Origin of the sequence: Pseudomonas sp. 43mfcvi1.1, from assembly GCF_900115935.1 — a bacterium.
GTDB lineage: Bacteria > Pseudomonadota > Gammaproteobacteria > Pseudomonadales > Pseudomonadaceae > Aquipseudomonas > Aquipseudomonas bijieensis.
Map to the genome: position 1 here is coordinate 283,703 of NZ_UETT01000006.1, position 56,421 is coordinate 340,123.

A 56,421-nucleotide genomic window follows, 5' to 3' on the forward strand; every position below is an offset into this window, starting at 1 on the left:
GTGGATGCCAACGGCAAGATCCAGAACGGCATCCTGACCGACCTGCGCATCGACACTTCCAACCTGCCGCCGACGGCCACCAGCCTGGTGTCCTCGACGATCAACCTGAACTCGACGGCGACGGCGATCACCGCGGCGTTCAATCCGGCCGATACGGCCACGTTCACCAAGCAGTTCACTACTCCGGTCTATGACACCCAGGGCAACCAGCACTCCATGGACCAGTACATGGTCAAGACTGCCGGCAACACCTGGAACGTCTATACCTTGATCGATGGTCGTAACCTGAACGGCACCGCGCCGACCACGACCGGTGCGAACGCTCCCATTCCTTCGACCATGAGCTTTGATTCGAGCGGCAAGCTGACTCAGGTCAGCACGCCGCCAGTGCCGCCTGCCACTACGCCGACCATCAACAGCGACCTGGTGTTGACTGGCTGGGTACCTGGCACCGTGACCAACGGCGTATGGGCCGCCAACGGCGCCGCGAGTGCACCCACTATCACGATTTCCATGGGCAACACCAGCCAGTACAACGCCGATACCGCGCGCTCGATTCCGACCCAGAACGGTTACGCCACTGGCCAGATCACCAACCTGACCATCGACGGCAGTGGTGTATTGCTGGCCAACTTCAGCAACAACCAGACGAAGCCGATCGGCCAGCTCGCGCTTGCCAGCTTCACCAACGAGCAAGGTTTGCAGCCGGTAGGCGGCACCAGTTGGAAAGAAACCTTCGCCTCGGGCATCCCGGGCTACGATGCTCCGCAAACCGGCACCCTGGGTTCGATCGTCTCCAACTCCCTGGAAGAGTCCAACGTCAACCTGACCAACGAACTGGTCGAGTTGATCAAGGCCCAGAGCAACTACCAGGCGAACGCCAAGACCATCTCCACCCAGAGCACCATCATGCAGACCATCATTCAGATGGCTTGATGTCGACGGTTGCTTGAAGCTGCACAAGGAGCCCCTCGCAAGAGGGGCTTTTTTGTGTGCGGCGATTTTTTTTGCGCTTGTACCGGCCTCATCGCGAGCAGGCTCACAACAGGTGGGCGCATTCCAATGTGGGAGCGGGCTTGCTCGCGAAAGCGGTGGGTCTGCTAGCGGCGATGTTGAATGTGCCAACGCCTTCGCGAGCAAGCCCGCTCCCACAGTAGTGATGTGTATCGCCTGACCTTTGTGGGAGCGAGCCTGCTCGCGATGAGCGCCGGGTCAGGCGCTGATTTCCTCCAGGCAAAAGAAAACCCCCGATAAACCAGCGGTCTATCGGGGGCTTCTTCAGCGGGCGCTTTTACACGCCCGCTCGCTCAGCTTATTGGCAAGCTTCGCAATCCGGCTCGTCGATCGCGCAGGCCTTTGGCACTGGCGCTGGTCCCGCTGGAGCCGCCAGGACAGAATCGTCACCGTGGTTGCCGCCGCTGGAAACAGCGTTCAGCTTGCCGGTGTTGATGGTCGACTTCTCGGTGCTGGTGGCGGCCAGGGCACGGAGGTAGTAGGTGGTTTTCAGGCCACGGTACCAGGCCATGCGGTAGGTCACGTCCAGCTTCTTGCCCGAAGCGCCGGCGATGTACAGGTTCAGCGACTGAGCCTGGTCGATCCACTTCTGGCGACGGCTGGCGGCGTCGACGATCCACTTGGTGTCCACTTCGAACGCGGTGGCGTAGAGCGCTTTGAGCTCTTGCGGAATGCGCTCGATCTGTTGCACCGAACCGTCGTAGTACTTCAGGTCGTTGATCATCACCGAGTCCCACAGGCCGCGAGCCTTGAGGTCGCGAACCAGGTACGGGTTGATCACGGTGAATTCGCCCGACAGGTTCGATTTCACATACAGGTTCTGGTAGGTCGGTTCGATCGACTGCGACACACCGGTGATGTTGGCGATGGTCGCGGTTGGAGCGATGGCCATGATGTTGGAGTTACGGATGCCTTTCTGCACACGGGCGCGAACCGGTGCCCAGTCCAGGGATTCGTTCAGGTCCACATCGATGTACTTCTGGCCACGTTGGGCGATCAGGATCTGTTGCGAGTCCAGCGGCAGGATGCCCTTGGACCACAGCGAACCCTGGAACGTCTCGTAGGCGCCGCGCTCGTCGGCCAGGTCGCAGGAAGCCTGGATCGCGTAGTAGCTGACCGCTTCCATGGACTTGTCGGCGAATTCGACGGCAGCGTCCGAACCGTACGGGATGTGCTGCAGGTACAGCGCGTCCTGGAAGCCCATGATGCCCAGGCCGACCGGACGGTGCTTGAAGTTGGAGTTCTTCGCTTGCGGCACCGAGTAGTAGTTGATGTCGATCACGTTGTCGAGCATGCGCACGGCGGTGTTCACGGTGCGTTGCAGCTTGGCGGTGTCCAGCTTGCCGTCGACGATGTGGTTCGGCAGGTTGATCGAGCCCAGGTTGCAGACCGCGATCTCATCCTTGTTGGTGTTCAGGGTGATCTCGGTGCACAGGTTCGAGCTGTGGACCACGCCCACGTGCTGTTGCGGGCTGCGCAGGTTGCACGGGTCCTTGAAGGTCAGCCATGGGTGGCCGGTCTCGAACAGCATCGACAGCATCTTGCGCCACAGGTCTTTGGCCTGGACGACTTTGAACAGCTTGATCTTGTTGTACTCGGTCAGGGCTTCGTAGTACTCGTAGCGCTCTTCGAAAGCCTTGCCGGTCAGGTCGTGCAGGTCCGGCACTTCGGATGGCGAGAACAGGGTCCACTTGCCGTCGTCGAAGACACGCTTCATGAACAGGTCAGGGATCCAGTTGGCGGTGTTCATGTCGTGGGTACGACGACGGTCATCACCGGTGTTCTTGCGCAGCTCGATGAACTCTTCGATGTCCATGTGCCAGGTTTCCAGGTAGGCACAGACCGCGCCCTTGCGCTTGCCGCCCTGGTTGACCGCGACTGCGGTGTCGTTGACCACTTTGAGGAACGGCACGACGCCCTGGGATTTGCCGTTGGTGCCCTTGATGTACGAGCCCAATGCGCGAACCGGGGTCCAGTCGTTGCCCAGGCCGCCAGCGAATTTCGACAGCATGGCGTTGTCGTGGATGGCGCCGTAGATGCCCGACAGGTCATCCGGAACGGTGGTCAGGTAGCAGCTCGACAACTGTGGACGCAGGGTGCCGGCGTTGAACAGGGTTGGAGTCGAGGCCATGTAGTCGAAGGACGACAACAGGTTGTAGAACTCGATGGCGCGGTCTTCACGCTGTTTTTCTTCGATCGCCAGGCCCATGGCCACGCGCATGAAGAAGATCTGCGGCAGTTCGAAACGCACGCCATCCTTGTGGATGAAGTAGCGGTCGTACAGGGTTTGCAGGCCCAGGTAGGTGAACTGCTGGTCGCGTTCGTGGTTGATGGCCTTGCCGAGCTTTTCCAGGTCGAATTCGGCCAGCACCGGGTTCAGCAATTCGAACTCGATGCCCTTGGCGACGTAGGCCGGCAACGCCTTGGCGTACAGGTCGACCATTTCGTGGTGGGTCGCGCTTTCGGCGACTTCCAGGAAGCTCAGGCCTTCGGCACGCAGGGTGTCCATCAGCAGGCGAGCGGTCACGAAGGAGTAGTTCGGCTCGCGTTCCACCAGGGTCCGGGCGGTCATCACCAGCGCGGTGTTGACGTCCTTGAGGGCGACGCCGTCATAGAGGTTCTTCAGGGTTTCGCGCTGGATCAGGTCGCCATCGACTTCTTCCAGGCCTTCGCAGGCCTCGGTGACGATGGTGTTCAGGCGGCCCATGTCCAGCGGCGCCAGGCTGCCGTCGGCGCGGGCGATACGGATGGACGGGTGAGCCTGGACCGGTGCGTCGGCTGGGGAGCGGGTAGCACGTTCCTTGGCGCGGGAGTCACGGTAGATCACGTAGTCGCGGGCCACTTTCTGCTCGCCGGCACGCATCAGGGCCAGTTCGACCTGGTCCTGGATTTCTTCGATGTGGATGGTGCCGCCCGAAGGCATGCGACGCTTGAAGGTCGCGGTGACCTGTTCGGTCAGGCGGGCCACGGTGTCGTGGATTCGCGACGAAGCGGCAGCGGTGCCGCCTTCAACTGCGAGAAACGCTTTGGTGATGGCGACGGTGATCTTGTCATCGGTGTAAGGAACGACAGTGCCGTTACGCTTGATCACACGCAATTGGCCCGGCGCGGTGGCGGACAGATCCGGGCTCGAATCGGCGGCCAGCGGCGCGGTGCCCTGCGGGTTCTCGCGAGTTGTGTCGGTGTGCATGGGTGTCTCCACGTTCTTTATGTTTGTTTGGGCACCATCACGGTGCCCACCGTTCCGTCCTGAAGCACTACAACCGACTGGCGCCGGGCATAACAACTTCGGGACAGTAGGAAGCAGGCGTTTAATGCCGCTTCCATCCGAAGTTCTCAGGTTGCGAGCAGGGCTCGAAACCGGGTTGTCGGGGTGGCAGCAATTGACTGCAACACCCGTACCGTTTCGGTCGTTTTCGACCTTGAAACAGCTGCCATCCGCAGGGGCGGTCTGGGCTTGGGGAAATACAGTGTTTCAGCTGGACAGAAGCAAGAAAAGCGCTTGAATTCTCTGTCCGACTTGTGTTTGGTTTTTGGCCTGAAACCCTACATGTAGGGTTTTTTACGCGGCGGGCTACAAGATAATGCGTTTTCGGGGGGTATGCAACGTACTACCTGTGGATAAGCCTGTGCGTAATTTGTGTGAGAAACCTGGAACTGCTCTGTAGGCCGCGACCTAGCTGGAGTGGACCTTTTTTCATCGGTTTCGACGATCAGAAAACAGCCCGGTGGTTTTTGCGGGCGCGGACGTTACCACATAAAACCCACCCGATCGAAACACATTTGTCCGCTTGTTTTCTGTGCAGGTGACGTTTATACAATCGGCCCGTGCATGAGGGTGTTTATCCTCCTTTAACATGACAAAAAGACGGGAGGAGCTGTATCCGAAGCGGTCCCTTGTGGCGAGGGGATTTATCCCCGTTGGGCGGCGAAGCGGCCCAGAATTGGCGACCGTGCGGGTCAGACAGAACGCAGGGGGCCGCTTCGCGACCCAGCGGGGATAAATCCCCTCGCCACAAGGGGCGATGCTGATCCTTCCTTTTATATTCGCAGCAAGAGGGGCCCCCAGTGGAACAAGAAGCCTGGCAGATATTGATCGTCGAGGATGACCAGCGTCTGGCCGAGCTGACCCGGGAATACCTCGAAAGCAACGGACTGCGTGTCGCCATCGAAGGCGATGGCGCGGTGGCGGCCGCGCGGATCATCGCCGAGCAGCCGGACCTGGTGGTCCTCGACCTGATGCTGCCCGGCGAAGACGGCCTGAGCATCTGTCGCAAGGTGCGCGAGCAGTATGACGGGCCGATCCTGATGCTCACAGCTCGTAGCGACGACACCGATCAGATCCAGGGCCTGGACCTGGGCGCCGATGATTACGTCTGCAAGCCGGTGCGCCCACGCTTGCTGTTGGCGCGCATTCAGGCCTTGCTGCGGCGCAGTGAGCCGGAGCCGAGCGCCGCGCAAAAGCAGCGACGCCTGCAGTTCGGCCCACTGGTGGTCGACGATGCCCTGCGCGAGGCCTGGTTGCAGGGCAACGGTATCGAGCTGACCAGCGCTGAATTCGACCTGCTGTGGCTGTTGGTGTCCAATGCCGGGCGCATCCTGTCCCGGGAAGAAATCTTCACTGCCCTGCGCGGCATCGGGTATGACGGCCAGGACCGTTCCATCGATGTGCGCATTTCGCGCATCCGCCCCAAGATCGGCGACGACCCGGACCATCCACGGCTGATCAAGACCATCCGCAGCAAAGGCTACCTGTTCGTTCCTGAAGCTTGCGTAGACCTGGCGCCGTGAATTCGATCTTCCTGCGCATTTATGGCGGCATGTGCGCGGCACTGGTGCTGGTGGCGGTGCTCGGCGTACTGGCCCTGCACTTGCTCAACCAGACCCGCAGTGAGCAATACCGCGAGCGCCTGGCCCACGGCACGTTTTCGCTGATGGCTGACAACCTGCGGCCGATGAACGATACCGAACGGCGGCGAGCCTTGGCGGTGTGGGAGCGCCTGCTGGGCATCCCCCTGGCGTTGCAGACCTTCGCCCAGACCGACCTCGATCTCGGGCAGCGCACCCGCGTATTACGCGGCCAGGCCTTGGTGGAACAGACCGGGCCGCATGCGGCGAAGGTCTATCGGCTGGTCAGCGATGGCGAGCAACTGATGCTGGTGGGGGAAGTCCAGCAGATCAGCGAACAACTGGCCCGTGCGACTATTTACCTGCTGGCCGACGAATTGGTGCGCTACCCGGTGGGTGAGCAGCCCGAACGGCTCGCGCAACTCAAGGAGGAAAAAGGCTTCGGTTTCGACTTGCGACTGATGACCGTCGTACAGGCGGACATGGACGAAGACCAGCGCCGTCGGGTGTCCGAGGGCGATACGGTGATGGCCCTGGGCAAGGGCGGCGACTCCATCCGGGTATTCGCCGGCATGGTCGGCACGCCATGGGTGCTGGAGATCGGTCCGCTGTACCAGATGAACCCTTATCCGCCGCAATGGCTGGTGCTGATCGCGGCGCTGGGGTTGAGCCTGATCGGGTTGATCGTCTACCTGTTGGTGCGTCAACTGGAGCGGCGCTTGCGTGGCCTGGAGTCAGCCGCCACCCAGATCGCCCAGGGCAGCCTGGAAACCCGGGTGCCGGCCCGCGGTGCCGATTCGGTCGGGCGACTGGCCGCGGCCTTCAACGGCATGGCCGAGCACTTGCAGCAACTGTTGGCGATTCAGCGGGAGCTGGTGCGCGCGGTGTCCCACGAATTGCGCACGCCGGTGGCGCGCCTGCGCTTCGGCCTGGAAATGCTCGGCAGCGCCACCACGCCCCAGGCCCGGGACAAGTACCTGGCGGGCATGGACCACGACATCGAGGACCTGGATCGGCTGGTGGACGAAATGCTCACCTACGCGCGCCTGGAACAAGGCTCACCGGCCTTGAATTTCCAACGGGTGGATCTGGACGCGTTGGTCAATCAAGTGATCGATGAGCTGGGGCCGTTGCGGGCCGGAATCACGGTCGAGCGCGGTCTATGCCTGTCGGCCGCCGATTGCGACGGCGCCTGGGTCGAGGCCGAACCGCGCTTCCTGCATCGCGCCCTGCAGAACCTGGTGGGCAATGCCATGCGCCACGCCAATTCCCGGGTCACCGTCAGTTACCAGGTGGGCCAGTTGCGCTGTCGGGTGGACGTGGAAGACGACGGGCCCGGCGTGCCGGAAGCGGCCTGGGAACGGATCTTCAAACCCTTCCTGCGCCTGGACGACAGCCGCGCCCGGGCTTCGGGCGGCCATGGGCTGGGGCTGTCGATCGTGCGGCGAATCATCCACTGGCACGATGGTCGGGCGCTGATCGGCAAGAGCAAGAGCCTGGGCGGGGCCTGTTTCAGCTTGAGTTGGCCGAGGCATCAGGACCGGTCTTGAGAGATGTGGCGACCCCATCGCGAGCAAGCTCGCTCCCACAGGTGTACGCATGCCAATGTGGGAGCGAGCCTGCTCGCGATGAGGCCCTCCCAAACACCACAAATATCAGGCCTTGATCCCCACCAGGCTCAATAGCTGCCCATCCCTCACCCCAAACCGCGCCTGCAATTCACTGCCATGGCGCCACTCCGCCGACAGGTCCGTCAGCAAGCGCAGCCGCACCTGCCCATCGTGTGTCCAGTCCAGCACTTCGGCATGCTCGAAATAAAAGCGCTGCCTGACGATGGGATACAGCGCCTTGAACAGGCTTTCCTTCACTGAAAAGGTCAGGGTCACCAGCAAGGCCCGGTCATCGCGCGTGAGCTGGGCCATACGCTGCAACTCTGGCGATGTGAGGATTTCACCGGCCAGGCGTTCGGCGCGCTCGGGGTCGAGCAGGTTCTCCACGTCCATGCCCAGCCCCTGCCAGTGTTCTTTTCTCGCGACGATTGCCGCTGCACGGCCAGTGCTGTGGGTGATCGAACCACTGACGTGAGCTGGCCACACCGGGGCACGGTCTTCGCCGATGGCCGGCACGCAGGTTTGACCGTCGAGCCTCTGCAAAGCCGCCCGGGCGCAGATCCGCCCGGCCAGGAATTCTGCCTGGCGCTTGGCTACCGAGCGCTGGATGCTTGCCGGTGGCTCGATGGCACTGTTAGGGAAGTCGGCGCCCACCAGCAACAACGGGTCGAAGCGGGTGCTCAGCAGCACCGTATCGGGCAGGGCGTCGGGCAATAGCCAGTGTTCATCCAGGGGCGAGCAACAGGCGGGCAGGGGGGGGAGTGTCTTCATGCCGGGCATTTTGCCGGGTTGCCGGGAGGCTGGGTAGTGGCGTGGTGTTTATGTGGGGCATGGCTGGCTTTTGTGGCGAGGGAGCTTGCCGTGGGAGCAAGGCTTGCCCGCGATGAAGGCGATGTGGTCTTCCAGAAATCGAGTCGCCTGGGTCGCGAGCAAGCTTTGCTCCCACAATCCCCTCGCCACAGGAGGGATGTATCAGAAGATTTTCTTGAAGAATTTCTGCATATCCGCCCACGACTTCTCATCGGCTTCTTTGTTGTAGCCGATGTCCGGTCCGCCATGTTCGCCGTGGCTCAAACGGTCGGCGTCGGGGTTGCTGAAGCCGTGCTTGGCGCCTTCGAGGCTGACGAATTTATAGTCGGCACCGGCCTTGTCCATCTCGCCCTTGAACGCAGTGACGTTGTCCTGGGTGACCATGCTGTCCAGGGCTCCATGCTCGACCAGCACCTTGGCCTTGACGCTGCCCGGCGTTGCCGGGGTGTTGGTCACCAGCGCACCGTGGAAGCTCACTACGCCGGCCAGCGGCACGCCTTGGCGCGCTGCATCGAGTACTACCTTGCCTCCGAAGCAGTAGCCGATGGCGGCGAGTTTGTCCGGATCGGTCTGGGGCTGTTTCTTCAGCAGGTCCAATCCGGCCTGGAAACGGGCGCTGGCCGCCTTGCTGTCCTTGAGCGCCGCTTGCATGAAGGCCATGGCGTCCTTGGGATGCTCGGTGTTCTTGCCGTCGCCGTACATGTCGATGGCCAGGGCGCTGTAGCCCAGGCCCGCGAGGTCACGGGCGCGGCGCTTGGCGTAGTCGTTGAGCCCCCACCATTCATGCACCACTACCACACCTGGGCGCGGGCCTTTGACGGCGTCGTCATAGGCGTAATAACCGATCAGCTTGGTGCCGTCGGCGCTGGTGTAGGGGATTTCCTGGGTCTGGATGGCGGCGAGGCTCGCACCGCTAAAGGCCAGAAGTACAACTGCAAGCAGCCTGCGCATGATGGATCTCCTTAAAAAATGGTTCGCTCAGATTAGCCGATTCATTCAGCGCAGGTTCAGAGAACGTTCAAGGGGTGTTCAGGGACCGCTGGTTAACGTGACAGCGACTTCACACACCACCCACGCTGCAAAGGAACTTGATCATGACTGCTATGAAAAAACTGCTGTTGGCTTTCACCGTGCTGGGCGCCACTGCCATGGCCCACGCCGATGACAACTTCGCCAGCCTGACCCTTGGCCAGACCAGCGACAAAGTCAAGAAATCCAACGCCTTGGACAGCGCCCTGAACAACCCCAACGCCGACGGCGTCATCGGCAAGGACACCACGTATGGCCTGCGACTGGGCAAGCAAAACGACCAGGGCCGCTACTACGCCACCTACGACAACGTCTCGGGCACCCACAACGGCATCAAGTTGCGCCAGGAAAACCTGCTGGGCAGCTACGATGTGTTCTATCCGGTCACCAGCAGCACCAAACTGTTCGGCGGCGGCACGGCGGGCCTGACCAAGCTGACCCAGGACTCTCCCGGCTACAGCCGCGACAGCGACATCGGCTACGCGGTGGGCCTGCAAGGGGGCGTCCTGCAACAAATTTCGCAAAACACCTCGGTTGAACTGGGTTACCGTTACCTGCGCAGCAACGCCAGCACCGAGATGAGCCCGCACGGTGGCGACAAGGTCGGCTCGCTGGACCTGACCAGCAGCGCCCAGACGTACCTGTCCGCCAACTACACGTTCTAAGCGGTCGATGGTGAGCGTATCCAGCCGGATCGGTCGAAGACGATCCGGCGCCTTTCGTTGAGGTGCGTGGTGCTGGATTGTTTGATTTTGCCTGTGGAGAGGCTCCATGAAATTACTGGTCGTCGAAGACGAAGCGCTGTTGCGTCATCACCTGCAAACCCGTCTTAGCGACAGCGGCCATGTGGTGCAGGCCGTGGCCAATGCCGAAGAGGCCTTGTACCAGGTCCGCGAATTCAACCATGACCTGGCGGTGATCGACCTGGGCCTGCCGGGCATCAGCGGGCTGGAGCTGATCCGCCGGCTGCGCTCCCAGGACAAGACGTTTCCGATCCTGATCCTGACCGCCCGCGGCAACTGGCAGGACAAGGTCGAAGGCCTGGCCGCCGGCGCCGATGACTACGTGGTCAAGCCGTTCCAGTTCGAAGAGCTGGAGGCCCGCCTGAATGCCCTGCTGCGTCGCTCCAGCGGCTTCACCCAGTCGACCATCGTGGCTGGCCCGCTGTTGCTCGACCTCAATCGCAAGCAGGCGTCCCTGGGCGACGAGCCGCTGGCGCTGACCGCCTACGAATACCGAATCCTTGAATACCTGATGCGTCATCACCAGCAGGTGGTCGCCAAGGATCGCTTGATGGAACAGCTTTATCCCGATGACGATGAGCGCGATCCCAATGTCATCGAAGTGCTGGTCGGGCGCCTGCGCCGCAAGCTGGAAGCCCCCGCCGGCTTCAAACCCATCGACACCGTGCGCGGCCTGGGCTACCTGTTCAACGAGCGCTGCCAGTGATTCGTTCGCTTCGGCTGCGGTTGATGCTGGCTGCCATGACCTTGGCAGTGCTGTTCATGCTGGCACTGTTGCCGGCCATGCAAGGCGCGTTCAGCCTGGCGTTGCAGGAGTCCATCGAGCAACGCCTGGCCTCGGACGTGACCACGCTGATTTCCGCCGCCCGGGTGGAAAACAACCGCTTGAAGATGCCGACGCAACTGCCCGATGAGCGCTTCAACCTCGCTGACGCCCGCCTGCTGGGCTACATCTATGATCGCGAGGGGCGGCTGGTGTGGCGCTCCAAGGCCACCCAGGAAGAAAACATCAATTACACGCCGCGTTATGACGGCCAGGGCAATCAGTTCGCGCGCATTCGCGAGAACGACGGCCAGGAGTTTTTTGTCTATGACGTCGAGATCAAGCTGCTCGGCGGCCAGAACGCGGCGTTCAGCATCGTCACCCTGCAACCGGTGCGCGATTACGAGGTGACCCTGCAAGGCTTGCGGGACAATCTCTACCTGGGCTTCGGCGCTGCCTTGGTGGTGCTGCTGGCGCTGCTGTGGATCGGCTTGACCTGGGGCCTGCGGGCGCTACGACGGCTGAGTCAGGAGCTGGACGAGATCGAAAGCGGAGCCCGGGAAAGCCTCAGTACCGAGCACCCTCGGGAGCTGTTGCGCCTGACCGGTTCCCTCAACCGCCTGCTCTACAGCGAACGGGAGCAGCGCAGCCGTTACCGCGACTCTCTCGATGACCTGGCCCACAGCCTGAAAACCCCGCTGGCGGTATTGCAGGGTGTCAGCGAAGACATGGCCCGGCGTCCCGAGGATCGTGGGCAGGCCTGGGTGTTGCAGAGCCAGATCGAGCGCATGAGCCAGCAGATCGGCTATCAGTTGCAGCGCGCCAGCCTGCGCAAAAGCGGGCTGGTGCGCCATCAGGTGCGCTTGCGCCCGGTGCTGCAAAGCCTGTGCGATACCTTGGACAAGGTCTATCGCGACAAACGGGTCAATGTCAGTTTCGATCTGCCGGAGCAGTGTCAGGTGCCAATCGAACAGGGCGCCTTGCTGGAGATGCTCGGCAACCTGTTGGAGAACGCCTATCGGCTATGCCTGGGCGAGGTACGCGTGAGCGTGCACCAGACCCTCGGTGGCATGGAGTTGAGTGTCGAGGACGACGGGCCGGGCGTGCCACCGGATCAACGGGCGCGGATTCTCCAGCGTGGTGAGCGGCTGGATCGCCAGCATCCGGGGCAGGGCATTGGCCTGGCGGTGGTCAAGGACATCATCGACAGCTACGGCGCCAAGTTGACTTTGGGGGATTCAGAGCTGGGCGGGGCGGCGTTCCGGATTCATTTTCCGGTGGTTTGACTGGGATATTTCGCTGTGTCGGCGGGCCCCTGTGGCGAGGGAGCTTGCTCCCGCTGGGCTGCGAAGCGGCCCCAAAAATTTGCGAGCGCTGCGCACTCGAACGGGAGCAAGCTCCCTCGCCACAAGGGCCGGTAGATACACCACAGAAGTTGGATGTCCACTCAGTTCTCCAACTCCCTGTAAGCCCCCGGTGTCAGCCCCGTCCACTTCTTGAATGCCCGGTGAAACGCCGACGGTTCGGAGAAACCCAATTGCTCGGCGATCTGCGGCAACGACAGGTCCGCGCGTCCCAGGTGATAGATGGCGATATCCCGCCGCAACTGATCCTTGAGTTCCTGGAAGCTGGTGCCTTCCTCCCGCAAGTGCCGGCGCAAGGTCTGCGGGCTGAGGTGCAGATGGGCGGCGACGGTGTCCAGGTCAGGCCAGCGTGCCGTGTCGCGGCTGAGCAGGCGGCGCAGTTGGCTGCTCAGGCTGTGGCCGTCGTCCGGACGCGACAGCAGGTCGGCGGGGGAGCGCTCGAGGAAATGCTTGAGGGTACGTTCGTCCTGCAGCAGCGGCATTTCCAGGTAGCGACTATGGAACAACAGGCTGCTGCTGCGGGCGTCGAACACCAGCGGACAGGGAAACAATAAGTCGTATTCGGCGCCGTGGGCGGGTTTGGTATAGCCGAAGGTCGCCTGTTCCAGGCCGATCCGCTGGCCGATCAGCCAACTGGCGAGGCGATGCCAGACCACCAGCAGGCTTTCAGTCAGGAAGTGATCGGGGTCCCAGAGCGTCGAATCGTCCAGCACCAGTCGCACTCGCTCGCCTTCGGTTTCCAGCGTCAGGCTCGGGGCGTCGGGGAACAGGCTGTAGAACAGCAAGCCACGCTGAAGAGCCTTGCCCAGGGTCCGACAGTGAATCAACGCGTGACACATCATGGCAAACGTCCCGGGTTTACTCGCCGCCCGGCCGAATCCCAGGTATTCGTCCCCCAATGCCAGCCACAGAGCCTGCAACAGGCGGGCGAATTGTTCGGGCGCAATCCGCGCCCGCGGCTCATCCAACAACTCAGGGCTGATGCCCAGCTGTTGCAGCAGGGGAAAATAGTCGAAGCCTTGCCGACGCGCACCGCCCAGGGCGGCGCGGGCGAAGTGGCTGGCGATCGTGCGTTGGCGCATGGCAGAAATCCGTCCGTTAAGCGGGCGATGGTAGCAGGGGGGGAGGGCTGAACAAGGCGGATATCCGCCAAATCCCGGAATGCGAAACGGCTTGTAGGCGGAAATCCGCCACCTTGCACGTCACGTTTAATCCCTGTGGAATCCGCTAACCCGTCTGCTATACCGGATGTAGGGGGTTTCGCAAAAATGGCACGCGCTTTGCGAAGGGTTAGGTAGGTCTGCCGCGTGCAGCCGACAAAAAACAAATCCCTCCAGTGCAGGAGGGTTCGCAATTGAGGTGCCGTTGATGACAGGTGGATGTCGTCATGCGGGACTCTTGAGGAAGGTTTGCCATGACGACTCGTCAGCCACTGTACAAATCCCTGTATTTCCAGGTGATCGTAGCCATTGCCATCGGTATTTTGCTCGGCCACTTCTACCCGCAGACCGGTGTTGCCCTCAAGCCATTCGGCGACGGGTTCATCAAACTGATCAAAATGGTCATAGCCCCCATCATCTTCTGTACCGTCGTCAGCGGCATCGGCGGCATGCAGAACATGAAATCGGTGGGCAAGACTGGCGGCTATGCGCTGCTGTACTTCGAAATCGTCTCCACCATCGCCCTGCTGATCGGCCTGGTCGTGGTCAACGTCGTACAGCCGGGCGTCGGCATGCACATCGACGTGGCAACCCTGGACACCAGCAAGATCGCCGGTTTCATCTCGGCCGGTAAAGACCAGAGCATCGTCGCCTTCATCCTCAACGTGATCCCGAACACCATCGTGGGTGCGTTCGCCAACGGCGACATCCTGCAAGTGTTGATGTTCTCGGTGCTCTTCGGTTTCGCCCTGCATCGCCTGGGTGCCTACGGCAAGCCGGTGCTGGACTTCATCGATCGCTTCGCCCACGTGATGTTCATCATCATCAACATGATCATGAAGCTGGCGCCTATCGGTGCGTTCGGTGCCATGGCCTTCACCATCGGGGCCTACGGTGTCGGTTCGCTGGTGCAACTGGGCCAGCTGATGATCTGCTTCTACATCACCTGCGTGGTGTTCGTGCTGGTGGTGCTGGGCGCCATCTGCCGCGCCCACGGCTTCAGCGTGGTCAAGCTGATCCGCTACATCCGTGAAGAACTGCTGATCGTGCTGGGTACTTCCTCGTCGGAATCGGCCCTGCCACGCATGCTGATCAAGATGGAGCGCCTGGGTGCCAAGAAGTCGGTCGTAGGCCTGGTCATCCCGACTGGCTACTCGTTCAACCTCGACGGTACTTCGATCTACCTGACCATGGCTGCGGTGTTCATCGCCCAGGCCACCGACACCCCAATGGACCTGACTCACCAGATCACCCTGCTGCTGGTGCTGCTGCTGTCGTCCAAAGGTGCTGCTGGCGTGACCGGTAGCGGTTTCATCGTACTGGCGGCCACCCTGTCGGCCGTGGGCACCTTGCCGGTGGCCGGCCTTGCACTGATCCTGGGTATCGACCGCTTCATGTCCGAAGCCCGCGCCCTGACCAACCTGGTGGGCAACGCCGTTGCCACGATCGTGGTTGCCAAGTGGGTCAAGGAGCTGGACGAGAACCAACTGCAGACCGAACTGGCTTCCGGCGGTCGCGGTATCTCCGACGTCCGTGAAGATGACGAGCAGATTGCGGCGGCGCAGATTGCAGCGGCAGAGTCCTCTGCTCCAGGCGCTGTGAAGTAAGCTACAGGCTGCAATGAAAAACCCGCTTCGGCGGGTTTTTTATTGCGCCTGAGTTCGCAAGATAAGTGTGCTTTTGTGCCAAGGGGATTTATCCCACACTCTGTGGGAGCAAGGCTTGCCCGCGATGAAGGCGATGCGGTCTTTCAGGATTGAGGCGCCTGTTTCGCGAGCAAGCTTTGCCCCCACAGCCCAGCGTCGCCACACGGATCTGTGCCAGCCATGAGCACAATCGTCATTCGATGTGACACCTGCGGTAATTGCCCCACCGCCAACCCCTGCCTAGTCTTTCACCATCACCCCTCGGAGATCGCTCATGCAAGGTCCACTGGCATCGCTCAAGGTTCTGGACTTCTCGACCCTGCTGCCCGGCCCGTTCGCCTCGCTGTTGCTGGCGGACATGGGGGCCGAGGTGTTGCGCATCGAGTCGCCGACCCGCCAGGACCTTTTGCGGGTACTACCGCCCCATGACCGGGGCGTATCGGCCAGCCACGCCTACCTCAACCGCAACAAGCGCAGCCTGGCCCTGGACCTCAAGCAACCGCAAGCGTTGGAGGTGGTCACGCAGTTGCTGGCGGACTACGACATCCTGCTGGAGCAGTTCCGCCCTGGCGTGATGGAGCGACTGGGCCTGGGGTATGAGGCCTTGAAGGCGATCAACCCACGGTTGATCTATGTGTCGATCACCGGCTATGGCCAGACCGGCCCCTATAAGGACCGCGCCGGGCACGACATCAACTACCTGGCCTTGGCGGGGCTGGCCAGTCATACCGGCCGCGCCGACAGCGGCCCACTGCCGCTGGGGATCCAGGCGGCGGACATTGCTGGCGGTTCGCTACACGGGGTGATCGGGCTGTTGGCGGCGGTGATTGCCCGTCAGCAGACCGGGCAGGGCCAGCACCTGGATGTGAGCATGACCGACTGTGTATTCAGCCTGAACGCCATGGCCGGTGCCGGTTACCTGGCCTGTGGGGTGGAACCGGGTTGGGAAAACCAGATGCTCAACGGCGGCAGTTTCTACGACTATTACCGCACCCGCGATGGTCGCTGGATGTCGGTGGGCAGCCTGGAACCGGCCTTCATGCAGGCGCTGTGCGGGGCTTTGGGACGACCGGAGCTGGCGGCCCAGGGGCTGTCGCCTCAACCCGAGCAACAGCGCATGCTCAAGCAGGCACTGCAAGCCGAGTTCGAGAAGCATGATTTCGCCGAGCTTTGCAGCTTGTTCGCCGGGATCGATGCCTGTGTCGAACCGGTGCTGAGTCTTGAGGAAACCATCAGGCATCCGCAGCTACAGGCTCGGGAGCTGGTGACACAGGTGCCCCGTGGCGATGGTTCGAGCCAGGCGCAGATGGCCTGTCCGCTGAAGTTTTCCGAAGGGTTGCCCGAGCCTCGGCATATTGGCGCGGGGCTGGGGGTGCATACAGATCAGGTGTTGGGAGAGTTGGGGTTCAGTGTTGAGCGGATTGCTCAATTGCGCAGTGCCCAGGTGATTTTGTAGTGCTTTCAAGTGCCCTTCGCGAGCAGGCTCGCTCCCACAGTGGATCCATGTACGACGCAAATCCCCCTGTGGGAGCGAGCCTGCTCGCGATAGGGCCAGTCGAAACTCTACAAAAAATTGCTATTCGACCCGCGTCTCTCCACTGAACACCAAGGTCTGTCGACAACTACGACACAAATATCGCCGTCCCTGGCGCACCAGGCTGTGGCGCTGGGCCGAAAACGGGAAGTCACTGCCGTCGCAGGGGCATTTGTAGATGTAGCGGGTCACGCTGCGGCGTTTGATTTCGTAGGTGTGGCAACGGTTGGGCGGCAGTTCGTACACCCCGCGCATGATCAGTTGCCATTCTTCGCCATGGGGCTGGATGCGCTCGCCAAACAGTTGGTGGGCGATCAGGTGCGCGACTTCGTGAGCGACGGTCTGCTTGAGGAAGTCTTCGGCGTTTTCCCGGTACAACTGTGGATTGAAGCGCAGCAGATTCTCATGCAGGTGCGCGACACCAGCCTTCTGGCCACGCAACTTGAGGCTGACCACCGGGCGCTTGAAAGGACGTTTGAAAAAGGATTCGGCTTGTTGGTAACACTCTTCGACGCGGGTATTGAGTTGCTCGAGCATGCTTTACGGGTCTCCAGAAATCCGAGTATGCCGCAAGCGTCGGCCGTTGCGAATCGTTCAGGCGCCCAGTGGTCGTTTCCACCCTCGCAAACACAGGGAGGCCGCCTTGCGGCGGCCTGTGTTGGCAGATCCTGCTTCTTATTGGAGAGCTTCAATCATTCAGTTGGTATACACCGGGCCGACGCCCAGCCCCCAGACGATGACCGTGAACGCCATGATTGCCACCAGCACTACCAGGCCGACGGCGAGCACCGAACTGGAAAACAGGAAACCTTCGTCCTGGGGAATGTTCATGAACGTTGGCAGACCCACATACAGCAGGTAGACCGTGTAGCAGATCGCCGCCGTGCCGACGATCATCCCCAGCCACATGTGCGGGTAGAGCGCCGCCAGGCCGCCGATGAACAAAGGTGTCGCGGTGTAGGTGGCGAACGCAACGCAACGGGCCAGGCTCGGATTGGCGTCATAGGTGCGGGCCATCCAATGGATGAAAGCGCCCATCACTGCCACACCGCCCAACATGGCCAGGTACGACATGATGGTCATCCACAGCGCGCTTTCCTGGGTGAGCATGACCGGTGGGCGATTGCCGATGACCCATCCTACCTGTGTGGTACCGATGAACGCCGACACGGCGGGAATAGCCGCCAGGATCAGCGTGTGGGTGAGGTACATGTGGCTGATGCTTTCCTCCTGATCGCCACGGATTTCTTTCCATTCTTGATCAGGGTGGGTAAAGAGCCCCACGACATGATGGATCATAGTCAGTCACTCCTTTGTTATTGCCATCGCCCCCCAACGGAGCGCCTACGGGCCAAATGGCCGGGTAAGTAAAGGTCTGTAAGTGTGTGCGACCTTATGTCGCAGTATAGAAAGGAGTCGCCGCGAGGGGGATGGGGGGCTTAGAGCAAATCGCGCTGTAGGCGATGGTGTTAATCGCCGATGGGTCTGTACATGACTTGGCAACGAAATTCACTTTGTGGCGAGGCGATTGTGGGAGCAAGGCTTGCCCGCGATGGAAGCGATGCGGTCTTTCAGAAACCGAGGCGTCTGTTTCGCGAGCAAGCTTTGCTCCCACAATCTTGACCACAACAGTGGTGCATCAAGCCTTCGCCGACGGCGGATTTTTGCGTAAAATGCCGGCCTTTCGTCACACCTCACGGATTTCGCGTCATGGGCACTCTTACGGTCAACCAGAACAAACTGCAAAAGCGCCTGCGCCGCCAGGCCGGTGAGGCGGTCGCCGATTTCAACATGATCGAGGACGGCGACAAGGTCATGGTCTGCCTGTCCGGTGGCAAGGACAGCTACACCTTGCTCGATGTGCTGATGCATCTGCAGAAGGTTGCGCCGATCAAGTTCGACATCGTCGCGGTGAACATGGACCAGAAGCAGCCCGGTTTCCCCGAGCATGTGCTGCCGGCCTACCTTGAGTCGCTGGGCGTGGAATACCACATCGTCGAGAAAGACACCTATTCGGTGGTCAAGGAACTGATTCCCGAAGGCAAGACCACCTGTTCGCTGTGCTCACGCCTGCGGCGCGGCACGCTCTACACCTTCGCCGACGAGATCGGTGCGACCAAGATGGCCCTGGGTCACCACCGTGACGACATCGTCGAAACGTTCTTTTTGAACATGTTCTACAACGGCTCGCTCAAGGCCATGCCGCCCAAGCTGCGCGCCGATGACGGGCGCAATGTGGTGATCCGCCCGCTGGCCTATTGCAGCGAGAAAGACATCCAGGCCTATTCGGATTTCAAGCAGTTCCCGATCATCCCCTGCAACCTCTGCGGCTCCCAGGAAAACCTGCAACGTCAGGTGGTCAAGGAGATGCTTCAGGAATGGGAGCGCAAGACCCCGGGCCGTACCGAGAGCATTTTCCGCGGCTTGCAGAATGTCATCCCATCGCAACTGGCGGACCGCAACCTGTTCGACTTCACCAACCTGCGCATCGACGAAAACGCCACGCCGCGGTTCGTCAATGTGGTGAACCTCTGACGAGGGCAAGGGCTTTATTCACGGCGCTCGCGGGCGCCGTTTTCATTTCAGGGAGAGGGCATGCGCGATTACAAGTGGTTACACGAGTATTGTCTGAACCGCTTCGGTTCGGCGGCTGAACTGGAAGCTCACCTGCCGGTTCCCAAGACCCCGGCGCAACTGCGCAAGATCAGCGACGACCGCTACCTCTCGACCATGGCGCTGCGGGTCTTCCGTGCCGGGCTCAAGCACAGCCTGGTGGACGCCAAGTGGCCGGCCTTCGAAGAGGTGTTCTTCAAGTTCGATCCGGAAAAAGTCGTGCTGATGAGCGCCGAGCACCTGGAGCGGCTGATGCAGGACGCACGGATCATTCGCCACCTGGGCAAGCTCAAGAGCGTGCCGCGTAACGCGCAGCTGATATTGGACGTGGCCCATGAAAAGGGCAGCTTCGGCGCGCTGGTAGCCGACTGGCCGGTGACCGATATCGTCGGCCTGTGGACCTATCTGAAAAAGCATGGCCATCAGTTGGGTGGCCTATCGGCACCGCGCTTCCTGCGCATGATGGGCAAGGACACCTTCGTGCCCAGCTATGACGTGGTGGCGGCGCTCAATGCCCAGGACATCATCGATAAAGTCCCCACCAGCCTGCGCGACCTGGCGACAGTGCAGAACGCCTTCAACCAGTGGCATGAAGAGAGTGGGGGACGGCCGATGAGCCAGATTTCGATGATGCTGGCGTATACCGTGAATCATTGAGATCGCATCGCGAGCAGACTCGCCCCACACTGGATCTGTGGCGTTCACAACACCTCTGTGGGAGCGAGCCTGCTCGCGATAGCAATTTATCAGGCGACGGAAATATCGCCTTCGCCCGCGAGTCGTCGATTCAACTGAAACCGCCACCGCACATACAACAACGCCGAGCAGAACACCGCCACGCTTGCCGCCATTTCCAGCGCGCCGAACAGCTGCCGGTTGGGATCATAGACCGCCAACGCGCCCTTGATGAAATACAGGTTCACCACAAAGCACATCCACGAATGCCCGCGGGCGCTGCCAGTGAGCATACCTGGCGCCAGGATCAACAGTGGCACCAGTTCGATCAGCAAAATCACCCAGGGCCGCGCGCCGTGCAGGTCGGCAACCAGCAGGTAATACCCGCTGAGCAACCCCACCAGGCCGAAAAAACACAGCAGGCTGAGGGTCCGGGCGATGCGCACGCGCGGTTCCAGCCACTGGATAGGAGGCAGGATCTTCGGCTTCTTAGCCACGGCCGTTCTCCAGCAACAGGGCGGTTTTCGCCAGGCGCGAACCCAGGGCCCGGCACAGCGCGACCTCATGTTCGTTCAAGCCGCTTTTACCGTCGGCCCCGGCGTGATGGCTCGGGCCGTAAGGTGTGCCGCCGCCCTGGGTGTCGATCAGGGCCGATTCGCTGTAGGGCAGGCCGGTGATCAGCATGCCGTGGTGCAGCAGCGGCAGCATCATCGACAGCAACGTGGTTTCCTGGCCGCCGTGCAGGCTGGCGGTGGAGGTGAATACTCCGGCCGGTTTGCCCACCAGGGCGCCGGTCAGCCACAGGTTGCTGGTGCCGTCGAGAAAGTACTTGAGCGGCGCGGCCATGTTGCCGAAACGGGTCGGGCTGCCCAGGGCCAGGCCGGCGCAATTCTTCAAGTCATCGAGGCTGGCGTAGAGCGGGCCTTGCTCGGGGATGTCCGGAGCCACCGCTTCGCACTCGGTAGAAATCGCCGGCACCGTACGCAACCTGGCTTCCAGGCCGGCCTGTTCGACACCTCGGGCGATCTGCCGGGCCATTTCGTTGGTGGAGCCGCTGCGGCTGTAATACAACACCAGGATGTACGGTGTGGTCACGGCAGGATCTCCAGGATCTTCTCCGGCGGACGGCCAATCACGGCCTTTTCCCCGGCTTCAAGAATCGGTCGTTCCATGAGTTTCGGGTGAGCGGCAATGGCCGCGATCAACTGGGCCTGGCTCAGGCTTTCGTCGGCCAGGTTCAAGTCTTTGTATTCGTCCTCGCCGGTGCGCAGCAGTTGCCGTGCTGTGATGCCGAGCTTGCCCAGCAGACGCTCCAATTGCGCAGCGTCGAGCGGGGTTTCCAGGTAGCGGACCACGGTGGGCGTCAGGCCACGGGCCTCCAACAGTTCCAGCGCACCGCGGGATTTGGAGCAGCGCGGGTTGTGATAAAGCGTCAGATCGGTCATGAGCGGGTCGCATCTTGCGTAAGGTGGCGGCTATTCTACTGTGCCGCGAAGTCCCTAGCACCTTAGAGAGGCGACGGGTCGCAGCAGCGTTCACATTCAGACAAGGATTGGTACATGACAAGGCGATTGACGGCGGCATTGATCTTCATGGGCAGCTTATTGCTCGCCGGCTGCGGGAACGACTACGGGGTGGACCAGAACGGTCAGGCCATCGCCTCGCAGCGGCTGGACAAACAGTGGGTGGTACTTAACTACTGGGCGGAATGGTGCGCACCGTGCCGCACCGAAATCCCGGAATTCAATGCCTTGGCCGAACAGCTCAAGGGCCGCAACGTCGGTGTGTTCGGGGTCAATTTCGACCAGGTGCAGGGCGAAGAACTCAAAAGCGCCAGCGACAAGATGGGGATTCGCTTCACCGTGTTGGCCCGGGATCCGGCCGAGATCTTCGATCTTCCTCGCAGCGAAGGGCTGCCGGTGACTTACATCATCGATAACCAGGGCAAGGTGCGCGAGCAGTTGCTGGGGGAGCAGACGGCGGCGGGGGTGATGGCCAAGCTTGAGGCGTTGCAAGCGTTCAAATAGCCCTGCTATGACAGGTGGGATACCTTGTGGCGAGGGGATTTATCCCCGCTGGGTCGCGAAGCGGCCCCAGATCTATTTGCTACTGCGGTGTGTCAGACGGGAAGCAGGGGCCGCTTCGCAGCCCAGCGGGGATAAATCCCCTCGCCACAGGGACCCATTCCAGATTCAGTTTTTTCGCCTTCCAGGCCTCAGCCTTCTTCCAGCCACCACCGCAGCGGCTTGCCCTGGGCCGGCCAGAAGCGCACTTGCTCGATGGGCGAGATGTCCCAGCGTTCGACTTTTTCCAGCGCCTGCAAAAAGCGCGCTTCTTGTTCCATCAGGGCTGGGGCACAGAGCTTGCGCGTGCTACCGATCTTGCCGAAGCTCAAACGGTGGCCTTCCAGGGTATAGGGCGCGAACCAGTGGTTGCAGCCGCCGTTGCCATAGGCGCGACCGTCATCCCCAAGGGTGATGGTCAGGTGGCTGTAGTCCATCAATGGCCGTTCGCCGATCCATTCCAGGATGTAGCTGCGGTTGTGTTGCAGTTGCACAGGTTCAGCGGCACACCCCATCAGGCTCAGGCCGATCGACGCGCACAGGGCCAAACGTTTCATCAGGCGGCTTCCCGGCATTTCGGGCACAGGTGTTTTTCACCGACGGTGGTCCAGCCCAGTTCGGCGATTCGCGCGGTGGCGGCCGGTTTCTCGGCCTTGACGCCGAGCTTGGCATCGACGGCGAATTCGAAGCTCAGTTCCTTGGCGCAAGCGTCACAGTTGACCTGCCAGGTATGGATCGCCAGTTCGCCGAATACCGGGCCGGTGGTCATGGCGGTCCATTGGCCCATGGGCTTGAGCAGGTGCCGAACGGTGTCCACGGTCAGGCGCATGGACAAGTCCTTGCTGCCCTTGAGCGTGACGAGCAACACATCGTTGGCCTGGATCGAACCGCCGTTGCCGGTGACCTGGTAACGGCCCGGCGCCAAGGCGCGGACTTCGGTCAAGGTGTGCTGCGGGTTCATCAGGGTGTAGCGGAAATCGTGTTCGGCCATGGGTCCTCCAAATAGGCGCGATATGCTAGCACGGGGCATGGCTTGGGACAGTTCGGATGCTGGTCAGGCGACGAAATCCACTGTGGGAGCGAGCCTGCTCGCGATAGCGGTGTGTCAGTCGACATTAATGCTGACCGATCTACCGCTATCGCGAGCAGACTCGCTCCCACAGGAGGTATGTGTTGGCTGATAGAGCGGGGTCAGCTATCCACCAGATTTTGTGGCGCGCCTTTCGCCCAGGCAGCGATGTTGTCCAGGGTCGTCATGGCAATCGCCGCCAGCGCTTCATGGGTCAGAAACGCCTGGTGAGCGGTGACGATCACGTTGGGGAAGGTCAGCAGCCGTGCCAGCACGTCGTCCTGCAAGGGCAGGTCGGAACGGTCCTTGAAGAACAACTGCGCCTCTTCTTCATAGACATCCAAGCCCAAATAGCCGAGCTGGCCGCTTTTCAAGGCCTCGATCAGGGCCGGCGTGTCCACCAGGCCGCCACGCCCGGTGTTGATCAACATCGCGCCGCGTTGCATGGCCGCCAGTGAATCGGCATTGATCAGGTGCCGGCTCTGTTCGTTCAGCGGGCAGTGCAGGCTGATGATCTGCGCTTGTGCCAGCAGATCGGCCAAGGGCAAGTAGCGAGCCCCCAGGGCTTCGACCTGCGGGTTGGGATAGGGGTCGTAGGCCAGCAACTGGCAGCCGAAGCCGGCCATGATCCGCGCGAACGTAGCACCGATCTGCCCGGTACCGATCACACCGACGGTCTTGCCCACCAGGTCGAAACCGGTCAGCCCATGAAGGCTGAAGTTGCCGTCCCGGGTGCGGTTGTAGGCACGGTGCAGGCAGCGATTGAGGGCCATGATCAACGCCACGGCATGTTCGGCCACGGCATGGGGCGAGTAGGCTGGTACCCGGACGATGCTCAAGCCCAGGCGCTTGGCGGCGAGCAGGTCGACATGGTTGTAGCCGGCCGAGCGCAGGGCGATCAGCCGCGTGCCACCTTCGGCCAGCCGCTCCAGCACCGGGGCGCTGAGGTCATCGTTGATGAAGGCGCACACCACTTCATGGCGTTCGGCCAGGGCCACGGTGTCGAGGTTCAGGCGGGCGGGCTGGAATTGCAATTGAAGGCCCGCAGGCGTCGGGGCCTTGGTGAAACTGTCGCGGTCGTAGGTCTGGCTGCTGAAAAAAATCACGCGCATGGCGGCCTCCTGGTAAAAACAAGCCCTACAGTCCGGGTAGGAGCATGGATTTTCAGCGATTCCGGTTCCAAGGGTATTGCCCTGGATCAGGCACTGATACGCGCTTCGCTCGCCAGGCGATTGATGGCACGCTCCAATTCTTCCAGGGCCGCGGCAGCCTTGGGGTCCTGTTGCTTGAGCAGGGTTTCGCTGCGCTGGCAGGCCGCACGCAACTGCGGCACGCCACAGTAGCGGGTGGCGCCGTGCAGGCGGTGGACCCGCTCGATCAGGGCGTTGTGATCGTTGGCCTCGCTGGCCTGGCGGATCGCTTCGCGATCGGCTTCCAGGGACGCCAGCAACATCGCCAGCATGTCCGCCGCCAGGTCGGCCTTGCCGGCGGCCAGGCGCAGGCCTTCCTCGTGATCGAGCACCAGCAGTTCGCTGCCGCCCTGGGCGTCGCCGCTGCGCTCCGGTGATTGGTTGCGCAGGGCCAGGCCGGTCCATTTGAGCACCACCTGGGCCAGTTGCCGTTCGCTGATGGGTTTGGTCAGGTAGTCATCCATGCCGCTTTGCAGCAGGGCACGCTTTTCGTTGGCCATGGCGTGGGCGGTGAGGGCGACGATCGGCAGCGGCGTGCAATGCCGCTCGCTTTCCCACTGGCGGATCGCCTCGGTGCTCTGGCGACCGTCCATGCCAGGCATCTGCACGTCCATCAAGACCAGGTCGAAGGTTTCTTTCTGCACGGCCTTGACCGCCGCGTAGCCGCTTTCCACCGCGAGCACCTTGGCGCCCATGTCTTCGAGCAGGGTCTGCACCAGCAGCAGGTTGGCCGGATTGTCATCCACGCACAGCACTTTGGGCGCGCGGCTGGCCACCGGTTCGTGGGGTTCGCTGCGGGTTGGTCGCGGGTTGACCAGATCGGAAAGCGAGCGGCGCAACTTGCGGGTGCAGGCCGGCTTGGCCTGCAACTGGCTGTGGGGGTTGGGCACCGAGAGGTGGTACAGGGTCTGTTCGGTAGTGGGGCACAGCACGAGCACTTTGCAGCCCAGGTGTTCAAGGTCCCAGATATGCTGGTTGAGGCGCTCCGGCGGCATGTCGTTACTGGTGATGCCCAGCACGGCCAGATCGATGGCCTGATCAGTCTGGTGGGCGACGGTGATGCCGTTGGTCAGGCTCTCCAGGGTATTGAACGGCGTCACTTGCAAGCCACAGTCTTCGAGCTGGTGCTGCAAGGCCTGGCGGGCCAGTTCATGATTCTCCAGCACCGCCACGCGCCGGCCCAGCAACGGCGGGCCAGGCAGGTCCTCGGCATCGTCACGGGTCTTGGGCAGGCGCAGGCTGATCCAGAATTCCGAGCCTTCGCCCGGTGTGCTGTCGACGCCGATCTCACCGCCCATCTGTTCCACCAGGCGCTTGGAAATCACCAGGCCCAGCCCAGTGCCACCCGGTTGCCGCGACAGCGAGTTGTCGGCCTGGCTGAACGCCTGGAACAGCGCCCGCACGTCCTGGTTGGACAGGCCGATGCCGGTGTCCTGGATGCTGATGCGCAACTGCACGCTGTCTTCGTGTTCGTCCTCGAGCATGGCCCGGGCGACGATGGTGCCCTCGCGGGTGAACTTGATGGCATTGCTCACCAGATTGGTCAGGATCTGCTTGAGGCGCAGTGGATCACCCACCAGCGACAGCGGTGTGTCCCGGTACACCAGGCTCACCAGTTCCAGTTGTTTGGCGTGGGCCGCGGGGGCGAGGATGGTCAGGGTGTCCTGCAACAGGTCCCGCAGGTTGAACGGAATGTTGTCGAGCACCAGCTTGCCGGCCTCGATCTTCGAAAAGTCGAGGATCTCGTTGATGATCCCCAGCAGGCTGTCGGCGGATTTCTCGATGGTGCCCAGGTAGTCGAGCTGGCGCGGGGTCAGTTCGCTTTTCTGTAACAGGTGGGTAAAGCCGAGGATGCCGTTGAGCGGCGTGCGGATTTCATGGCTCATGTTCGCCAGGAATTCGGATTTGATCCGGCTCGCTTCCAGAGCCTCCTTGCGGGCCAGGTCCAGCTCGATGTTCTGGATTTCGATGGTTTCCAGGTTCTGGCGCACGTCTTCGGTGGCCTGGTCGATGCTGTGCTGCAATTCTTCCTGGGCGTTCTGCAAGGTCCCGGCCATGCGATTGATGCCAGAGGCCAGTTCATCGAGCTCCTGGCTGCCCAGCGGTGGCAGGCGGGTTTCCAGATGGCCGTCCTTGAGTTGCGCCACGGCGTGCTTGATCTGGCCCAGCGGGCGATTGATCGTGCGGCCCATGCGCAGGGCCAGCAGCGCGGTCAGGCCCAGGCAAACGGCGATCAACAGCAGGCTGGCGAACATACTGCGATAACCGCTTAGCAACATGCCGCTGTGAGACAACTCCAGCTCGACCCAGCCCAGCAGGCGGTCGGCTTCTTCAGGAATCAGTTCGCCCGCCAGGTTGCGGTGCTTGCCGAAGACCGGCAGCAGATACCGCGTGGCATCGTTGCCGGTGCGTTGCTGCAACTGCGCACTGTTCCCTTCCGGCGCCCGGTTGAGCATCGTCGGGCCGGCGTGGGCCAGGGGCGTGCGGTCGGGAGCGAGCAGGGTCACGGCGCGTACGTCCGCTTGCTCCAGGGACTGGGTGGCGATGCGTTCCAGCAGATCGGTGTCCTGGCGGCTCATGGCCGGGGCGACCAGCGGCGCGAGCTGTTCGGCGATCATCTCGCCACGTTGCAGCAATTGGGCGTGCAGGTCCGATTGCTGCATCCAGGTGAAATAGCCGCCCAGGACCAGCGCCATCAGGCTGGTCGGCAACAGGGTCAGCAACAGCACGCGGCCTTTGATTCCCAGTTTCTTGAGCACACTTGTCTCCTGCATCCATCGGTCTGATTGAGCTTTGCGCGCATCCGGCACGCAATACCTGCGCAGTGTAGCGATTTGCGGGCGGGCGATCTTCGTAAAATTCATGTCGCCATGCCTTTGCTGCCGCGATACGCGGTGGTCGCCTCCTCGCCATGGATAGCAACCTGCAGAGCCTATGCCCTGACAAAGTCCTTAACGAATGATGCGTCGCAAGCAGCCTGTGTTTGAGCACTTGCGCCGTTAATAAAACCAATTCAGAAGCCTGGGTGAGCCTGCGAATGATCCGGATACCTAGACCAGTTTGTTATCAAGGCCATCGCTATATTCGGAAGCCGTCTATAAAACTGTAATTTCTGACAGGGCACGGGTTGCAAAACCTGACTCACTATATTTCGTGGCTCCCCCTCAGGCGTGAGGTTTACCTGGCATTTCGCCAAGAAACGCGAGATCGGACATGCGTCCGGCCCCAGAGGTAATTCAACGGGCTACAAGTTCGGGAGAACATGGCCATGAACAAAATCGTACCCTTGCACCCCGGCAGTCCGTATGAAGCCTTTGCTGACCAAGGTTTACTGGTTTTTCCGCCCCCAACCGGCATCGAGGTAGAGCGCTTTCCCGGTCCAGCCGTCCAACTGCCGGATGGAAGGATATTCATCGCGTTAATTAGGGCACCAGGCGTGCAATTGGAGCTGTGGCGCTTTACAGCGGACGGGATGCTCGATCAAGGCTACGGAAATGGTGGCGGCTTGCAAATTCCTGATTCGGGTTTCTTCACCGTTTCGGATGTTGCAGTTCTGGCGGATGGCAAAATTCTGGTCTACGGCTTGGGGCGGGAGCAGGATACCGCGCGCTTGATGCGCGTCACATCGCAAGGCGTGCTCGATTCTGGTTTTGGTGACGGGGGTTTTGCCTGGGCGCCGATACCCATTGGCATGAACACGACCACGAGGATCGCCCTCCTGCCCGATGGCCAGGTGATCTGCTCTGGCCATGGTCCGAGTTACTCGATTTCAACGTCGTGGCTCATGCGTTTCACTGTTAATGGCGAAATCGATCATTCATTCGGAGAGCAGGGCATTGTGCTTCTGGCTCCTGCGGGTCTACGCGGACCGCTGGCCGTCATGGCGAGTGGGCACATCCTCGCTACGGGAGTCATTGATGAGGGAAGTGCATTGGTCGCCAAGTACCGATTCGATGGAAGCCCGGAACCGACATTCGGGAGTGGGGGGTACGTCACTTTTGTGCGCATTGACGGGCGCCAAGCGGTCCTACACGCCCTCGCGTTGCAGCCGGATGGAAAACTGGTCGCGGCCGGAAGAATTGGCATCGATGGGATGCATACCACCGATGCAGTGGTCCTGCGCCTCAACAACGATGGAACCCTCGATGGCGCGTTCAACGACGGGCAACCGCTTGTGGCGATTGAGCTGGGCATCGACAGCGGGGACGCACGTGCTGTCGCCATTCAAGTTGACGGCAAAATCGTGGTAGGCGGACAGACTGCGGGGTTAGGTCAGGGGGTGCTCTTTCGTTTGGAGGAAAGCGGTGCCGTTGACTACGGCTTCGGCCGTCCAGACTTCGGTGCAAGCCTGGGATACCTTGGCTGGACACACACTCTCGAAGCTGGTTTTTTTGAGCGAGTCAGTCGCTTGGCACTGACCTCGGACGGCAATCTCCTGGTGTTTGGAACCACTCAGGTATACGAAGTACCGTTCGAGCGCCAGTACATCTCTAAATATTCGCTCTAGGAGCCCTCAGACTTGGGCTGGGGAGACTATGTCGCTGCTTGCTTATTCCCACAAGCCATAACGACCACACTTTGCGTGATATGGCCTTGCCAGGTTTGCCGGTATGATAGGCGCCCCCGCAGTCCGGATTGCGAATACGCCATGACTCTGCAGTACCCAACCATCGCCGATTGCGTCGGCAACACCCCGCTGGTCCGTTTGCAGCGCCTGCCTGGCGTGACCAGCAATACGCTTTTGCTCAAGCTCGAAGGGAATAACCCGGCGGGTTCGGTCAAGGACCGGCCGGCGCTATCGATGATTACCCGCGGCGAGTTGCGCGGGCAGATCCGGCCCGGCGATACGCTGATCGAGGCGACCTCCGGCAACACCGGCATCGCCCTGGCGATGGCGGCGGCGATCAAGGGCTACAAGATGATCCTGATCATGCCCGACAACTCCAGCGCCGAGCGCAAGGCGGCGATGACGGCCTACGGCGCCGAGTTGATCCTGGTGACTCAGGAGGAGGGCATGGAAGGTGCCCGGGACCTGGCCGAGCGCATGCAGGCCGAGGGGCGTGGCAAGGTGCTGGATCAGTTTGCCAACGGCGACAATCCCGAGGCCCACTACACCACCACCGGCCCTGAGATCTGGCGCCAGACCGACGGCACCATCACTCATTTCGTCAGCTCGATGGGCACCACCGGTACCATCATGGGCACCTCGCGCTACCTGAAAGAACAGAACCCGAACGTGCAGATCATTGGCCTGCAGCCGATGGAAGGCTCGGCGATCCCAGGCATTCGTCGCTGGCCCGAGGAGTATCTGCCGAAGATCTACCAGGCCGAGCGCGTGGACCGCATCATCGACATGGCCCAGAGCGAAGCGGAGGACGTGACCCGTCGCCTGGCGCGTGAAGAAGGCATCTTCTGCGGCGTGTCTTCCGGCGGTGCCGTGGCGGGCATGCTGCGCCTGTCCAAGGAAGTTGAGAATGCGGTGATCGTCGCGATCATCTGCGACCGTGGCGACCGTTATTTGTCGACCGGCATTTTCGACGCGCCCAACTGATGGCCAAGCAAGAAAGAGGCTTGCGCTTCCAGCCCAGCGGCGGAAGCCGGGCCCCGCAAGTGCCCACCGGTAAAAAACAGCGCCTGACCATCGAGCGCCTGGCCAATGATGGCCGGGGCATTGCCTTTGTCGACGGGCGTACCTGGTTTGTCATCGGCGCCCTGGCCGGTGAGGAGGTCGAGGCGCGGGTGCTCGGGGCCCATGGCAAGGTGGTCGAGGCGCGCACCGAGCGGGTGTTCCTGTCCAGTGAACTGCGTCGCGCGGCGCCGTGCATCCATGCCGGTCGTTGTGGCGGCTGCAGCGTCCAACATTTGCCCCATGCCGAACAACTCGCCCTGAAACAGCGCATGCTCGCCGAGCAGTTGTCTCGCGTGGCCGGGGTGGAACCGGATGAATGGGCCGCGCCATTGAGCGGGTCGGAATTCGGTTACCGACGTCGCGCCCGGGTGGCGGTGCGTTGGGACCAGAAAGCGAAAAAACTCGAAGTCGGTTTCCGTGCCGCCGGCAGTCAGGACATCGTTGCCATCGGCGATTGCCCGGTGCTGGTACAGCCCTTGCAGCCGATCATGAGCCGCTTGCCGGAGATGCTCAGACGCTTGAGCAAACCCCAGGCGCTGGGGCATGTGGAGTTGTTCGCCGGTTCGTCCCTCGCGGTACTGCTGCGCCATATGGCGCCGCTGTCGGAGGCCGACCTGACGATCCTCAAGGACTTCTGTGGGTTTCATGAGGCGCAGTTGTGGCTGCATGGTGAAGGCGAGCCGCAACCGGTCGATCCAGGGCGAGCCTTGGGTTATCGCCTGGAAACCTGGGGCCTGGAGCTGGCTTACCGGCCTGGGGATTTCATCCAGGTGAACGCTGCGGTCAACGAGGCAATGATCGCCCAGGCGCTACAATGGCTCGCGCCGCACGCCGAGGAGCGAGTGCTGGATCTGTTTTGCGGCCTGGGCAACTTTGCCTTGCCGTTGGCCAAAAGCGTGCGCCAGGTGGTGGCCGTCGAAGGCGTGCAGACCATGGTGGAGCGTGCGGCGGCCAATGCCGTCAGCAACAATTTGCATAACACTGCCTTTTTTCAGGCCGATTTATCCCAGCCTCTGGCAGATGCCGAATGGATCGGCGAAGGCTTTTCTGCGGTACTCTTGGACCCACCCCGTGACGGTGCTTTCGAGGTGGTGCGCAAGCTGTCGTCCCTGGGTGCCAAACGGTTGGTTTATGTATCGTGCAACCCGGCAACTTTGGCCCGGGATACGGTCGAACTGATCAAGCAGGGCTACCGGTTAAAACGTGCCGGGATTCTCGATATGTTTCCTCAAACGGCGCATGTCGAGGCCATGGCGTTATTTGAAGCGAGCCAGGATGGCTTGTCCGACTGACCCGTTCGTGCCAACCCGCCACAGCCCTGGGCGCAAACACGGGCATGAAGGTCAGCGAAGTTGACGCATTGAATCTGCGTCGTAGGGAAGGTAAGTAAAGATGGTACAGGTGAGAGCACACCAGCCGATCAACACCGACGGCAGTATCAATCTCGAGGCTTGGCTCGATCATGCGGTCAGCGTCGACATGGCACTGGATCGCGAAGCCTTGAAGGCCGCCTGCGAGTTTGCTCGCGAGGCGGAGCAGCAACATAACGCGGCGAAGAACCTGTGGTCTGAAGGCACCTCGAGTTTCCAGACGGGCCTGGAGATCGCCGAAATTCTCGCTGACCTCAAGCTCGACCAGGACTCCCTGGTAGCGGCGGTGCTGTACCGCGGGGTGCGTGAAGGTCAGATCCAGCTACCGGTGGTCAGCCAACGTTTCGGCACGGTGGTCGCCAAGCTGATCGACGGCGTGCTGCGCATGGCCGCTATCAGTGCCAGCCTCAGTCCGCGCCAGTCCATGGTGCTGGGCACCCAGGGCCAGGTGGAAAACCTGCGCAAGATGTTGGTGGCAATGGTCGACGACGTGCGCGTCGCGCTGATCAAGCTGGCCGAGCGCACCTGTGCGATCCGCGCCGTGAAGTCCGCCGATGACGAAAAGCGCAATCGCGTCGCCCGGGAGGTGTTCGACATCTATGCCCCCCTGGCCCACCGTCTCGGCATCGGTCACATCAAGTGGGAGTTGGAGGACCTGTCCTTCCGCTACCTGGAGCCCGACCAGTACAAGCAGATCGCCAAGCTGTTGCATGAGCGGCGCCTGGATCGCGAGCGCTTCATCACCGATGTGATGACCCAGTTGCGCGAAGAGTTGCAGGCCACCGGCGTGGAAGCCGACATCAGCGGCCGGGCCAAGCACATCTACTCGATCTGGCGAAAAATGCAGCGCAAAGGCCTGGAATTCAGCCAGATCTACGACGTTCGCGCCGTTCGCGTACTGGTCCCGGAAATGCGCGACTGCTACACCGCGCTGGGGATCGTCCACACCTTGTGGCGGCACATTCCCAAGGAGTTCGACGACTACATCGCCAACCCCAAGGAAAACGGCTATCGCTCGTTGCACACCGCCGTGATCGGCCCCGAGGGCAAGGTGCTGGAAGTGCAGATCCGCACCCATGCCATGCACGAGGAAGCCGAACTGGGCGTCTGCGCCCACTGGAAATACAAGGGCACCGACGTCAAGTCCGGGTCCAACCACTACGAAGAGAAAATCTCCTGGCTGCGTCAGGTGCTCGAATGGCATGAGGAGCTGGGCGATATCGGTGGCCTGGCCGAACAGCTGCGCGTCGACATCGAGCCGGACCGGGTCTATATCTTCACCCCCGACGGCCACGCCATCGACCTGCCCAAGGGCGCGACACCGCTGGACTTCGCCTACCGGGTCCACACCGAGATCGGCCACAACTGCCGTGGCGCCAAGATCAATGGGCGGATCGTGCCGCTCAACTACAGCCTGCAGACCGGTGAGCAGGTCGAGATCATCACCAGCAAGCACGGTACGCCGAGCCGCGACTGGCTGAACCCGAACCTGGGCTACATCACCACATCGCGGGCGCGGGCGAAGATTGTCCACTGGTTCAAGTTGCAGGCCCGCGACCAGAACGTCGCCGCCGGCAAGACCCTGCTCGAGCGTGAACTCGGTCGCCTGGGCCTGCCCCAGGTGGACTTCGACAAGTTGGCCGAAAAGGCCAACATGAAGACCGCCGATGACATGTTCGCCGCCCTCGGTGCCGGCGATCTGCGCCTGGCGCAGTTGGTCAACCTGGCCCAGCAGCTGGTGGAACCGGAGCGTGGCAACGAGCAACTGGAGCTGATCCCGCGCAAGGCCACCGGCTACAAGCCGGGCAAGCGCGGCGACATCCAGATCCAGGGCGTGGGCAACCTGATGACCCAGATGGCGGGCTGCTGTCAGCCATTGCCGGGGGATGCGATCGTCGGCTACATCACCCAGGGCCGCGGCGTGAGCATTCACCGCCAGGACTGTGCCTCGGTGCTGCAACTGGCCGGTCGCGAACCGGAGCGGATCATCCAGGTCAGCTGGGGCCCGGTGCCGGTGCTCACCTATCCGGTGGACATCGTCATCCGTGCCTACGACCGATCCGGCCTGCTGCGTGACGTCTCCCAGGTGTTGCTGAACGAGCGGATCAACGTGCTGGCGGTCAACACCCGTTCGAACAAGGAAGACAACACCGCGCTGATGTCCCTGACCATCGAGATTCCGGGGCTGGATGCGCTGGGGCGGTTGCTGGGGCGGATTTCCCAGTTGCCGAACATCATCGAGACCCGGCGGAATCGGACGCCGGGTTGAGCCCAGTCTAAAAATGTGGGAGCGAGCTTGTGGGAGCAAAGTCTGTGGGAGCAAAGCTTGCTCGCGATAACGGTGAGTCAGTCTCCAGATGGGCTGGGGGCCACTACCACAATCGCGAGCAAGCTTTGCTCCCACAGACTTTGCTCCCACAGGCTTGCTCTCATTGGGTTATTTCCCACAGGGCTTTTTTGTAATGGGATGGATTGATGTACAGCCTTGAAGACCTGCTTCACCTGATGAACCGCCTGCGAGACCCGCAGTACGGCTGCCCGTGGGACCTCAAGCAAACCTACGCGACCATCGTCCCCCATACCCTGGAAGAAGCCTACGAAGTGGCCGATGCCATCGAGCGTGGCGATTTCGATCATTTGCAGGGCGAGTTGGGCGACCTGCTGTTCCAGGTGGTGTATTACAGCCAGTTGGCCCGGGAAGAAAACCGCTTCGAATTCGCCGGCGTGGTCGACAGCATCACCCGCAAGCTGATCCGCCGCCATCCTCATGTATTTCCTACCGGTGACCTGTATGCGCCCGTGGATATCCCGCGCCTGAGCGAAGAGCAGGTCAAGCAGCGCTGGGAAGAAATCAAGGCAGAGGAACGGGCCGAGAAAGCCTCGGCGCCCGAGCAATTGTCGCTGCTCGACGATGTGCCGGGGGCGCTGCCGGCGTTGTCCCGTTCGGCGAAGCTGCAAAAGCGTGCCGGCCAGGTCGGTTTCGACTGGCCAGGTCCGTTGCCGGTGCTCGACAAGGTCCGGGAAGAACTGGATGAAGTCCTCGAAGCCATGGCCGATAACGATCCGATGGCCATCGGTGATGAGATCGGCGACCTGCTGTTCAGCGTGGTGAACCTGGCCCGCCATCTGAAAGTCGATCCGGAAACGGCCCTGCGTGGCGCCAACGGGAAATTCGAACGCCGTTTCCGATTTATCGAACAGGCATTGCGCGACACCCACCGTCCCATGGAAGATTGCACCCTCGAAGAGTTGGACGCCTTGTGGGGCGAAGCCAAACGTCAGGAAAAGAATTTGCCCAGCTGTGGCTGAGGCCGTTGCCTAAGTGAGTAAGCACCATGAGCCTTTCCCTTCGCGACCAGTTGCTCAAAGCAGGACTGGTCAACCAAAAGCAGGCCAAGCAGGTCGGCAAAGAGAAACAGAAGCAGCAACGCCTGGCCCATAAAGGCCAGATCGAACTGGATGACTCCCAGCAGCGCGCGGCCCAGGAAGCCATGGCCGAGAAGGTCAAGCGCGACCAGGAGCTCAATCGCCAGCAGCAGGAAAAGGCCGAGCAGAAGGCCCGGGCCGCGCAGATCAAGCAATTGATCGAAGTCTCGCGCCTGCCGAAGCTGACCACCGAGGACTATTACAACTTCGTCGACGACAAGAAGGTCAAGCGCATCTCGGTCAATACGCTGATGCGCAACAAGTTGAGCAGTGGCTCGCTGGCGATCGTCCACCATGCCGGCGGCTACGAAGTGATCCCGCGTGAAGCGGCCCTGAAGATTCAGGAGCGCGACCCCCAGCGCATCGTTCAGCTCAATACGCAGACCGAAGAAGTGGATGCGGATGATCCGTACGCGGCGTATCAGATTCCGGATGATTTGATGTGGTAAGCCGGACAGCAAGCTAAACGCAAAAGGAACATCTGCAGAGATCTCTAGGAAAACTGTGGGAGCAAAGCTTGCTCGCGATAGCTGAGTATCAGGCAATATCTTTCTGTCTGACACAGTGCTATCGCGAGCAAGCTTTGCTCCCACAGGTTCATGGGGGTTCTGTCGTTCAGGATTCTGCCATTTCCCGCGAGCGCAACCTTTCCTCGCGCTCCAGCTCAGCCTTGTAGTTATGAGCATCGGTCTCGGAGTGGAACATCCCTACCAGCAAATCCTGTTGATGCACATCCCAGATCCGGATACCGGCGGCAATGCCTTCGTGGGACATATGGGCGTCATCGCGTTCAGTTACTTTCACAGTCATCTTGCAAGCTCCAATCTCTGTTATCTGCAGCAAGGCGTGTGCAGGACTTTGTTATAGATTTGGATAGTGTGCTAAGTAAATGCGTCGGCGCGTTAAGAAGTTTTCATGGAAATCGCAGCCATCCTGCAGGCCAGGCGGTGCGCGGCATTCGGTCGCAGGGGGGCTTTCATGAAGAAAATTTCATGTTGCAGGCTGCCCCACTTTTTCCTTGGGAGCCAAACCTGTGGGAGCGAGCCTGCTCGCGATGGCGGTGTGTCAGTCAATAGTGAGGTTGGCTGATGCGACGCCATCGCGAGCAGGTTCGCTCCCACAGGTCTATTTCCAACAGGTTTGTGTGGTGGTCATGAAATCCAGGCAAAAAGAAGCCCCGCATGTGCGGGGCTTCTTGGTGTTGGCTTCAATCAGCTGCCTTTCACAGCCTTGCCATTGACCGTACCGTCCAGGAGCATGATGTTGTACTCCTTGCCGTCGGTCTCGACCTGTTGCAGGCGCACCAGCAGGTAATCCCAGTCCTTGGCGAACCAGAGCACGGTGATGCGTTTGCTTTGTGTCGGGTCGCGCACGCGCTCGACTTTGATTGCGTCGATCTGGCCGGCCTTGGTGTCGACTTTTTCCGAGCCCAGCACGCGGAAGTCATAGGTATCGACTTCGCCGTCATCGACGACCTGATAGCTCATGCTTTTCTTGCCGACCGCCACGTCGTGCTGCAGGGCCAACTGGTAAGTGGATTTATCGACCATGCCACGGTTGAGCGGCAGCTTGACCGCATCGCCGCGATCGGTGCCGGTGACCATCTTGGTGTTCCAGTCGAAATCCAGGTCGGCCTTCTTGGCTTTGCCCAGGCCACCGCGTTCGAAATGGTAGGACTGTGGCAGCAGGGTGTCCTTGTCCAGGGTCAGGGTGCTTTCTTCGGTCAGGCTGGCGATCATCATCGACGCCTTGAAGCTCAGCTTCCAGGTGCCGTTGGCTTCCTTGGTCAGGCTACGCTCGGCGGTGCCGCTCATGGGCAACTGTTTCCAGTCGGCGGTATAGCTGGCGGAGAACGGTTGAAGTTCTGCTGCCTGTGCCAGGGGCAAGGCCAGCAGAGCGCAAGCGAAGAGCAGGGCGCGACGCATAAAATCTCCTAGTATCGAATCAAATGGCCGCTGGCGGCGAGTAACTGGCCGTCCAGTGAGGCACCGCGATCGTCGAGGGTCAGCCGTCCTTCGGCAAACCAACGCACGGCCATCGGGTAGATCTGGTGCTCGCGGGCGTGAACCCGTTGCGCCAGGCTTTGCGGCGTGTCGTGCAACTCTACCGGTATTACTGCCTGTACGACCAGTGGTCCGCCATCGAGTTCCTCGGTGACAAAGTGCACCGAGCAGCCGTGCTCAGTGTCTCCGGCCTCCAGCGCCCGCTGGTGAGTGTGTAACCCTTTGTATTTGGGCAGCAGCGAGGGATGGATATTGAACAGGCGGCCCTGGTAGTGACGCACGAAGCCGGCGCTGAGGATGCGCATGAAACCGGCGAGGACCACCAGTTGCGGATTGAAGGTGTCGATCTGTTCGATCAGCGCGGCGTCGAAGGCTTCGCGGCCCTCGAACGCCTTGTGATCGAGGACGCGGGTGTCGATCCCCGCATCCTTGGCGCGTTGCAGGCCGTAGGCGTCGGCGCGGTTGGAAATCACCGCGCGGATACGGACCGGGCTGTCGCCGGTCCGTGTGCTGTCGATCAGGGCCTGCAAGTTACTGCCGGTGCCGGACAGCAGCACCACCACGTCACAGGTTGCGGACATCAGTGCGCCTTAAGGTTTTTCAGCTCGACCTGGGCAGCGCCTTCGGCGGCGGCGGCGATCTGGCCGATGACCCAAGGCTGCTCGCCGGCTTCACGCAGTACGTTCAGGGCCGTCTCGACGTGCTCCTGGGCCACGCAGATGACCATGCCCACGCCGCAGTTCAGCACGCGGTGCATTTCGGTTTCATCGACGTTGCCTTTTTCTTGCAGCCAGTCGAACACCGCCGGGCGGGTCCAGCTTGCCACGTCGACCACAGCCTGGGCGCCTTTTGGCAGTACGCGCGGGATGTTGTCCAGCAGGCCGCCACCGGTGATGTGGGCCATGGCCTTGACGGCACCGGTGTCCTTGATCAGCTTGAGCAGCGGCTTGACGTAGATGCGGGTCGGGGCCATCAGCAGGTCGGCCAGTGGCTTGCCGTCGAGCTGGGTGTTTACGATGTCGGCACCGGAGACTTCGATGATCTTGCGGATCAGCGAGTAGCCGTTGGAATGCGGGCCGGAGGACGGCAGGGCGAGCAAGGCATCGCCGGTGGCGACTTTCGAGCCGTCGATGATCTCGGCCTTCTCCACGACGCCGACGCAGAAGCCGGCCAGGTCGTAGTCTTCGCCTTCGTACATGCCAGGCATTTCAGCGGTTTCGCCGCCGACCAGGGAGCAGCCGGACAGTTCGCAGCCGGCGCCGATGCCGGTGACAACCTGGGCAGCGGTGTCGACATTCAGTTTGCCGGTGGCGTAGTAATCGAGGAAGAACAGCGGCTCGGCGCCGCAGACCACCAGGTCGTTCACGCACATGGCCACCAGGTCGATGCCGATGCTGTCGTGCTTGTTCAGGTTCAGCGCCAGGCGCAGCTTGGTGCCGACGCCGTCGGTGCCCGAGACCAGCACCGGTTGCTTGTAGCCGGCCGGGATCTCGCAGAGGGCGCCGAAACCGCCCAGGCCGCCCATGACTTCCGGACGCGCAGTGCGCTTGGCGACGCTCTTGATGCGTTCGACCAATGCTTCACCGGCGTCGATGTCTACACCGGCGTCCTTGTAGCTCAGGGAGGGTTGCTTGCTCATGATCCAGGCCTTTAGGGGGGATTTCTGGGTAACGACCGACCGCCGGGGCCATTGAATAACCGCTGTACGAATTATTCCGGATGCCCAGCCATTGCCGGTCTGCGAAGGCGCGCGATTTTATCAGGCTTGAGGGGCAGCGGCCATCCTCGCGCCGACGGGCAGGGACATATCCACGGAAAAAAACCGATATTTCTTATATTGGTACTGTGTAGCGCGTCTGTATAAGGTGTAGCGGTAACCGGTTATGGTGATGACAGTGCGAAACTTCCACCGGGCGTGTGAATGTTTTGCCGGGTGCTGTGGTCACAGCCATGCTCAATCTTCTTCACACGGCCTGTTCCAGCCGTTATGTCCGGGAATCTTCCATGCGTTTGTTCAAGTTCTTGTCCGTGGGCTGCCTGTCGCTGATCAGCCTGGCGAGCCATGCCGAAACCCTCAACGGCCTCTATCAGGTGTTCGAACCGGTCACCAGCCAGACGCCGGAGGAGCGCAACCAGGCGACCCTGCGCGCCTTGGATACGCTGGTGCTGCGCCTGACCGGCGATGCCAAGGCGGCCCAGAGCCCAGGCCTGGCAGCGATTCGCCAGGATCCGCAGCAGATCATTCTTCAATATGGCTACGATGCTGGCCCGCCGGAAAGCCTCAAGGTCGACTTCGACCCGGCGAGCACCGACCGGGCCTTGCGCTCGGCAGGGTTGTCGCTGTGGAGCGCGAACCGGCCATCGATCCTGGGTTGGTGGCTGAATGACTCGGCCGAGGGTTCCAGCCTGGTGGGCGATGGCCAGGCCAGCGCCGCGCCGCTGCGACGTGCCGCCCAGCATCGGGGCCTGGCGTTGCACCTGCCGTTGGCTGACCTGAGCGAGCAGATCGTCGCCACCGCGCCAAACCTGGAAGGCAGCGACCCGGCGCCGTTGCGCGATGCCTCGGAACGCTACGCGACGGACGCCTTGCTGGCGGTCCACGCCAAGGAAGAAGGTGGTCAGTGGCATGGCACCTGGCGCCTGTGGCTGGGGGACCAGCGCGAGCAGGGCTCGGCCCAGGGTGCCGATCCTGCGGCCCTGGCCGATGCGGTCATGCTCGCGGTGAGTCAGCGTCTGGCGCCGCGTTTCGTCGCCAAGCCGGGCGTGGCCACCGAGCAATTGCTGGAAGTGCAGGGCATGAACCTGGAGCGTTACGCGGCGCTAGGGCGTCTGCTCGAGCCGTTCGGTGGGCAGTTGCAGCGGGTTGAAGGGGACCGGATCGTCTATCGGGTCAACGGCAGTGCCGAACAGCTGAAGGCGCAGTTGGCCCTGGCCAAACTGCAGGAAATTCCACCCGGCGAGGCCGTCGCGCCAGTGCCTGTGGCGCCGCCAGCCGCCGATGGTTCGGTCCCGGTTGCAGCGCCTGCGCCTGCGCCGGCAGCCAATTTGCGGTTCCGTTGGTAGGTTTTCTTTCTTTATATAGCTAGGAGTGGTTCATGGGCGATACGCGGCGTTGGTTCTGGTTGGGTGGGGTCGCCCTGCTGTTCGCGTTTATCTATCTGCTGCATCCGATCCTCACGCCGTTCCTGGTTGCGCTGTTGTTGGCCTATCTGTTTGACCCGGTGGTGGATCGCCTGGAAAAACTCGGCCTGTCGCGGACCTGGGGTGTGGTGACGGTCTTTGCGTTGTTCACTTTGATCGTGGTCGCGCTGTTGCTGGTGCTGATACCAATGCTCGCCAAGCAACTGCTGCGCCTGTACGAATTGGCGCCGCAGATGCTCGATTGGTTGCAGCACAGCGCGGTGCCGTGGGTGCAGTCGAAACTGGGGTTGTCGGACGGTTTCTGGAAGTTCGACAAGGTCAAGGCCGCCATCAGCGAGCACATGGGCCAGACCACGGACATAGTCGGCGTGGTGTTGAGCCAGGCCACGGCTTCGAGCCTGGCGTTGATCGGCTGGCTGGCGAACCTGGTGCTGATTCCCGTGGTGGCTTTCTACCTGCTGCGGGATTGGGATCTGATGATGGCCAAGATCCGCAGCCTGCTGCCACGTCATCGCGAAGAACGCATCATGACCCTGACCGGCGAATGCCACGAAGTGCTGGGGGCGTTCGTGCGCGGACAACTGCTGGTGATGGTGGCCCTGGGTTTCATCTATGCGGCTGGGTTGATGTTGGTCGGCTTGGAACTGGGACTGTTGATCGGCTTGATCGCCGGGCTGGCGGCCATCGTGCCGTACATGGGCTTTGTGATCGGGATTGGCGCGGCATTGATCGCCGGGTTGTTCCAGTTCGGCGGCGACTTGTACCCGATGGTGGGTATCGTGGCTGTGTTCATGGTCGGGCAGGCCCTGGAGGGCATGGTGCTGACGCCGCTGTTGGTGGGCGACCGCATTGGCCTGCATCCCGTGGCGGTGATCTTCGCAATCCTGGCAGGGGGCGAGTTGTTCGGCTTTACCGGGATCCTGCTGGCGTTGCCGGTGGCGGCGGTGATCATGGTGCTGGTGCGTCATATGCACGATCTGTACAAGGATTCGGACATCTACAGCGGCGCCGAAGACCCTGACCTGTAGGGCAAATGATGGGTGGGGTGTCAGGGAAACTGACGCTCCGTGCCCTTGCCGCTGCAAACCTTTGATTTTGCTCGTGGTCCGGCGCATTGTGCGGTCCGCGTCACGGGTATAAACTTTGCGCACTTTACACAGAGGCCACTAACGGTTCCTTGGGAACTGTTCAGTCAGCATGAAACCGATTCAGCTGCCCCTAGGTGTGCGTCTGCGTGATGACGCCACCTTTATCAACTACTACCCAGGCGCCAATGCCGCTGCACTCGGCTATGTCGAGCGGCTTTGCGAAGCCGACGCCGGCTGGACCGAGAGCCTGATTTACCTGTGGGGCAAGGATGGGGTAGGGCGCACGCACTTGTTGCAGGCGGCTTGCCTGCGCTTCGAGCAATTGGGCGAACCTGCGGTGTACCTGCCGTTGGCCGAGTTGCTCGATCGCGGCGTGGAAATCCTCGACAACCTGGAACAGTACGAACTGGTTTGCCTGGACGATCTCCAGGCCGTGGCCGGCAAGGCTGATTGGGAAGAGGCGCTGTTTCATCTGTTCAATCGGTTGCGCGACAGTGGTCGACGCTTGCTGATCGCCGCATCGACGTCACCGCGGGAGCTGCCAGTGAAGCTGGCGGACCTCAAGTCCCGTCTCACCCTGGCGCTGATTTTCCAGATGCGCCCGCTGTCCGACGAAGACAAGCTCCGTGCCTTGCAGTTGCGTGCTTCCCGACGTGGCCTGCACCTGACCGACGAAGTCGGGCATTTCATCCTCACCCGTGGCACCCGCAGCATGAGTGCATTGTTCGAGCTGCTCGAACGCCTCGACCAGGCCTCACTCCAGGCCCAGCGCAAGCTGACTATTCCTTTTTTGAAAGAAACCTTGGGTTGGTAGAACCTTTCCAACTAGTGGCTCTTAGCCTGCTTTGGACACGGCGAAACCCGCGGCCCTGCTGGGTTGCAGGCCACGTGAGATTCAAAATGGGCTTAAGCGCTTAGATGTAAACGTAAAACCGAGAAGTCACATTTGCATCGATTGAATTTGCAAATGAGGTTGATAGAAGGCATAGTCTCGCCATCTTTACTACTTCAGCCACGGTCGTGCCCATGCTAAATCGCTTCGCACCCCTCGTGCCTCTCGCACTCGTTACCCTGTTGTTCGGTTGCGCTGCCCACTCTCCAGTGTCCCAGCAAGAGCAACAACCACAGGTCAAGAACTCCGTTACCGCCCAGTCTTCCTCCGTTGCGTTCCAGGAAGAAATGGCCTCCGACAAAGAGCTCGCAGCCTTCGCCGGCAGCAAGCCTTACCAGCTTCCAGTACTGGCCGACAGCATCCTGGAACGCGGCATGTCGTTGATCGGTACTCGCTACCGTTTCGGCGGGACCTCTGAAGCCGGCTTCGATTGCAGCGGTTTCATCGGTTACCTGTTCCGCGAAGAAGCCGGCATGAACCTGCCGCGCTCCACCCGTGAAATGATCAACGTGAACGCCCCACTGGTAGCACGCAACCAGTTGGAGCCCGGTGACCTGCTGTTCTTCAGCACCAACGGTCGTCGTGGCCGCGTCAGTCACGCCGGTATCTACCTGGGTGACAACCAGTTCATCCATTCCAGCAGCCGCCGCAGCGGTGGCGTGCGGATCGACAGCCTGGGCGACAGCTACTGGAGCAAGACCTTCATCGAAGCCAAGCGCGCCCTCGCCATGGCTCCGACTGTGATGACTGCTCGCAAGTAAGCACACAGTTTGTAAGGCAAACTTAAAGTCTTACTTGAAGTTTGCCACATAGTCGCTAGAATCCTTGATCATTGATTGATGGCAATCCGCCTGCGTACTACGCAGGCGGATTCGTTTTCATGCCCACGGCAGAAAAGCCGCATCCAGATCAGGATTGTTCTGCATATGTCGACGTCGGCCCGCCTCGCTCTCATGTTCCTCGCCGCGCTGCTCAGTGCGTGTGCCAGCCGTACACCGCCGCCGGCACCGGTGCGGGCTCCAGTGGTCTTTGCCCCCTCGCAACCCTTTTCCCCGGCCGCCGAAGATGTGCTGTTCCGAGCGCTGGGCCTGGTGGGGACGCCTTATCGTTGGGGCGGCAACACGCCGGATTCAGGCTTCGATTGCAGTGGTCTGATTGGCTATGTGTACCGCGACGCCGCCGGTATTGCCCTGCCACGTTCCACGCGGGAAATGATCAGCATGCGGGCGCCTGAAGTGGGTAAGGATGCGTTGCAGAGCGGTGACCTGGTTTTCTTCGCCACCAACGGCGGTTCACAGGTCAGCCACGCCGGGATCTATGTCGGTGAGGGGCGTTTTGTCCATGCGCCGGCCACTGGCGGTACGGTCAAGCTCGATAGCCTGTCCAAGGCTTATTGGCAGAAGGCCTATCTGGGTGCCAAGCGTGTGCTGCAACCGGAGCACTTGGCGCGTAATCCCTGAGTTGTTGTTGCCCTGATCTGTGGGAGCAAAGCTTGCTCGCGAAAAAGGCGCCTCGATCTCTGACAGACCGCATCGCTTCCATCGCGGGCAAGCCTTGCTCCCACAGTTCGGGCGGCGCTCACAAGGGTGTGTCGACCTTATTTACCTGACACCCGCCAAATCTTGTTCCCCACATCATCCGCCACCAACAACCCGCCCTGCTTATCGATCACTACGCCCACTGGCCGGCCCTGGGCTTTTTCGTCGGCATTCAGGAAACCGGTCAACACATCCACCGGTTGCCCTACTGGCTTGCCGCCGTTGAACGGTACGAAAATCACTTTATAACCACTGTGGGGCTTGCGGTTCCAGGAGCCATGCTGGCCGACGAAAGCCCCTTCGGTAAACGGCGCAGGCAAGGTGCTGCCTTCGGCGAAGCTCAGGCCCAATGAAGCGGTGTGGGGGCCGACGGCGTAGTCCGGGGCGATGGCCTTGGCCACCAAGGCTGGGTTCTGCGGTTCGACTCGGGTATCGACGTGCTGCCCATAGTAGCTGTAGGGCCAGCCATAGAATGCGCCGTCCTTGACCGACGTGATGTAGTCCGGCACCAGGTCGCTGCCGATCTCATCCCGCTCGTTCACCGCCGTCCACAGCGCGCCGCTGCGGGGCTCCCAGGCCAGGCCGTTGGGGTTGCGCAGGCCCGAGGCGAAGATCCGGTGATTGCCGCTGGCACGGTCCACTTCCCAAATGGCCGCGCGACCCTCTTCGGCCTCCATGCCATTTTCCGCGACGTTGCTGTTCGAGCCCGTGGTGACGTACAACTTGCTGCCATCGCGGCTGGCAATCACGTTCTTGGTCCAGTGGTGGTTGAGCGTGCCCCCGGGCAGATCGACAACCTTGGTCGGTTGCGCCTTGATTTGCGTATCGCCGTCCTTGTAGGGGAAGCGGATCAGCCGGTCGGTATCGGCCACGTACAGGTCATTGCCCACCAGGGTCATGCCGAACGGCGAGTTGAGGTTTTCCAGGAACACCGTGCGGGTTTCGGCGATGCCGTCGTGATTGGCATCGCGCAACAGTGTGATGCGATTGGGGCTTGGCACTCCGGCGCCGGCGCGGCCCATGACCTTTTTCATCACCCAGCCACGGATGCCCTTGGCGTCGTCCGGCTTGGGCGGAGCGTTGGTTTCGGCCACCAGCACATCACCGTTGGGCAACACATATAGCCAGCGCGGATGGTCCAGCCCTTCAGCGAACGCGCCCACTTGCAGGCCCTGGGCTGGGGTTGGCTTGGCGCCTTCGGGCCAGCCGATGGCTTCGGCGATGTTGACGGTCGGGACGAGAGTCTTGTTCGGTTCGGGCAGTTTCGGCGCAGGCCCGGTGCCATCGGACACTTGCAAGGTGGAAGACTCGCCGCAAGCGACAAGCCCGGCGGCAAGGGCGACGATCAGGAGATGGGGTGGCTTGAGCATGCTGGCTTCCCTATGAATGCATGTAGTTATTCATAGAGGAGCGTAGACGCGCGATGGTTCAACCGTAGGTAGGCCTGTCAGTCAGGCAGTAACTGGATTTTGTGCATGCTGAAAATCCAGTGTGGGAGCGGGGTGTATATGAGTTTTATGTCTGCCGAAGATTCACTGTGGGAGCTTGCTCCCACAGCTTCTTGTGCGGGATGAATCAGCCGTGGGCCTGTTTGAACAGCACCGCAATGCCAGGATGGTAGTGACCGGCTTCGTTGCGCAACTTGCGATAGGCGTAAGGGAAGTACCAGGCCACGGCGCAGGTGTTTTCCTTCTGCAGGTCGTCGATCATGTCCTGCAGTTCTTCCGGCGTGGCGCTTTGCTGGGCCTTTTGTGGTGAGACGAACAGGCAGCCCAGCTTCAAGTCGCTGGCGTAGCTGATGCGCTTGGCATCGCTGGTGACTTCCAGCAGCGGCTGGGTCAGGTTCAGGTTGGTGACCTTGGGCCAGCGTTGGGTGGCTTGGATAAAGGCGCGTTCATCGGCGCCGGCGATGAACAGATCGGCGCTGACGTTGCGTTCGCCTTCTTCATTCTGCTTGCGGGTCGGCGCGCTCTGCAGCGTGACCATCTCGGCCATCCAGGCGGCAGCCGACAACAGGCCAAGGTTGGCCCGTTCATCGAACCAGTACGGGGTGTCGTTATCGCCGCGCACGGCGTTGTAGCGGTCGATACAATCAAACCAGCGTTCCAGCACCGGGCGCAGGAATTCCAGCTTTGGATTGCTGATGAGCATGCCTTGCATGTTTTTGCCCTCTTGTTCTTGTGATATCGGGTCATGATGCCTATTTGATATCACTTGCCGTAGCGTGGCACAAGATTGGCGTCATTTTATTGATCGGGGCCAATGTTTGGTGCATGGCCCATGGCGGCTTTAATTGACGCTCCACCCCCAACCCTCTAACCTTCGCCGCTTGTTTCAGGTGCTCTATGACCCCGGTCGATAGAGTGAAACAGGGAAGCCGGTGAGTGCACACGAACCCGGCGCTGCCCCCGCAACGGTAAATGAGTCAAGGCTGCGCTAAAGCCACTGTGTCGCACAGACATGGGAAGGCGCACAGCCGGGCATTGCGCCGCTCATGAGCCCGGAGACCGGCCTGATTCATCCAACGGCATCACGGTGGGCGATGCCAGGCTTGTTGCCGTCTTTTTTTGTGCCCGCCCGCCGTTATCCAATCCCAACGGAGAGCTTCCATGACCGACATCCCCGATCGCGACGAACGCCACCTGGCGCGCATGCTGCGCAAGAAAGCCGTGATCGACGAGCGCATCGCCAACTCGCCGAACGAATGCGGCTTGCTGCTGGTGCTGACCGGGAACGGTAAGGGCAAGAGCAGCTCGGCGTTCGGCATGCTGGCACGGTCCATGGGCCATGGCATGCAATGCGGTGTCGTGCAGTTCATCAAGGGCCGCAACAGCACCGGTGAAGAGCTGTTTTTCCGTCGCTTCCCGGAGCAGGTGCGCTTTCATGTCATGGGCGAAGGTTTCACCTGGGAAACCCAGGACCGTCAGCGCGACATCGCCGCCGCCGAAGCCGCCTGGGCCGTATCGCGTCAGTTGCTCAGCGATCCATCCATCGGTCTGGTGGTGCTCGACGAATTGAACATTGCCCTCAAGCACGGCTACCTCGATCTCGACCAGGTGCTGAGCGATCTGCAAGCCCGTCCGCCGATGCAGCATGTGGTGGTGACCGGTCGCGGCGCCAAGCCGGAGATGATCGAGCTGGCCGACACCGTGACCGAAATGGGCATGATCAAGCACGCGTTCCAGGCGGGCATCAAGGCGCAGAAAGGCGTCGAACTGTGAGTGATGCTCGCCACTGCCCGGCAGTGCTGATCGCCGCTCCGGCCTCGGGACAAGGCAAGACCACCGTCACCGCGGCGCTGGCCCGGTTGCATCGCAACCAGGGACGCAAGGTGCGCGTCTTCAAGTGCGGCCCGGACTTCCTCGACCCGATGATCCTCGAGCGCGCCAGCGGTGCGCCGGTCTATCAATTGGACATGTGGATGGTCGGCGAGCAGGAGAGCCGTCGGCTGTTGTGGGAGGCCGCCGCTGAAGCAGACCTGATCCTGATCGAAGGGGTGATGGGGCTGTTCGACGGTACCCCGTCCAGCGCTGACCTGGCGCGGCATTTTGGCGTGCCGGTGCTGGCGGTGATCGACGGCACGGCCATGGCCCAGACTTTCGGCGCCCTGGCCCTTGGCCTGGCGCGTTATCAGCCGGACTTGCCATTCGCCGGAGTATTGGCCAACCGCGTCGGCACCCTGCGCCACGCACAATTGCTCGAAGGCAGCCTGACCGAAGGCCTGCGCTGGTACGGCGCGTTGTCCCGGGAAACCGGCATCGAGTTGCCCAGCCGTCATCTCGGCCTGGTCCAGGCCCGTGAATTGAATGACCTCGACCTGCGCCTCGACGCGGCGGCCGAGGCCTTGGCCGGCAGTTGCGAAGTAGCGCTGCCGCCAGCGGTGGCATTCGCCGCGCCCGAGGTGATCGCTGTTGAGCCGTGGCTCGCTGGGGTACGCATCGCCGTGGCCCGGGACGAAGCGTTTGCCTTCACCTACGGCGCGAGCCTCGATCTGCTGCGGGCCATGGGCGCGCAGTTGAGCTTCTTTTCGCCGATCCATGACACTCAACTGCCGGAGGCGGACAGCCTGTATCTGCCCGGCGGTTATCCGGAACTGCACCACGTCGCGCTGGCTCGGAACACGGCGATGCTGGCCGCGATCCGTGCTCACCATGCCGCCGGTAAACCGTTGCTCGCCGAATGTGGCGGCATGTTGTACCTGCTCGATTCATTGACCGATGTCGACGGCGTGCGCGCCGAACTGCTGGGTTTGCTGGCCGGCGATGCGCAGATGCAGAAGCGCCTGGCGGCCCTGGCGCTGCAATCGGTGGAGTTGCCGGAAGGCAACCTGCGTGGGCACACCTATCATCACTCCCTGACCAGCACCGAGGTTGAACCGATTGCCCGTGGCCATAGCCCCAATGGCGGGCGCGGGGCGGAGGCGGTTTTCCGGCAGGGGCGGATGACGGCTTCCTATGTGCACTTTTATTTTCCGTCCAATCCCAAGGCGATTGCCGCGTTGTTTGCGCCCGGGCCTGAGATCGCGATCGCGAGCAGGCTCGCTCCCACAGGGGATCGACTCATCTCAAGCCCAGCGCCAACCAGTGTGGGAGCGGGCTTGCTCGCGAAGAGGCCATGACAGACACCGCATTCTCCCAGGCCGAACGCGACGCCATTTACCGCGCTATCGCCGAGCGCCGCGACATGCGCCATTTCAGCGGCGGCACGGTGGAGCCGGCCCTGCTGCGCCGTCTGCTGGAAGCCGCGCACCAGGCCCCCAGCGTCGGCCTGATGCAACCATGGCGATTCATCCGCATCAGCGACCGCGCCTTGCGTGGGCAGATCCGCCAACTGGTGGAGCAGGAACGCATTCGCACCGCCGAGGCCCTGGGCGAGCGCAGCGATGAGTTCATGAAGCTCAAGGTCGAAGGCATTGACGACTGTGCCGAAGTGCTGGTGGCGGCGTTGATGGAGGATCGCGAGCGGCACATCTTCGGTCGCCGGACCTTGCCGGAAATGGACCTGGCCTCGCTGTCCTGTGCGATCCAGAACCTGTGGCTGGCTTCCCGCGCCGAAGGGTTGGGGATGGGCTGGGTATCGCTGTTCGAACCCCAGGCCCTGGCCGACCTGCTGGGCCTGCCCGCCGGGGCCAAGCCGCTGGCGGTACTCTGTCTGGGGCCAGTCGAGGGATTTTATCCGGCACCGATGCTCGCCCTGGAAGGTTGGGCGCAGCCGCGTCCGCTCAATGAACTGCTGTATGAAAACCGTTGGGGAGTGAGCCCATGAGTGTGGCGTTGCTCAGTGCCGCCGCGGTGGCGCTGGATGCGCTGTTGGGCGAGCCCCGGCGTTGGCATCCGTTAGTGGCGTTCGGTGGTTTTGCCGATCGCATCGAACAACGCTTCAATTCCGGCGGGCGCGGTTGGCGTAGCCATGGGGTGACGGCGTGGATCATCGCCGTGGTGCCGCTGACCCTGCTGGCCACGGCCCTGTCCTGGGCGCCTGTGGTGGGTTGGCTGGTGGAGATCCTGGCGTTGTACTGTGCCCTCGGCCTGCGCAGCCTTGGCGAACATGTCGAGCCGGTGGCGCGGGCGCTGCGCAGTGGTGATCTGGACGAGGCGCGCCTGCGAGTCGGCTATCTGGTCAGTCGCGAGACGCGCGAGTTGGACGAGACCGCCGTGGCCCGCGCCGCCACCGAATCGGTGCTGGAAAACGGCAGCGACGCGGTGTTCGCCGCGCTGTTCTGGTTCGCCGTGGCTGGCGCGCCCGGCGTGGTGCTGTACCGCTTGAGCAATACCCTCGACGCCATGTGGGGCTATCGCAATGAACGCTTCGAACGCTTTGGATGGGCGGCGGCGAAGATCGACGACGTGCTCAACTACATCCCGGCGCGCCTGGTGGCGTTGACCTACGCGCTGCTCGGCAAGACCCGCCTGGCGCTCAAGTGCTGGCGCACCCAAGGCCCAACCTGGGACAGCCCCAACGCCGGGCCGGTGATGGCCGCGGGTGCCGGCGCGCTGGGCGTCGAGCTGGGCGGGGCGGCGGTTTATCACGGCGAACTGCACCAACGTCCGCCCTTGGGCGAAGGCCTGCCGGCGAGTGCCGACTCCATCGATCGCGGCTGGCAATTGGTCCAGCGCGGGGTATGGTTGTGGTTGCTGATTCTCTGCCTGGGAGCTGAGCTTTATGCTTGAACACGGTGGACGCCTGCGCAACGCGGCCCGGCAATACGGCATTGCCGAGGCGGATTGGCTCGACCTGTCCAGCGGCCTGGCGCCCTGGCCGTTCGAGGTCCCGGCGATTCCCCTGCGGGCCTGGGCACGCTTGCCGGAAACCGATGACGGTTTGGAACAGGCCGCCTGCGATTACTACGGTGCGTTGGATGTGCTGCCGGTGGCCGGTTCGCAGATGGCTATTCAGTTGTTGCCGCGTTTGCGTCGGGCCGGCAAGGTCGGTGTGCTTTCGCCGTGTTACGCCGAACATGCCGAAGCCTGGCGCCGCAGTGGCTACATCGTGCGCGAAGTGTTGGCGTCGGAGGTGGATTTCTTCATCGACAGCCTCGATGTGCTGGTGGTGGTCAATCCGAACAATCCCACGGGCCTGAGCCTTGCGCCCGAGCGCTTGCTGGACTGGCATGCCCGCCTGGCCCAGCGCGGTGGCTGGCTGGTGGTGGATGAAGCCTTCATGGACATCACACCGGCGCTGAGCCTGGCGGCGCACACCCATCTGGTCGGGTTGATCGTGCTGCGTTCGTTCGGCAAGTTCTTTGGCCTGGCCGGGGTGCGCCTGGGTTTTGTCTTGGCCGAGCGCCGCTTGCTCAAGTTGCTCGCCGAACAGGTCGGGCCATGGGCCGTCAGCGGGCCGACCCGGGTCTTGGGCCAGGCGTGCTTGCTGGACAGCGACGCCCACGCCCGTCAACGCCAACGCTGCGAAGCCACCAGCCAACGCCTGGCGCTGGTGCTCGAGCATCACGGTTTCAAGCCTCAGGGCGGCTGCGGATTGTTCCAGTGGCTGGTCACCGAGCACGCCGAGGGGCTTCACGATTTCATGGCCCATCGCGGCATTCTCCTGCGGTTGTTCACCAGTACCGGCAGCCTGCGCTTCGGACTGCCGGCTGACGACAGCGAATTCCTGCGCCTCGAACAGGCCTTCGAGGCCTACGCCAAGGACGTTCAATGACCACAGTGATGGTGCAGGGCACCACCTCCGATGCTGGCAAAAGTACCTTGGTTACGGCGCTGTGCCGCTGGGTCAGGCGCCAGGGTGTGAGCGTGGTGCCGTTCAAGCCGCAGAACATGGCCCTCAACAGCGCCGTGACCGCCGACGGCGGCGAAATCGGTCGCGCCCAAGCCGTGCAGGCCCAGGCCGCCGGGCTCGAACCGCACACCGACATGAATCCGGTGTTGCTCAAGCCCAACAGCGACACCGGCGCCCAGGTGATCATCCATGGCCGCGCCGTCACCACCATGAACGCCGTGGCCTATCACGATTACAAAGCCACCGCGATGCAAGCCGTGCTCGCCTCCCACGCACGTTTGAGCGCCGCGTATCCGGTGGTGATGGTGGAGGGCGCCGGCTCGCCAGCAGAGATCAATCTGCGCGCCGGTGATATCGCCAACATGGGTTTTGCCGAGGCGGTGGACTGCCCGGTGCTGCTGATCGCCGATATCAACCGCGGCGGGGTGTTCGCCCATCTGGTCGGTACACTGGAGCTGCTTTCTCCCAGCGAACAGGCGCGGGTCAAGGGCTTCATCATCAACCGTTTTCGCGGCGACATCGCCTTGCTGCAACCGGGCTTGGACTGGCTGGAGGCGCGCACCGGCAAACCGGTGATCGGCGTGTTGCCCTACGTGATGGACCTGCACCTGGAAGCCGAGGACGGCCTCGACCAACGCCAGGCCGACAAGGCCGAGCAGGTGCTCAAAGTGCTGGTGCCGGTGTTGCCGCGCATCAGCAACCACACCGATTTCGATCCGCTGCGGCTGCACCCCCAGGTCGACCTGCAATTCATCGGCCCCGGCCAAACCATCCCGCCGGCCGACCTGATCATCCTGCCCGGTTCAAAAAGCGTGCGCAGCGACCTGGCCTATTTGCGCGCCAACGGTTGGGACACGGCGATCCAGCGTCACCTACGCTACGGCGGCAAGTTGCTGGGCATCTGCGGCGGCTTGCAGATGCTCGGCCAGCAGGTTCACGACCCGCTGGGGCTGGAAGGGGCGGCGGGTTCCAGTGCCGGGTTGGGTTTGCTGGCTTTCGAAACGACCCTGGAACACGAGAAGCAATTGCGCAATGTGCGCGGGCGGTTGGCGTTGGAAGAGGCCGAAGTCAGTGGCTATGAGATTCATGCCGGCGTAACCAGCGGCCCGGCCCTGGAACACCCAGCGGTGCATCTGGACGACGGCCGTTGCGACGGCGCCCAGAGCCTCGACGGGCAGATTTTCGGCACCTACCTGCACGGGCTGTTCGAGTCGCCCCAGGCCAGCAGCGCGTTGTTGCGTTGGGCCGGGTTGCAGGATGTGCAAACGGTGGACTACCACGGCTTGCGCGAGCGGGACATCGAGCGGTTGGCGGATCTGGTGGAGCGGCATTTGGATATTGGGGTGTTGCGTGAACTCTGTGGGATTTGAGGTGGCTGTACCGGCGTCATCGCGAGCAGGCTCGCTCCCACATTGGATCTCGGATGACCACAGAATTCATGTACACCCTAGATCAACTGTGGGAGCGAGCCTGCTCGCGATGGGGCCGGCAGCGACACCGCCTATTTGAAAGGTAAAAAACATGCTGCAACTCATCCTCGGCGGCGCCCGCTCCGGCAAGAGTCGCTTGGCGGAAAAACTCGCCACGGACACCCAACTGCCAGTGACCTACATCGCCACCAGCCAACCCCTGGACGGCGAGATGAACGCACGGGTCGCCCAACACCGCGCCCGCCGTCCGGCCGAATGGGCGCTGCTGGAGGAGCCCTTGGCCCTGGCCCGAGTGCTGCGGGAAAACGCCGCTTCAGGGCAATGCCTGCTGGTGGACTGCCTGACCCTGTGGCTGACCAACCTGCTGATGCTCGACGATCCCGAGCAACTCAATACCGAGCGCGAAGCGCTGCTGGACTGCCTGGCCGCGCTGCCCGGTGAAATCATTTTTGTCAGCAACGAGACCGGCATGGGTGTCGTGCCGCTGGGCGAGTTGACTCGCCGTTACGTCGATGAAGCCGGTTGGCTGCATCAAGCCTTGGCCGAACGTTGTCAGCGCGTCGTGCTGACCGTCGCCGGCCTGCCCCTGACCCTCAAAGGTACTGCGTTATGAATCACCGCTGGTGGCTGGACCCATGCAAGCCCCTCGATACCCAGGCTTTGGAGCAGGCCACGGCCCGTCAGCAACAGCTGACCAAACCCGCCGGTTCATTGGGCCGACTGGAATCGGTGGCGGTGCAACTGGCGGGCCTGCAAGGGCAGGTCAAGCCGAGCCTGGATCGGCTGTGGATCGCGATTTTTGCCGGTGACCACGGCGTGGTGGCTGAAGGCGTATCGGCCTATCCCCAGGAAGTCACTGGGCAGATGCTGCTCAACTTCGTCAGCGGCGGCGCGGCCATCAGCGTTCTGGCGCGGCAACTGGGCGCGTCCCTGGAAGTGGTGGACCTGGGCACCGTGACGCCTTCGCTCGACCTGCCCGGTGTGCGCCATCTGAATGTCGGCCCTGGCACGGCGAATTTCCTCCAGGGCCCAGCCATGACCGCGTCCCAGGGCGAACAAGCCTTGCACGCCGGCCGCGACAGCGTGGCCCGTGCCGTCGCCACTGGGGCGCAATTGTTCATCGGCGGCGAGATGGGCATCGGCAATACCACCGCCGCCAGCGCCTTGGCCTGCGCCTTGCTCGATTGCCAGGTGGCGCAACTGGTCGGGCCGGGCACGGGGTTGGACGCAGCGGGTGTCAGCCGCAAGGCCCAGGTCATCGAACGTGCCCTGGCGCTGCACGCTGCCCAGCGCAACGACCCCTTGCAAACCTTGTTCAACCTCGGCGGTTTTGAAATCGCCGCCCTGGTCGGGGCTTACCTGGCCTGCGCCCAACAGGGCATCGCCGTGCTGGTGGATGGTTTCATCTGCAGCGTCGCCGCCCTGGTGGCGGTGCAGCTCAACCCCGCGTGCCGGCCATGGCTGCTGTTCGGCCATCGCGGCGCCGAACCGGGCCATCGCCGCGTGCTGGAAACCCTCAACGCCGAACCACTGCTGGACTTGGGCCTGCGCCTGGGCGAGGGCAGTGGCGCGGCGTTGGCGGTGCCGCTGTTGCGCCTGGCCTGTGATCTGCACGGGCAGATGGCAACGTTCGCCGAAGCGGCCGTGGCGGATCGCCCGGCATGACCTTGCGCCTGGACCTGCTGCGTCACGGCGAAACCGAACTGGGCGGCGGCTTGCGCGGCAGCCTCGACGACGCCTTGACCGCCAAGGGCTGGGAGCAGATGCACGCAGCGGTGGAGCAGGGCGGACCGTGGGATCGATTGGTCAGTTCACCGTTGCAGCGTTGCGCTCGCTTCGCTGACCAACTCGGCGCCCGTCTCGGCCTGCCGCTGCACGTGGACAAAGACCTGCAAGAACTGCATTTCGGCGCCTGGGAAGGCCGCAGCGCGGCGGCGTTGATGGACACCGACGCCGAAGCCTTGGGCCGCTTCTGGGCCGATCCCTACAGCTTCACGCCGCCCGACGGCGAGCCAGTGCTGGCGTTCTCCAACCGCGTACTGGCGGCGGTCGAACGCCTGCGCGCGGCCTACGCGGGGCAACGCATCTTGCTGATCAGCCATGGCGGCGTGATGCGCTTGCTGCTGGCCCAAGCCCGAGGCTTGCCTCGCGAACAATTGCTCAACGTCGAAGTCGGTCACGGCGCGTTGTTTTCTCTGCAAGTGTCGTCCGACGCCGTACTGACAGAGGTTGGCTGAAGATGCTGCCATTCTGGATCGCCCTGCAATTTCTCAGCAGCCTGCCGGTGCGCTTGCCGGGCATGCCCGAGCCTGAGCAACTGGGTCGTTCGTTGCTGTTCTATCCGCTGGTGGGGCTGTTGTTCGGTCTTTTGCTGTGGTTGCTCGATGCCTTGCTGGCAGGCACACCGTCGCTGCTGCACGCGGCACTGTTGCTGAGCGCATGGGTGCTGCTCAGCGGCGGCCTGCACCTGGATGGCCTGGCCGACAGCGCTGATGCCTGGTTGGGCGGCTTTGGCGATCGCGAACGCACGCTGCTGATCATGAAGGATCCGCGCAGCGGGCCGATTGCCGTTATCACGCTGGTGTTGGTGCTGTTGCTCAAATTCACCGCGCTGCTGGCTCTGATCGAGCAAGGGCAGGGCTTGATGTTGATCATCGTGCCGGTGTTGGGGCGGGCCGCGTTGCTTGGGCTGTTCCTGACCACGCCCTACGTGCGTACCGGCGGGTTGGGTCAGGCGCTTGCCGATCACTTGCCCCGGCATGCGGGTTGGCAGGTGTTGTGGGTGTGCGCGCTGGGCTGCGTGTTGCTGGCGGGCTGGGCCGGCATTTGGGCGCTGCTGGTTGCCTTGGCAGTGTTTGTTGGCTTGCGCCAGATGATGTTGCGTCGGCTCGGGGGTTGTACTGGGGATACGGCCGGGGCCTTGCTGGAGTTGCTGGAAATGGCGGTATTGGTGGGGATGGTGTTGATCTGATCAAGATCATCCAGGTCACTGTGCAAACAAACACCTGTCAACTCTGACAGTTTCGCGGTATCTGAAATAAGCGCTTACTTCTCCCACGTGCAGAACGACGGGAGGCGTCTGGTAGTGCCCGCTAATAATCGGTCTGCTTTTCGAACTGAAGCGCCATGGGTAGCCATGGCTTCCAGGTATGAATACGGAGAGCGATAACATGGCTGGTTCAAATGAAAAAGAGCAGCGCACCTCGAATGAAACCGAATCCGGCGGGGCTGAACCGTTTGAGGTTCAGGACCCGGTTGTGCAACCGCCTCCGCTACCAGGGTTGCCAGTGGGGCTTATTCGCAGGGCAGATCTTGATACCGGTCTAACGACAACGATCACGACTTGGGGGGGTGGTCCGATACCGGCTGGAATGACGGAGTATTTTCGGCTGCAGTGGGCGCGAGCGGACAGTGATGAATGGGAACTGTTTGAAGAACACTCTTTTACGGGCGGCGATACTTGGGTGCCGCTGGTTTTCCGTATTCCCAGTAGTTTCTTGCTCGATTCGGAGCACGAAGGACCTTTCGACCTCCGATACCAACACGAGAACTACGTTGGTACCCCTGATGCGTCTGGACGAACGCTTATCCACATCGATAAGACTCCGCCCGATGGTGGGCGCATACCGGAACGAATGATCTTCACCGCCGTGCCGCCCATCACCGATGCATCGTTTGGCGCGAATGATTACCTTGAAGCGACCATCCCACCTTGGACGGGTGACCAGACGGATGTGAAAATCGCCTACGGCTGGATAAAGGGAGAGCTGCCTGAACGTCCCGAGGATGTCGACCTGATCGGCCCGGAACCCATTGACCCGAATGGCACCAGAACCGTGCGTATTCCCAAAGACAAGTTCATTGCCGCCGGGGATGGCATGTGCTGCGGCGGCTACGTCCTGATCGACAAGGCCGGCAATATCAGCCCGTTGTCCAAGTATGAACTCATGTCGGTTGCCCTCGACCCGTTGCCGCTCCCGCCCTTGGATGAGCCCACGGCGGCGGATGCTACGGGCGGCGAGCTGCTGCGTTCGGACATTGTCGACGGGAATGTGCTTGTCAATGTGCCCCATGTCACCAGGGGCAAAGAAACCGATACTGTGGTGGTCAAATGGAAGACTCGGGAGATCACGCCGGGTACGCCTGTGGGTAGCAATCCATCGGGCGGGATCAACATCCCCGTGCCTTGGTCGGTCCTCTGGGCCGAATACGGCAGCACCACGACTGGCGCGGTGGATACGCCAGTCTCCTACACGGTGCTGCGGGGTGTAGAACCTTTTGGCTCGGAGGTGGCCACCGTCCGATGCAACTTTTCCGGCGCAGGCCCGGTCAATCCGGACCCGGAACCTGGTAATGGCGGGCTGAAGGTGGTCACGGTGGTGGGCGAGTCGGGCGTTGACAATGAGTTGGAGGAAAGCGACGAGGACGGGGAGATCAAGGCCACGATCGAACTGGTCGCGCCACTGGTCAATGGCGACACGTATCAAGTCATGTGGAACGGCGCCCCCATCGGTAACCCCCGTGTGATTGATACTGCCAA

52 protein-coding genes and 1 riboswitch (2 of these 53 only partly in view) are annotated in these 56,421 nt (G+C 62.0%); of the genes, 33 read left to right on the top strand and 19 right to left on the bottom strand.

Features of this window, described 5'->3' with window-relative positions:
* Nucleotides 1-936, top strand: partial view of a flagellar hook protein FlgE gene (flgE, locus tag DTP52_RS14325; protein ID WP_109753937.1) — the 3' portion only. Its footprint begins 381 nt before the window's first position; the window shows 936 of its 1,317 coding nt (coding positions 382-1,317); the start codon falls outside the window, past its left edge; it ends in the stop codon at nucleotides 934-936.
* Between the two features lie 376 nt (nucleotides 937-1,312).
* On the opposite strand, the gene DTP52_RS14330 is transcribed toward flgE, so the two are convergent.
* Nucleotides 1,313-4,204, bottom strand: a complete 2,892-nt coding sequence (locus tag DTP52_RS14330) for a ribonucleoside-diphosphate reductase subunit alpha (protein WP_109753938.1) — start codon at nucleotides 4,202-4,204, stop codon at nucleotides 1,313-1,315.
* Nucleotides 4,205-5,082: 878 nt separating this feature from the next.
* On the opposite strand from DTP52_RS14330, the gene DTP52_RS14335 reads away from it, so the two are divergent.
* Nucleotides 5,083-5,805, top strand: coding sequence for a response regulator (locus DTP52_RS14335; protein ID WP_109753939.1), 723 nt, complete (start codon nucleotides 5,083-5,085; stop codon nucleotides 5,803-5,805).
* The gene (locus DTP52_RS14340) at nucleotides 5,802-7,412 is read left to right on the top strand and encodes an ATP-binding protein (RefSeq protein ID WP_109753940.1); all 1,611 of its coding nucleotides are present in this window, start codon (nucleotides 5,802-5,804) and stop codon (nucleotides 7,410-7,412) included. The genes DTP52_RS14335 and DTP52_RS14340 overlap by 4 nt, the downstream gene beginning before the upstream one ends.
* Nucleotides 7,413-7,517: 105 nt before the next feature.
* On the opposite strand, the gene DTP52_RS14345 is transcribed toward DTP52_RS14340, so the two are convergent.
* Entirely contained in the window at nucleotides 7,518-8,243 is a 726-nt protein-coding gene (locus DTP52_RS14345; RefSeq protein ID WP_218278355.1) for a 4'-phosphopantetheinyl transferase, read from the bottom strand.
* A 201-nt stretch (nucleotides 8,244-8,444) separates the two neighbouring features.
* The gene (locus DTP52_RS14355; RefSeq protein WP_109753942.1) at nucleotides 8,445-9,233 is read right to left on the bottom strand and encodes a dienelactone hydrolase family protein; all 789 of its coding nucleotides are present in this window, start codon (nucleotides 9,231-9,233) and stop codon (nucleotides 8,445-8,447) included.
* Nucleotides 9,234-9,376: 143 nt separating this feature from the next.
* Between DTP52_RS14355 and DTP52_RS14360 the strand changes: the two genes are divergently transcribed.
* From DTP52_RS14360 to DTP52_RS14370, 3 genes are all read left to right on the top strand, one after another.
* Complete coding sequence (locus DTP52_RS14360) at nucleotides 9,377-9,976, top strand: hypothetical protein (RefSeq protein ID WP_109753943.1); 600 nt, start codon at nucleotides 9,377-9,379, stop codon at nucleotides 9,974-9,976.
* 106 nt (nucleotides 9,977-10,082) lie between these two features.
* Entirely contained in the window at nucleotides 10,083-10,760 is a 678-nt protein-coding gene (locus DTP52_RS14365; RefSeq protein WP_109753944.1) for a response regulator, read from the top strand.
* On the top strand, nucleotides 10,757-12,103 hold the full coding sequence (locus tag DTP52_RS14370; protein WP_109753945.1) for an ATP-binding protein: 1,347 nt from the start codon (nucleotides 10,757-10,759) through the stop codon (nucleotides 12,101-12,103). The genes DTP52_RS14365 and DTP52_RS14370 overlap by 4 nt, the downstream gene beginning before the upstream one ends.
* 161 nt (nucleotides 12,104-12,264) lie before the next feature.
* Here DTP52_RS14370 and DTP52_RS14375 read toward each other — a convergent pair whose 3' ends face one another.
* Nucleotides 12,265-13,263, bottom strand: a complete 999-nt coding sequence (locus DTP52_RS14375) for an AraC family transcriptional regulator (RefSeq protein WP_109753946.1) — start codon at nucleotides 13,261-13,263, stop codon at nucleotides 12,265-12,267.
* 332 nt (nucleotides 13,264-13,595) lie between these two features.
* Here DTP52_RS14375 and DTP52_RS14380 point away from each other — a divergent pair, with 332 nt between their 5' ends.
* Complete coding sequence (locus tag DTP52_RS14380; protein ID WP_109753947.1) at nucleotides 13,596-14,948, top strand: dicarboxylate/amino acid:cation symporter; 1,353 nt, start codon at nucleotides 13,596-13,598, stop codon at nucleotides 14,946-14,948.
* A gap of 313 nt (nucleotides 14,949-15,261) precedes the next feature.
* Nucleotides 15,262-16,443, top strand: a complete 1,182-nt coding sequence (locus tag DTP52_RS14390; RefSeq protein WP_109753948.1) for a CaiB/BaiF CoA-transferase family protein — start codon at nucleotides 15,262-15,264, stop codon at nucleotides 16,441-16,443.
* Nucleotides 16,444-16,563: 120 nt separating this feature from the next.
* On the opposite strand, the gene DTP52_RS14395 is transcribed toward DTP52_RS14390, so the two are convergent.
* Nucleotides 16,564-17,058, bottom strand: coding sequence for a SprT family zinc-dependent metalloprotease (locus DTP52_RS14395; RefSeq protein WP_109753949.1), 495 nt, complete (start codon nucleotides 17,056-17,058; stop codon nucleotides 16,564-16,566).
* A 159-nt stretch (nucleotides 17,059-17,217) separates the two neighbouring features.
* Complete coding sequence (locus tag DTP52_RS14400) at nucleotides 17,218-17,820, bottom strand: Yip1 family protein (protein WP_039591896.1); 603 nt, start codon at nucleotides 17,818-17,820, stop codon at nucleotides 17,218-17,220.
* A gap of 411 nt (nucleotides 17,821-18,231) precedes the next feature.
* Here DTP52_RS14400 and ttcA point away from each other — a divergent pair, with 411 nt between their 5' ends.
* Both ttcA and DTP52_RS14415 read left to right on the top strand, forming a co-directional pair.
* Nucleotides 18,232-19,056: a tRNA 2-thiocytidine(32) synthetase TtcA gene (gene ttcA / locus DTP52_RS14410; RefSeq protein ID WP_003204698.1), complete on the top strand. Its 825-nt coding sequence runs from the start codon at nucleotides 18,232-18,234 to the stop codon at nucleotides 19,054-19,056.
* 60 nt (nucleotides 19,057-19,116) lie between these two features.
* Nucleotides 19,117-19,791, top strand: a complete 675-nt coding sequence (locus tag DTP52_RS14415) for a DNA-3-methyladenine glycosylase I (RefSeq protein ID WP_109753950.1) — start codon at nucleotides 19,117-19,119, stop codon at nucleotides 19,789-19,791.
* A gap of 89 nt (nucleotides 19,792-19,880) precedes the next feature.
* On the opposite strand, the gene DTP52_RS14420 is transcribed toward DTP52_RS14415, so the two are convergent.
* From DTP52_RS14420 to arsC, 3 genes are read right to left on the bottom strand one after another with little or no spacing between them, the layout of a single operon-like run.
* Nucleotides 19,881-20,306, bottom strand: a complete 426-nt coding sequence (locus DTP52_RS14420; protein ID WP_109753951.1) for a DUF2069 domain-containing protein — start codon at nucleotides 20,304-20,306, stop codon at nucleotides 19,881-19,883.
* The gene (gene wrbA, locus DTP52_RS14425; RefSeq protein ID WP_109753952.1) at nucleotides 20,299-20,904 is read right to left on the bottom strand and encodes an NAD(P)H:quinone oxidoreductase; all 606 of its coding nucleotides are present in this window, start codon (nucleotides 20,902-20,904) and stop codon (nucleotides 20,299-20,301) included. The genes DTP52_RS14420 and wrbA overlap by 8 nt, the downstream gene beginning before the upstream one ends.
* Nucleotides 20,901-21,254: an arsenate reductase (glutaredoxin) gene (arsC, locus tag DTP52_RS14430; protein WP_072411837.1), complete on the bottom strand. Its 354-nt coding sequence runs from the start codon at nucleotides 21,252-21,254 to the stop codon at nucleotides 20,901-20,903. The genes wrbA and arsC overlap by 4 nt, the downstream gene beginning before the upstream one ends.
* Before the next feature lie 114 nt (nucleotides 21,255-21,368).
* On the opposite strand from arsC, the gene DTP52_RS14435 reads away from it, so the two are divergent.
* Nucleotides 21,369-21,836, top strand: coding sequence for a TlpA disulfide reductase family protein (locus tag DTP52_RS14435; protein WP_109753953.1), 468 nt, complete (start codon nucleotides 21,369-21,371; stop codon nucleotides 21,834-21,836).
* A gap of 188 nt (nucleotides 21,837-22,024) precedes the next feature.
* Here DTP52_RS14435 and DTP52_RS14440 read toward each other — a convergent pair whose 3' ends face one another.
* From DTP52_RS14440 to DTP52_RS14460, 4 genes are all read right to left on the bottom strand, one after another.
* Nucleotides 22,025-22,429 carry an META domain-containing protein gene (locus DTP52_RS14440; protein WP_109753954.1) on the bottom strand — a complete coding sequence of 135 codons (405 nt, stop codon included), beginning with the start codon at nucleotides 22,427-22,429 and terminating at the stop codon, nucleotides 22,025-22,027.
* Complete coding sequence (locus DTP52_RS14445) at nucleotides 22,429-22,863, bottom strand: hypothetical protein (RefSeq protein ID WP_053124325.1); 435 nt, start codon at nucleotides 22,861-22,863, stop codon at nucleotides 22,429-22,431. Before DTP52_RS14445 ends, DTP52_RS14440 begins: the two co-directional genes overlap by 1 nt.
* Nucleotides 22,864-23,063: 200 nt before the next feature.
* Nucleotides 23,064-24,053, bottom strand: a complete 990-nt coding sequence (locus DTP52_RS14455) for a 2-hydroxyacid dehydrogenase (protein ID WP_109753956.1) — start codon at nucleotides 24,051-24,053, stop codon at nucleotides 23,064-23,066.
* 86 nt (nucleotides 24,054-24,139) lie between these two features.
* A complete protein-coding gene (locus DTP52_RS14460) occupies nucleotides 24,140-26,890 on the bottom strand; it encodes a response regulator (protein WP_109753957.1) in 2,751 nt (916 codons plus the stop codon).
* 509 nt (nucleotides 26,891-27,399) lie between these two features.
* Here DTP52_RS14460 and DTP52_RS14465 point away from each other — a divergent pair.
* The 6 genes from DTP52_RS14465 to DTP52_RS14490 all read left to right on the top strand — a co-directional run bounded on the left by DTP52_RS14465 (nucleotide 27,400) and on the right by DTP52_RS14490 (nucleotide 35,005).
* A complete protein-coding gene (locus tag DTP52_RS14465; protein ID WP_158285164.1) occupies nucleotides 27,400-28,638 on the top strand; it encodes a hypothetical protein in 1,239 nt (412 codons plus the stop codon).
* A gap of 141 nt (nucleotides 28,639-28,779) precedes the next feature.
* Nucleotides 28,780-29,682 carry a cysteine synthase CysM gene (gene cysM / locus DTP52_RS14470; RefSeq protein ID WP_109753959.1) on the top strand — a complete coding sequence of 301 codons (903 nt, stop codon included), beginning with the start codon at nucleotides 28,780-28,782 and terminating at the stop codon, nucleotides 29,680-29,682.
* On the top strand, nucleotides 29,682-31,052 hold the full coding sequence (rlmD, locus tag DTP52_RS14475; RefSeq protein WP_109753960.1) for a 23S rRNA (uracil(1939)-C(5))-methyltransferase RlmD: 1,371 nt from the start codon (nucleotides 29,682-29,684) through the stop codon (nucleotides 31,050-31,052). Before cysM ends, rlmD begins: the two co-directional genes overlap by 1 nt.
* 100 nt (nucleotides 31,053-31,152) lie before the next feature.
* A complete protein-coding gene (gene relA, locus DTP52_RS14480; protein ID WP_109753961.1) occupies nucleotides 31,153-33,399 on the top strand; it encodes a GTP diphosphokinase in 2,247 nt (748 codons plus the stop codon).
* 206 nt (nucleotides 33,400-33,605) lie between these two features.
* Nucleotides 33,606-34,439: a nucleoside triphosphate pyrophosphohydrolase gene (gene mazG, locus DTP52_RS14485; RefSeq protein WP_109753962.1), complete on the top strand. Its 834-nt coding sequence runs from the start codon at nucleotides 33,606-33,608 to the stop codon at nucleotides 34,437-34,439.
* Between the two features lie 26 nt (nucleotides 34,440-34,465).
* Complete coding sequence (locus DTP52_RS14490; RefSeq protein WP_058542577.1) at nucleotides 34,466-35,005, top strand: DUF2058 domain-containing protein; 540 nt, start codon at nucleotides 34,466-34,468, stop codon at nucleotides 35,003-35,005.
* 166 nt (nucleotides 35,006-35,171) lie between these two features.
* Here DTP52_RS14490 and DTP52_RS14495 read toward each other — a convergent pair whose 3' ends face one another.
* The 4 genes from DTP52_RS14495 to purM all read right to left on the bottom strand — a co-directional run bounded on the left by DTP52_RS14495 (nucleotide 35,172) and on the right by purM (nucleotide 38,198).
* Nucleotides 35,172-35,366 (bottom strand): hypothetical protein, encoded by a 195-nt coding sequence (locus DTP52_RS14495; protein ID WP_109753963.1) that lies wholly within the window; start codon nucleotides 35,364-35,366, stop codon nucleotides 35,172-35,174.
* 401 nt (nucleotides 35,367-35,767) lie between these two features.
* Entirely contained in the window at nucleotides 35,768-36,481 is a 714-nt protein-coding gene (locus DTP52_RS14505; RefSeq protein WP_109753964.1) for a DUF3108 domain-containing protein, read from the bottom strand.
* 8 nt (nucleotides 36,482-36,489) lie between these two features.
* Nucleotides 36,490-37,140, bottom strand: a complete 651-nt coding sequence (gene purN / locus DTP52_RS14510) for a phosphoribosylglycinamide formyltransferase (RefSeq protein ID WP_003204660.1) — start codon at nucleotides 37,138-37,140, stop codon at nucleotides 36,490-36,492.
* Entirely contained in the window at nucleotides 37,140-38,198 is a 1,059-nt protein-coding gene (gene purM, locus DTP52_RS14515) for a phosphoribosylformylglycinamidine cyclo-ligase (RefSeq protein WP_109753965.1), read from the bottom strand. The genes purN and purM overlap by 1 nt, the downstream gene beginning before the upstream one ends.
* 365 nt (nucleotides 38,199-38,563) lie before the next feature.
* Here purM and DTP52_RS14520 point away from each other — a divergent pair, with 365 nt between their 5' ends.
* From DTP52_RS14520 to DTP52_RS14540, 5 genes are all read left to right on the top strand, one after another.
* Nucleotides 38,564-39,622, top strand: a complete 1,059-nt coding sequence (locus DTP52_RS14520) for a DUF2066 domain-containing protein (RefSeq protein ID WP_109753966.1) — start codon at nucleotides 38,564-38,566, stop codon at nucleotides 39,620-39,622.
* Nucleotides 39,623-39,654: 32 nt separating this feature from the next.
* Nucleotides 39,655-40,728: an AI-2E family transporter gene (locus DTP52_RS14525; protein WP_109753967.1), complete on the top strand. Its 1,074-nt coding sequence runs from the start codon at nucleotides 39,655-39,657 to the stop codon at nucleotides 40,726-40,728.
* 169 nt (nucleotides 40,729-40,897) lie between these two features.
* Nucleotides 40,898-41,602, top strand: a complete 705-nt coding sequence (gene hda / locus DTP52_RS14530) for a DnaA regulatory inactivator Hda (RefSeq protein ID WP_003178999.1) — start codon at nucleotides 40,898-40,900, stop codon at nucleotides 41,600-41,602.
* A 212-nt stretch (nucleotides 41,603-41,814) separates the two neighbouring features.
* The gene (locus DTP52_RS14535; protein WP_109753968.1) at nucleotides 41,815-42,441 is read left to right on the top strand and encodes a C40 family peptidase; all 627 of its coding nucleotides are present in this window, start codon (nucleotides 41,815-41,817) and stop codon (nucleotides 42,439-42,441) included.
* Between the two features lie 165 nt (nucleotides 42,442-42,606).
* Entirely contained in the window at nucleotides 42,607-43,140 is a 534-nt protein-coding gene (locus DTP52_RS14540; protein WP_109753969.1) for a C40 family peptidase, read from the top strand.
* A 137-nt stretch (nucleotides 43,141-43,277) separates the two neighbouring features.
* Here the strand turns inward: DTP52_RS14540 and DTP52_RS14550 are convergent, their stop codons facing one another.
* Nucleotides 43,278-44,588, bottom strand: a complete 1,311-nt coding sequence (locus DTP52_RS14550) for a sorbosone dehydrogenase family protein (RefSeq protein WP_109753970.1) — start codon at nucleotides 44,586-44,588, stop codon at nucleotides 43,278-43,280.
* Between the two features lie 205 nt (nucleotides 44,589-44,793).
* Nucleotides 44,794-45,378 (bottom strand): hypothetical protein, encoded by a 585-nt coding sequence (locus DTP52_RS14555; RefSeq protein ID WP_109753971.1) that lies wholly within the window; start codon nucleotides 45,376-45,378, stop codon nucleotides 44,794-44,796.
* 159 nt (nucleotides 45,379-45,537) lie between these two features.
* A riboswitch (cobalamin riboswitch) is annotated at nucleotides 45,538-45,749 on the top strand.
* A 78-nt stretch (nucleotides 45,750-45,827) separates the two neighbouring features.
* Here DTP52_RS14555 and cobO point away from each other — a divergent pair.
* The 11 genes from cobO to DTP52_RS14615 all read left to right on the top strand — a co-directional run.
* Nucleotides 45,828-46,439: a cob(I)yrinic acid a,c-diamide adenosyltransferase gene (gene cobO / locus DTP52_RS14560; protein WP_109753972.1), complete on the top strand. Its 612-nt coding sequence runs from the start codon at nucleotides 45,828-45,830 to the stop codon at nucleotides 46,437-46,439.
* Complete coding sequence (locus DTP52_RS14565; RefSeq protein ID WP_109753973.1) at nucleotides 46,436-47,836, top strand: cobyrinate a,c-diamide synthase; 1,401 nt, start codon at nucleotides 46,436-46,438, stop codon at nucleotides 47,834-47,836. Before cobO ends, DTP52_RS14565 begins: the two co-directional genes overlap by 4 nt.
* On the top strand, nucleotides 47,833-48,483 hold the full coding sequence (bluB, locus tag DTP52_RS14570; protein ID WP_109753974.1) for a 5,6-dimethylbenzimidazole synthase: 651 nt from the start codon (nucleotides 47,833-47,835) through the stop codon (nucleotides 48,481-48,483). The genes DTP52_RS14565 and bluB overlap by 4 nt, the downstream gene beginning before the upstream one ends.
* Nucleotides 48,480-49,388 carry an adenosylcobinamide-phosphate synthase CbiB gene (cbiB, locus tag DTP52_RS14575; protein WP_109753975.1) on the top strand — a complete coding sequence of 303 codons (909 nt, stop codon included), beginning with the start codon at nucleotides 48,480-48,482 and terminating at the stop codon, nucleotides 49,386-49,388. The genes bluB and cbiB overlap by 4 nt, the downstream gene beginning before the upstream one ends.
* Nucleotides 49,381-50,373 (top strand): threonine-phosphate decarboxylase CobD, encoded by a 993-nt coding sequence (gene cobD, locus DTP52_RS14580; protein ID WP_109753976.1) that lies wholly within the window; start codon nucleotides 49,381-49,383, stop codon nucleotides 50,371-50,373. Before cbiB ends, cobD begins: the two co-directional genes overlap by 8 nt.
* Nucleotides 50,370-51,821 (top strand): cobyric acid synthase, encoded by a 1,452-nt coding sequence (locus DTP52_RS14585; RefSeq protein ID WP_109753977.1) that lies wholly within the window; start codon nucleotides 50,370-50,372, stop codon nucleotides 51,819-51,821. The genes cobD and DTP52_RS14585 overlap by 4 nt, the downstream gene beginning before the upstream one ends.
* A gap of 151 nt (nucleotides 51,822-51,972) precedes the next feature.
* Nucleotides 51,973-52,494, top strand: coding sequence for a bifunctional adenosylcobinamide kinase/adenosylcobinamide-phosphate guanylyltransferase (gene cobU, locus DTP52_RS14595; protein ID WP_109753978.1), 522 nt, complete (start codon nucleotides 51,973-51,975; stop codon nucleotides 52,492-52,494).
* Entirely contained in the window at nucleotides 52,491-53,546 is a 1,056-nt protein-coding gene (gene cobT / locus DTP52_RS14600; RefSeq protein WP_109753979.1) for a nicotinate-nucleotide--dimethylbenzimidazole phosphoribosyltransferase, read from the top strand. The genes cobU and cobT overlap by 4 nt, the downstream gene beginning before the upstream one ends.
* Nucleotides 53,543-54,118, top strand: coding sequence for an alpha-ribazole phosphatase family protein (gene cobC / locus DTP52_RS14605; RefSeq protein ID WP_109753980.1), 576 nt, complete (start codon nucleotides 53,543-53,545; stop codon nucleotides 54,116-54,118). Before cobT ends, cobC begins: the two co-directional genes overlap by 4 nt.
* 2 nt (nucleotides 54,119-54,120) lie before the next feature.
* Nucleotides 54,121-54,852, top strand: coding sequence for an adenosylcobinamide-GDP ribazoletransferase (locus tag DTP52_RS14610; protein ID WP_109753981.1), 732 nt, complete (start codon nucleotides 54,121-54,123; stop codon nucleotides 54,850-54,852).
* Between the two features lie 178 nt (nucleotides 54,853-55,030).
* Nucleotides 55,031-56,421, top strand: the 5' portion of a protein-coding gene (locus DTP52_RS14615) for a hypothetical protein (protein WP_240337703.1). Its footprint extends 604 nt past the window's final position; the window shows 1,391 of its 1,995 coding nt (coding positions 1-1,391); it begins with the start codon at nucleotides 55,031-55,033; the stop codon falls past the right edge of the window.

Excerpts from the sequence above, each read along its gene's own strand:
- DTP52_RS14330 (WP_109753938.1), bottom strand. The coding sequence starts at position 4,204 with ATGCACACCGACACAACTCGCGAGAACCCGCAGGGCACCGCGCCGCTG.
- DTP52_RS14345 (WP_218278355.1), bottom strand. The coding sequence starts at position 8,243 with ATGAAGACACTCCCCCCCCTGCCCGCCTGTTGCTCGCCCCTGGATGAA.
- DTP52_RS14355 (WP_109753942.1), bottom strand. The coding sequence starts at position 9,233 with ATGCGCAGGCTGCTTGCAGTTGTACTTCTGGCCTTTAGCGGTGCGAGC.
- DTP52_RS14360 (WP_109753943.1), top strand. The coding sequence starts at position 9,377 with ATGACTGCTATGAAAAAACTGCTGTTGGCTTTCACCGTGCTGGGCGCC.
- DTP52_RS14365 (WP_109753944.1), top strand. The coding sequence starts at position 10,083 with ATGAAATTACTGGTCGTCGAAGACGAAGCGCTGTTGCGTCATCACCTG.
- DTP52_RS14375 (WP_109753946.1), bottom strand. The coding sequence starts at position 13,263 with ATGCGCCAACGCACGATCGCCAGCCACTTCGCCCGCGCCGCCCTGGGC.
- DTP52_RS14380 (WP_109753947.1), top strand. The coding sequence starts at position 13,596 with ATGACGACTCGTCAGCCACTGTACAAATCCCTGTATTTCCAGGTGATC.
- DTP52_RS14390 (WP_109753948.1), top strand. The coding sequence starts at position 15,262 with ATGCAAGGTCCACTGGCATCGCTCAAGGTTCTGGACTTCTCGACCCTG.
- DTP52_RS14395 (WP_109753949.1), bottom strand. The coding sequence starts at position 17,058 with ATGCTCGAGCAACTCAATACCCGCGTCGAAGAGTGTTACCAACAAGCC.
- DTP52_RS14400 (WP_039591896.1), bottom strand. The coding sequence starts at position 17,820 with ATGATCCATCATGTCGTGGGGCTCTTTACCCACCCTGATCAAGAATGG.
- ttcA (WP_003204698.1), top strand. The coding sequence starts at position 18,232 with ATGGGCACTCTTACGGTCAACCAGAACAAACTGCAAAAGCGCCTGCGC.
- DTP52_RS14415 (WP_109753950.1), top strand. The coding sequence starts at position 19,117 with ATGCGCGATTACAAGTGGTTACACGAGTATTGTCTGAACCGCTTCGGT.
- arsC (WP_072411837.1), bottom strand. The coding sequence starts at position 21,254 with ATGACCGATCTGACGCTTTATCACAACCCGCGCTGCTCCAAATCCCGC.
- DTP52_RS14435 (WP_109753953.1), top strand. The coding sequence starts at position 21,369 with ATGACAAGGCGATTGACGGCGGCATTGATCTTCATGGGCAGCTTATTG.
- DTP52_RS14440 (WP_109753954.1), bottom strand. The coding sequence starts at position 22,429 with ATGAAACGTTTGGCCCTGTGCGCGTCGATCGGCCTGAGCCTGATGGGG.
- DTP52_RS14445 (WP_053124325.1), bottom strand. The coding sequence starts at position 22,863 with ATGGCCGAACACGATTTCCGCTACACCCTGATGAACCCGCAGCACACC.
- DTP52_RS14455 (WP_109753956.1), bottom strand. The coding sequence starts at position 24,053 with ATGCGCGTGATTTTTTTCAGCAGCCAGACCTACGACCGCGACAGTTTC.
- DTP52_RS14465 (WP_158285164.1), top strand. The coding sequence starts at position 27,400 with ATGAACAAAATCGTACCCTTGCACCCCGGCAGTCCGTATGAAGCCTTT.
- cysM (WP_109753959.1), top strand. The coding sequence starts at position 28,780 with ATGACTCTGCAGTACCCAACCATCGCCGATTGCGTCGGCAACACCCCG.
- rlmD (WP_109753960.1), top strand. The coding sequence starts at position 29,682 with ATGGCCAAGCAAGAAAGAGGCTTGCGCTTCCAGCCCAGCGGCGGAAGC.
- relA (WP_109753961.1), top strand. The coding sequence starts at position 31,153 with ATGGTACAGGTGAGAGCACACCAGCCGATCAACACCGACGGCAGTATC.
- mazG (WP_109753962.1), top strand. The coding sequence starts at position 33,606 with ATGTACAGCCTTGAAGACCTGCTTCACCTGATGAACCGCCTGCGAGAC.
- DTP52_RS14490 (WP_058542577.1), top strand. The coding sequence starts at position 34,466 with ATGAGCCTTTCCCTTCGCGACCAGTTGCTCAAAGCAGGACTGGTCAAC.
- DTP52_RS14495 (WP_109753963.1), bottom strand. The coding sequence starts at position 35,366 with ATGACTGTGAAAGTAACTGAACGCGATGACGCCCATATGTCCCACGAA.
- DTP52_RS14505 (WP_109753964.1), bottom strand. The coding sequence starts at position 36,481 with ATGCGTCGCGCCCTGCTCTTCGCTTGCGCTCTGCTGGCCTTGCCCCTG.
- purN (WP_003204660.1), bottom strand. The coding sequence starts at position 37,140 with ATGTCCGCAACCTGTGACGTGGTGGTGCTGCTGTCCGGCACCGGCAGT.
- purM (WP_109753965.1), bottom strand. The coding sequence starts at position 38,198 with ATGAGCAAGCAACCCTCCCTGAGCTACAAGGACGCCGGTGTAGACATC.
- DTP52_RS14520 (WP_109753966.1), top strand. The coding sequence starts at position 38,564 with ATGCGTTTGTTCAAGTTCTTGTCCGTGGGCTGCCTGTCGCTGATCAGC.
- DTP52_RS14525 (WP_109753967.1), top strand. The coding sequence starts at position 39,655 with ATGGGCGATACGCGGCGTTGGTTCTGGTTGGGTGGGGTCGCCCTGCTG.
- hda (WP_003178999.1), top strand. The coding sequence starts at position 40,898 with ATGAAACCGATTCAGCTGCCCCTAGGTGTGCGTCTGCGTGATGACGCC.
- DTP52_RS14535 (WP_109753968.1), top strand. The coding sequence starts at position 41,815 with ATGCTAAATCGCTTCGCACCCCTCGTGCCTCTCGCACTCGTTACCCTG.
- DTP52_RS14540 (WP_109753969.1), top strand. The coding sequence starts at position 42,607 with ATGTCGACGTCGGCCCGCCTCGCTCTCATGTTCCTCGCCGCGCTGCTC.
- DTP52_RS14550 (WP_109753970.1), bottom strand. The coding sequence starts at position 44,588 with ATGCTCAAGCCACCCCATCTCCTGATCGTCGCCCTTGCCGCCGGGCTT.
- DTP52_RS14555 (WP_109753971.1), bottom strand. The coding sequence starts at position 45,378 with ATGCAAGGCATGCTCATCAGCAATCCAAAGCTGGAATTCCTGCGCCCG.
- cobO (WP_109753972.1), top strand. The coding sequence starts at position 45,828 with ATGACCGACATCCCCGATCGCGACGAACGCCACCTGGCGCGCATGCTG.
- bluB (WP_109753974.1), top strand. The coding sequence starts at position 47,833 with ATGACAGACACCGCATTCTCCCAGGCCGAACGCGACGCCATTTACCGC.
- cbiB (WP_109753975.1), top strand. The coding sequence starts at position 48,480 with ATGAGTGTGGCGTTGCTCAGTGCCGCCGCGGTGGCGCTGGATGCGCTG.
- cobD (WP_109753976.1), top strand. The coding sequence starts at position 49,381 with ATGCTTGAACACGGTGGACGCCTGCGCAACGCGGCCCGGCAATACGGC.
- DTP52_RS14585 (WP_109753977.1), top strand. The coding sequence starts at position 50,370 with ATGACCACAGTGATGGTGCAGGGCACCACCTCCGATGCTGGCAAAAGT.
- cobU (WP_109753978.1), top strand. The coding sequence starts at position 51,973 with ATGCTGCAACTCATCCTCGGCGGCGCCCGCTCCGGCAAGAGTCGCTTG.
- cobT (WP_109753979.1), top strand. The coding sequence starts at position 52,491 with ATGAATCACCGCTGGTGGCTGGACCCATGCAAGCCCCTCGATACCCAG.
- cobC (WP_109753980.1), top strand. The coding sequence starts at position 53,543 with ATGACCTTGCGCCTGGACCTGCTGCGTCACGGCGAAACCGAACTGGGC.
- DTP52_RS14610 (WP_109753981.1), top strand. The coding sequence starts at position 54,121 with ATGCTGCCATTCTGGATCGCCCTGCAATTTCTCAGCAGCCTGCCGGTG.